The organism is Amycolatopsis sp. NPDC004169, assembly GCF_040610315.1.
Classification (GTDB): Bacteria; Actinomycetota; Actinomycetes; order Mycobacteriales; family Pseudonocardiaceae; genus Amycolatopsis.
On record NZ_JBEXMD010000003.1, the window covers coordinates 224,948 to 279,896 of the forward strand.

A 54,949-nucleotide genomic window follows, 5' to 3' on the forward strand; every position below is an offset into this window, starting at 1 on the left:
CGGTGAAGTCGGCGGAGTTGTCGTCGGTGTCGGCCAGTGCCGCACCGCGCGCGACGGACGTCGTGTTCGACGGCGCCGCGGTCGGGCTGCCCTCGCGCACGGTCGCCGCGCCGAACCCGACGAGGTCCTTGATCCGCGCGTCGGCGGCGCAGTCGGCGACGGTCTTGCAGGTCAGCGCGGTGGTGCCGGAGACGAGGGCGATCGTGCCCGCGGTGGCCGACATCGCGATCGTGCCGGTCACGTCCGGCGTGGGCAGCTCGACGGTGCCGCCGGCGCCCTTCCCCTCGGCCACGAGGTAGCGGCCGCCCGGCGCGACGCTGCCGGCCAGCGGCGTCACCTGCCAGGTGCTCGACGGGCTCGCCGAGCCGGGCAGGTACTGGACGCTGAAGCCGGCGAGGCTCGCGGCGGCCGCGCCGCGGTTGGCGAGCTCGACGAAGTCGCTGGTGAGCGTCGCGCCGGAGTTGCCACCGCCGCCGTAGACCTCGGCGATGACCGCGTCGGCGCTGGGTGTGGCGAGCGCGGCCGGTGCCGCCACGCCGCCGAGCACCAGGCCCGACGCGACGGCCACCGTGAAGGCGGCCTTGGATCTGTGGGTCTTGGTCACCCTGAGTCCCCTTTGTGCTTGAACAGTCGTGGCATAGTCCCCCGAACAAGTGAGGAGGAGGAAGACAAAGATGCAACGATTCGTAACAACTACTTTCGTCGTCACTCACTCGGCAGAGCAGGTTTCGTGATCACGCTTGTCCTCGGCGGAGACGTCACCATCCCGGCCCGGACCGCCTCCGCGGCCCCGTTCGACCGGCTGAAACCGCTGCTCGAAGGCGCCGACGTCCGGTTCGTGAACCTCGAAGGCCCCGTCGACGCGGCGGCGGCCGAAGCGCTCAGGTCGACCGGGGTCGACGTCGTCTCGGTCGCCAACGACGCCCCGCACCCACCGGCGAGCCTCGCGGTCCTCGAGCAGGCCCGAATCGCGCACTGCGGCGCGGCGCACACGCCCGCAGTAGTCGAGCGATCCGGCGAAACGGTCGCATTCCTCGCGTACACGTCACTTCGCCGCCCGTTCGCCGCGCCCGCCGAATTCGCCGGGGTCGCGCAAGCGTTTGCGACGACGGCGTACCAGCCGGACCCGCACGTCGCCGAGATCCCGGGCCGCCTGCCGCTCGTCCGGACCCTGCCCGTACCCGAGCACCTGGACCGGCTGGTCGACGACGTCCGCACGGCCAAGGCCGCCCACGACCACGTCGTCGTTTCGATGCACTGGGGCCTCCCGGGCGCCGACCTGACCGAGTACCAGGTGACATACGGCCGCGCGGCGATCGACGCCGGCGCCGACCTGGTCGCCGGACACGGCTCGCACACCATCCAGGCCGTCGAGGTCTACCGCGGCCGCCCGATCCTCTACGGCCTCGGCAACCTCCTCGCCGACCGGTCGGACGGGCTGCTGGCCGGCTGCATGTTCGGCGAGGAACTGCGGCTCGAACTGATCCCGGTGCGGCGGAGTGCCGACGGCCAGTGCGAGCCGCTCGCCGGGGACGAAGCGGACATGGTGCTGCGGTACGTCGCGGACGTCTCGGCGCAGCGTTCCACGAAGGTGACCGTCCAGAGCGGAATCGCATCGGTATCCGTTGGCGCGTAACGGATTGCGCCTGCTCTGTGACAGCCGGACACGACCCTGTCACCCATCCGGCGCATCTGCCTTAAATGAAGGTCAAGGCTGGGAACAACCGGCGTGAAGCGGCGGTACGGTCTGCGTGAGCCGCCGGAAAAGTGGCACAGACCACTCCCCGACAGCTCGCGGTCGGCACGACACGGGGGGAGGGAGAACGATCATGTGGGGGCTGATTGTTCTCAGCTGCGTGTTCGTGCTGGTGCTGGGGATAGCCGCGGTCGTGGACCTTCGGGACCACGACCGCGGCGAGCACCGGGTCTAGCGCACCGCCTGCCTCGTCCGGTACTTGCCGAGCAGCGTCCGCGCGCCGGCCAGTGCCACCCGACCGGCACCCTTCGCGCTCGCGGCGAGCACCGTCGTCCAGTCGAAGTAGTCGCGCCAGAGCACGATCCGGCCCGCCTCGACCTCGAACGTGCCGCACACCCAGAACTCCGCTTCCCACGCGCCGCGGCGCAGCACGTCGGTGCGTTCGGTGAGCACGACGTTGCCGTCCGCGGCGATGTGGTGGGTCCTCGCCTCGAACCCGGAGCCGTACTTGGCCATCGCCCGCAGTTGTTTTTCGAAGGCCGCGATGCCGCGGGCGGGCGGCAACGGCACGTTCTGGTACACGATGTCACTCGCCGCGAACGTCAGCGCGCGGTCGACGTCGAGGTCTTCGAGGGCCTGGAGGAAACCGGTCACCACTGCCTTGGGTTCATCGGTCATGCGTCCAGGCTACGGCTCAGTAGGGCCGGTCGCCCGCGATGGCGACGCGCTCCGCGATCCGGACGTGCGGGTGGTAGTCGTTGACCGCGTAGTGCTGCGTCGCGCGGTTGTCCCAGAACGCCACCGAGTTCGGCCGCCAGCTGAACCGGACCTGGAATTCGGGCGTGTGAGCCTGCAGGAACAGGTACCGCAGCAGCCGGTCGCTCTCGGCGCGGTCCAGCCCGACGATGTGCGTGGTGAACGCCTGGTTGACGAACAGGGTGCGCCGCCCGGTCTCCGGGTGCGTCCGGACCACCGGGTGCGTCACCGGCGGGAAGCGGTCCTGCCACCGCGCCAGCAGCGCGGGATCCGAGAACCGGTCGAAGCCGGGGAGGTAGTCGTGCACCGCGGTGAGCCCGTCGATGCGGGCGCGGACGTCTTCGGGCAGGTTGTCGTAGGCCGCGGCCATGTCGGCCCACATCGTGTCGCCGCCGACGGGCGGCACCTCGATCAGCCGCAGCACCGAGCCCAGCGCCGGTTCCGGCCGCCAGGTGACGTCGGTGTGCCAGATGTTCTCGTAGCCGGGCATGGCCGCGGTGCGCTCGAAGCGCGTGACGGCTTCGTCCTCACCCTGCGGGATGAACGGGTTGGTCTCCAGTTCGCCCCAGTTCGCGGCGAACGCGCGCTGCTGCGCCGAGGTGATGTCCTGGTCGCGGAAGAACAGCACCTTCCACGCCAGCAGGGCGTCGTTGAGCTCTTCGCGCAGGCCGGGGTCCACCGGTGCGCCGAGGTCGACGCCGTCGACCTCGGCCCCGATCACCCGGCCCAGCGGGCGGAGGGCGAAGCGCTCGTACGGCTTTTGCTGCGGTTCCCGGAGAATCCGGGGGCCTTCGACGATGCCATCCGCGGGCGTGACCGCCTCGCGCAGCTGAATCCGGGCAGGAACGTCTACGGACATGGTTGCGCTCCAAGGGTTTCGGGGGAATCGGACGCCGGTTTGCGTCAGGCGGGCGGCGAACCCAGGCGGCCGCGGCGCAGCAGGAGCGCCACGACGCCCTCCCCGATCGACCGCGCGAAGACCCGGATCGGCGTGCTTTCCGAGGTGGCGGGCATGTGTCCATGGTCGCTTTCTTCCCGAGGTGCGGTCAAGACGTCCACCTGGTGGAACGCGGGCAACGCCGCAGGTCACCGCGATGCGGGCGGCTCGGGAGCATGAGGCAAGATCTTCCCCGATCGGGTGAGCGCCCTTGATGACGGAGGTCCCCATGCCGGAAGGCAGAGGCTCGCGGATCTACCCGGACCGGCTCCGCGCCGCGGCCGACCTGCTGGACCAGGCCGCGGCCGCCGACGACAAGGCGGCGGGACGGTTCGCCGAAGCCCGCGTCGATTCGACGCCGTTCGGCATCTCGCCGCAGGCGCGTGAGCTGACCGCGCGCTGGGCCACGGCGCTGGCGGCGCGCGAGGCGGACGCACGCGTCCTCGGCGACGCGACGTCCGACCTGGCAGGCCGGCTGCGCATGGCGGCGGTCAGCACCCGGAGCACCGGGTTCCGGGGGCGGTTAGCGGTGGCCCCGTGACCGCTGAGGTCTTCGAACACCCGGCGCTGTCGTCGGCCGCGGCCCGGCTGGCCGCGTTGCGCGCGGCGGCCGGACGGCTCGGCGTCGCGGACCCGGTGGCGGCCCTGCGGCACCTCGACTGCGCACCGGCGTCGATCCGCACGTCCGCCTCGGCGGTCGACGCCGGCGCGCTGGGCGTGACGTCGGCGCAGGAGGAGTTCCGCGCCGGCGTCGAGCGCGCCGAAACCGGCGGCAGCGCCGAGACTTTCGGCACCTGGGCGGACACAGTGGACGGTCAGTACGCCGAGGCGGCCCGCGCGGCCGCGGCCACGGCGGCGCTGGGCGCCCGCATCGCCGACCGGCTGGACGAGCTGGCGGTGGCCGCCGCCGACGAGGTGTCCGAGCTCGCGTCCGCCGCCTCGCCATCGATCGACGCGGTGCTGGCGGGCGACCGCTCGGCCGAGGTGGTGAGCGAGGTCGGCGCCACGTGCGCGGCGGTGGTCCGGGCCGTGCAGGACAAGGTCGCGGCGCTGACCGCGCTGGCGGCCGAGCTGGAGCCGTTGACGGCCCCGGTCGTCGAGCTCAGCTGAAGTGCTCGCGGGCCCACTCCGCGAAGGGCCGCGCGGGATGTCCGGTGACGCGGGGGACGTCCAGCGAAACGGGTTCCGGGTCCTCGACGAGTGACGCCCAGTGGTGCACCGCACTGGCGGCGAAATCCGCACCCAGGTACCGGCTCAGCTGCGCAATCGCCTCTTCCGGCGGCTGTTCTTCCCACGTGACGGGCTTTCCGAGCGCCTCGCCGATGAGCCGCACCTGCTCGGCCTGCGCGATGGCTTCCGGGCCGGTGACGAGGTAGGTCTGCTTCGCGTGGTCCTCGGTGAGCGCCCTGACGGCCATGTCGGCGACGTCGCGTTCGTGGACAACGGACCGTTTCGCTTGCCCGTAAGCGGCGCGGACCACGCCGGTGCCGACCTGCTGCGCCCAGGCGAGCGCGTTGGAAGCCAGGCCGGTGACGCGGAGGAAGGTCCAGTCGTCGGTGACCCTTTCGACGGCGGCCTCGACGTCTCCCCAGACGCCGCCGTGTTCGGCGGACATCGCGGAGAGGTAGACGATTTTCCTGCCCTGGAACGGTTCCAGGGTCCGTGCGATGCCATCGGCGGCGAAGAGCGGCCAGAGCAGATAGACGGCGTCGACACCATCAGCGGCTTCGGAGGGGGCGGTGATGTCCCCCTGGACGACCTCGACGCCGGACGGCGCCTTGGCACGGTCCCGGACGAGAACCCGGGTGCCGACGCCGGCGGCCCTCAGCCCCGCGACGACGTGGCGTCCGGTGTGGCCGGTGGCGCCGGTGACGAGAACGGTCATGGGTGCGCTCCTCGTGATCAGCTGGTGCCGTCCACGCTCACACTTCAAGAGCCCTTCAAGTCAAGCGCCCAGTTCATCCCGCGCAGCATCGAGGAAGGCGACCTTCGGGCCCTTGAGGTGGTCCCAGAGCGACCCTTCGGCCGGCTCCTGCCAGAGGACGTGGTCCAGCGCTTTCACGTAGGCACGGGCCAGGCCGTGCAGGCGGCCGGAGAACAGGACGTGGATCATCCGTTCGCACACCCAGAGCTCATCGACGACATCGAGGGCAGCTGACTTCCAGGACGGCTCCTCCGCACGATCCTCGGCCGCCCGTTCGGCCTGCTGGGCCACGCGGACGAACTCACGCAGGAGGTCAAGCTGCTCTTCACGCCGCTTCTCGGCCCGCTCGGCGGCCAGCCGCCGCTGCTCACTGCGCTCGTTGCGGCGTTGCACGCTGGTCTGCACGAGGTAGGAGAGCCCACCGCCGAGCAGCACGCCGGCCAGGGACAAGAGCGCGAGCCACACCTGCATGCCGCACTTCTTACCAAAGCAGAACGCCCGGCGTCCTCGCTTGGCGGCAGGTGACCAGTGCTGTGCTTCGCCCCGCCGCGCCGGCGAGGCAAAGCGCGGAAACCGTTTCGATGGTTTTCGGTAGCTCGATCGCCACACTGCGGCAGATGGTCGCGTACCAACGCGTGAGGCCGCGGTGAGATCGCATCGGAGGGACGATGCATTACCCAGGCCATCCGAGCCGGGACAGCAGAACGCCCGGCGTCCTCGAAAGGATCACCGGGCGTCTGGTGAAAAGAGCGGTGGCGGTGGGATTTGAACCCACGGACGGGGATTAGCCGTCACACGATTTCGAGTCGTGCTCCTTCGGCCGCTCGGACACGCCACCGCCGAGAACAATACCGGAGGCCCTCGGCACCCCTCACGAGGGGTCCGCTAGCTCAGCGGCGGGTCGCGAAGTACGTCTCCAGCAGCCCCGCGCACTCGTCCACCAGAACACCGCCGTGGACCTCGGGCCGGTGGTTGAGCCTGCGGTCGCGGACCACGTCCCACAGCGAGCCCACCGCGCCCGTCTTGGGCTCCCATGCCCCGAACACCAGCCGCTCGATCCGGGCCAGTACCAGTGCGCCCGCGCACATCGTGCACGGCTCCAGCGTCACCGCCAGCGTGCAGCCCTCCAGCCGCCAGCCGTCGCCGACCGCCGTTGCCGCCGAGCGGAGGGCCAGGATCTCCGCGTGGGCCGTCGGGTCGCCCAGCTCGGTGCGCGCGTTGCGAGCCGCGGCCAGCGGGACGCCGTCGGGGCCGAACACCACCGCCCCGATCGGCACGTCCGAGCCTGGGGCCCGCGCCGCTTCCAGCGCGGCCTCCACGGCCTCGGTGTCGGAAGGGCGTCTCAGAGCTCGTCCAGGAGCTTGGCGAACTCGCTGCCGAACCCGCAGCGCTGCGCGACCATCTGCAGCTGCTCGTCCGGGTACAGGTCGACCTCGCCGACGATGACCTCCAGCTCCGGCCCGGGCAGCCCCAGGTCGGCCAGGATCTCCAGGTCGCCCTCGGGCCAGACGGAGTCGTCCTCCTCGTCCGGTGGGTCGACGCGCAGGACGTCGAGGACGTCCGCCGCGATGTCGTAGTCCAGCGCCGCCGCCGCGTCCGAGAGCAGCAACGACGGCCCCCGCGGACTCGGCCGGACGATCACGAAGAACTCGTCGTCGACCGCCAGCAGCCCGAAGCTCGCGCCGGTGGAACGTAGTTTGCCCAGTTCCGTGATCGCCGCGTCGAGCTCGGTCAACGCCCCCGGGTCCAGCGCACTGCACCGCCACCGACCGTCTTCTCGGACCACAGCCACCGCGAAGCCCGTGACCGGCTCTTCCACCGCCATGCGCACACCGTATTCCGCCGGTCGATCTCGCGCACGCACGGTGCGCCCGAAGCGCCGCATGCGGCACTATCGGGACCATGACCGGCCCCACTGACCTGCCCACCTTGCCCGGCACGCCGTTCGCCGGGCTCCTCGACGACGCGCGGGCGCTGCAGGACCGCACGGTCGCCCTCCGGCGGGCCGTGCACCGCCACCCGGAACAGGGCCTGCACCTGCCGCGCACGCAGGCGGTGATCCGGGAGGCCCTCGACGGCCTGCCGCTCGAGATCACCGAAGGCAAGGCCACGACGTCGCTGACGGCCGTCCTGCGCGGCGCGCGGCCCGGTCCGGCGGTGCTACTGCGCGGCGACATGGACGCGCTGCCGCTGACCGAGGAAACCGGCCTCGACTTCGCGTCGGAGGACCCGGAGTCGATGCACGCGTGCGGGCACGACACGCACGTCGCGATGCTGGCCTCGGCCGCGCGGCTGCTCGCGGAGCGGCGGGAGCAGCTGGCCGGGTCGGTCGTCTTCATGTTCCAGCCGGGTGAGGAGGGTCACCACGGCGCCCGGTTCATGATCCACGAAGGCGTCCTCGACGCGGCCGGCCCGCGGGTCGAGCGCGCGTTCGGCGTGCACATCCTCGCCAACGCGCGCTCCGGGCTGCTGCAGCTGCGGCCCGGTCCGCTGATGGCGTCGGCGGACTCGTTCCACGTGCGCGTGACCGGCAAGGGCGGCCACGGCTCCGCGCCGCAGTACACGATCGACCCGGTGCCGGCCGCGGCGGCGATGGTCGGGGCGCTGCACACGATGATCACGCGCCGGGTCAGCGTGTTCGACCCCGCGGTGCTCTCGGTGACCCGGATCCAGGCCGGGACGACGTCGAACATCATCCCGGAGACCGCCGAGCTCGAAGGCACCATCCGCACGCTGTCCGAGCAGACGCGCGCGCTGGTCCGCGCCGAGCTGCCCGCGGTGTGCGAGCAGGTCGGCGCGGCCTACGGCTGCCGCGTGGTCGCCGACGTCGAGCCGGGCTACCCGGTGACGGTGAACGACGACCGGATCGCCGCCGAGGTGCTGGAGCTCGGCGCGGCCGTGCTGGGCCGGGACAACGTCGAGCTGCTCGCCGACCCCCTGATGGGCGCGGAGGACTTTTCCTACGTCCTGCAACGCGTTCCCGGCGCGTACGCGTTCCTCGGCGCGTGCCCGCCCGGCGTCGACCCCACGGAGGCGGCGGCGAACCACTCCAACCGCGTGCTCTTCGACGAGGACGCGATGCCCAGCGGCGTCGCGATGCTCGCCGCGTTCGCGCTCGACGCGCTGCGTTAGGGCCCGGTCCGCGACGGCCTGCCGTCTTCCAGATGGCCGGCGAAGCGGCGGCGCCAGCCGAGGTTCTCGAACGTGACGTCGTACCAGCCGTTGCTCGTCGGCACCGGGAAGTCGTGCGTGCCGCCCGGGGGCAGGGTGACGTCGTTCAGCGTGACCGGTGCCGCGCCGCCGTTGGTCACCGTGACCCGCAGTGCGGGCGCACCGGTGTAGGTGACGACCGCGTCGAGGCCCAGGCCACCCGAGGCCTCGACGATGAAGCCGTTCGGGCCGTGGACGGCGACGTCGTACGTCCCGCTGTGCGCGACTTCGCCGGTCAGCTCGCTCTTCGAGCCGACGTCGAAGCGTTGTGACGTCCCGCCCGCGTGGTAGGCGTACGCGGCCAGCTGCAGCGCGTGCGTCCCGTGGTTGGCCAGGTGCAGCCTGAGGACGTTCGCCTCGGCGGTGACCCACGCGACCGGCTGGTACGGCAGTGGGCGCGCCTTCGCCGTACCGGGCTCCTGCACCAGGGCAGCCGGCCCCAGCCCGGGCTTCGGCAGCCGTCGCTGCGTCCGGTCGGCTTCGGCGCGCAACGCGGCCGCGTCCGGCAGCAGCGGGATGGTCGTGTCCGGGTTGCGGAAGTCGAAACAGCTGGTCAGGTCGCCGCAGATGGTGCGGCGCCAGGCCGAGATGTTCGGCTCGCGGACGCCGGTCCAGGTTTCGAGGAAGCGCAGCACCGACGTGTGGTCGAAGACCTGCGAGTTCACCCAGCCGCCGCGGCTCCACGGCGAGACGACGGTCATCGGCACGCGCGGGCCGAGCCCGATCGGGACGGGCGCGCCGGACGGCCTGCCCTTCTCCGGCCGGTTCCCGGGCAGGTACTCGCCGGGGGTGCCGGGCGGCGGCGTCGGCGGGACGACGTGGTCGAAGAAGCCGTCGTTTTCGTCGTAGTTGATGAAGACGATGGTCGACTCCCACAGCTGCGGGTTGTCCCACAACGCTTTCAGCATGCGCTGGATGTACGCGGCGCCGTCGACCGGCCGGGCCGCGGGGTGCTCGCAGTAGCCGTACGGGGCCACCACCCAGGAGACCTCGGGCAGCGTCCCGGCCGCGCAGTCCGCGAGGAAGTCCGCCAGCACGTGGTCGAGGTCCTTCCCCTTGCCCGAGTCGGGGAGGAGCTTCTTGCGCAGGTTCGCGCGCTCGGCCAGCCGGCGCTTCACCGGGTCCATCGAGTACAGCGCGTCGTGGAAGTTCTGGAACAGCCAGAGCGGGTTGTCGCCATAGTCGCCGACGAAGTGCTCGGGAACGCCGCGTTCTTCGTCGTTCGCGTAGATCCGCCACGAGACGCCCGCTGCTTCGAGCCGCTCGGGGTAGGTCGTCCAGCGGAACGAGGGCTCGTAGTCCGGCGCGTTGTGCGTGGCGGGACCACCGGCGAGGCCGTCGGGGTCGATCGTGCCGGTCCAGTGGTAGAGCCGGTTCGGGTGCGTCGGGCCCTGGATGGAGCAGAAGTAGTGGTCGCACAGGGTGAACGCGCTCGCCAGAGCGTGCTGGAACGGGAGGTCGTCGCCGGTGAAGTAGCCCATCGTCATGGGCGTCTTCGCCGCGATCCAGCGGTCGTAGCCGCCGTCGTTCCACGCGCGGTGCGTGCTGTTCCAGTCGTGCGGCAGCTCGCCGAGGTCTTGACCGTCCACTACGGACGTGTCGATGCGGAACGGCTGCACCGGGCCGCCCTTGTCACCGCGCTGGCGAAAGACGTCACGCAGGGCCGCGCGGTCGCCGAAGCCGCGGACGCCGGCCATGGTGCCGTAGTAGTGGTCGAACGACCGGTTCTCCTGCATCAGCACGACGACGTGCCGGACGTCCTCGATCGTGCCCTTCCGCGGCGCCGGTGCGCAGGCCGCGGACAGCGCGCCGGCCGCCGTGACCGCGGCCGCGCCGCCCAGCACCGTGCGGCGACGGATCCGGCCCATGCGTCACCTCCTCGTCCCCAGGTCAACGAGCCGCCGGAGGGGTAGGTTCACCACCGAGAGGTGAGGCCGTGCTCAACTCAGCGGAATTGGTCGCCTTCGCACCGTCGACCGACCTCGAGCGCTCGCGCGCCTTCTACACGGATGTCGCCGGGCTCGAGTTCATCGAGCAGACCCCTTCGCGTGCGTCTTCCGCAGCGGCGCCACCATGCTGCGTGTCACCGCCGTCGCCGAGTTCACGCCGCAGCCGTTCACGGTGCTCGGCTGGGCAGTCCCGGACATCCGGGCGGCGGTGGCCGAGCTGCGTGGCCGTGGCGTGGAGTTCCTCACCTACGACACGGTGCCACAGGACACCGACAAAATCTGGACCACGCCGGGCGGCCGGATCGCGTGGTTCCCCGATCCGGACGGCAACGTGCTGTCACTGACCGAGTTCGCCCCTGGTAATTACACAACAGTGTTGATTTAATAGGGTCATGACCGAAGCCGACCGCCTCGCCCAGCTCGCCGAGCAGGAGGAACGCCTCCAGTTCACGAAGTTCGACAACGAGACCGCGCTCGCCCTCGGCCGGCAGATGCTGGACGCCGCCCAGGAACGCGGGCTCCCGGTGACGATCTCGATCCGGCGCAACGGCCAGCGCCTCTTCCACGCCGCACTGCCCGGCACCTCGGCCGACAACGACGCCTGGATCGACCGCAAGAGCCGCGTCGTCGACCGCTACGGCCACAGCTCCTTCCTGATCGGGACCCAGTTCCGCGCCAAGGGCGGCTCGTTCGAGGAGCACTCCCGGCTCGACCTGGACCAGTACGCGGCCCACGGTGGCGTCTTCCCCGTGCTGGTGCGCGGGGTCGGGCCGGTCGGCACGGTCGGCGTGTCCGGGCTTCCGCAGGCCGACGACCATGCCTTCGTCGTCGAGCAGCTGGAGCTGTTCCTCGGGACCTGAAAACGACTGGTGGCCGCTGCTACCGTCGATCTCATGAAGCGCGCTGCACAGACGACGACGCCGAGGACTGTCCCGGCGCGCTGAACGACGTTTCCAGCCCGGGGCGGGTGCCCCGGGCTTCGTTCTGTGGTCTCCCGCCTCGCCGTCCACGAGGGAGCCCACCATGCCCGACCACCGCAAGCTCGGCCGCGAGCTCGGCCTGTTCGGTACCGACCCGCTGATCGGCGCCGGCCTGCCCTACTGGCTGCCCGACGGCGCGATCGTCCGCCACAGCCTGGAGGAGTACGTCCACGGCCTCGAACGACGTGCGGGCTACCGGCACGTCCATTCGCCGGTGCTCGCCAAACGCGAGCTGTACGAGATCTCCGGGCACTGGTCGCACTACCGCGACGACATGTACCCGCCGATGGACGTCGGCGGCGAGCAGCTCGTGCTCCGGCCGAGCCTGTGTCCGCACCACGCGCTGATCTACCGCTCCCGAGGCCGCAGCTACCGCGAGCTGCCGCTGCGGATCGCCGAGATCGGCGGGATGTACCGGGCCGAGCTGTCCGGCGCGCTCGGCGGCCTGAACCGGGTGCGCGCGATCCAGCTCAACGACGCGCACGTCTTCTGCCGCCTCGACCAGGTCGAAGCCGAGGCCGCCGCCGCGCTGGCCCTGATCCGGCAGGCTTACGACGCGCTCGGCATCAGCCCGCTCCGCTACCGCCTTTCGCTTCCCGGCCCCGACGGCAAGTATGTGCCGGGGAAATGGGATGAAGCCGTGGCGATCCTCCGTTCTGTGCTGGACGGCCTCCCGTACGAGGCCGTCGAGGGTGAAGCGGCGTTCTACGGGCCGAAGATCGACGTCCAAATCGCCGACAGCGCCGGCCGCGAATCGACCCTGTCCACCGTCCAGGTCGACTTCCACCAGCCCGCGCAGTTCGGCCTGGAGTACGTCGGCGCCGACGGGGCGAAGCACCGGCCGGTCATGGTCCACCGGAGCATCATCGGCAGCGTCGAGCGCGCGGTCGCCCAGCTGATCGAGGTCCACGGCGGTGCGTTCCCGGCCTGGCTCGCGCCCGTGCAGCTTCGGCTGCTGCCGGTGTCCGCCGCCGAGCTGCCGTACGCCCAAGCCGTCCTGGACCGGTGCGGTGACCTCCGGGCGGAGATCGCCGCCGACGGCAGCCTCGGCGCGCGGATCCGAGACGGCCGGCTGGTGCCCTACCAGGCCGTGATCGGGCCGCAGGAGGTCGCCGCCGAACAGCTTTCAGTGCGGCTGCGGGACGGAAGCCGCCTCGACGCCCGACCGGCGGAGGACGCGCTGGCCTCGATCCGGGACGCGGTCAGGCTGCCATGGCCTCGGCCAGCCAGTCGAATGCGGGAGCCAGGCTTTCCGGTGCCGCCCAGCCGTTGATCACCCCCAATAGCTCCACATAGCGCTCGCGGCGCGGATCGCTGACGACGCCGAGCCATTCCCGGAGCTCGCCGGGATCGCGCCCCAGACCGTCGACGATCGCCTTCGCCGCCGGGGACTTCGGCACGACCGTGGCCATGACGGCCGGGGTGACGGCGTCCCGCACCTCGGCCGCCAGGTCGCGACGCAGACCCGCGACGTGGCCGTCCGCGAGCCGGCGCAGGTTCGCGCGGAACTCCGTGTCCCGCATCAGCGCGGCCAGCTCGATCCACGCCTCGGCCTGCTCCGGGCTGGGTTGCTCGGGCAGCTCCGGGGTCAGGGTGCGGGCTACTCCAGCCAGCTCGGGCCGATCGCCCAAGGCGTCGGCGAGGAAGTCACCGATCAGGCACTGCCGCTCCACTTCGGACAGCAGGACCCGCTGGTGCGCGAGCCCCGCCTCTTCGGGGTGCGAGCCGCGGTTCGCCACGGCGTTCAGTACTGCCCTTCGCCGGCGCAGCACGCCGATCTGCGCCTCCACCGACACGGCGTGCTCCGCCGCCACCTCCGCGACGGTGGTCTCTCCCTCGATCACCCGCCGGATGGTGGCCAGGTCGATTCCGAGGTCGCGAAGGATGCGGATGACGTCGAGCCGGGCGAGCGCGGCGTCGTCATAACGGCGTTGGCCCGCGGCGTTGCGCCCGGACGGCGGCACCAAGCCGCGATCCGAGTAGAACCGGACGGCCTTGACCGTCAGGCCGGTCCGGTGAGCGAGTTCGCCGATCGAATACTGCATGTCACCAGCCTGGCAGCTCCCCTCGGGGGAGGCGCAAGACCAGCGGATTCGCTCGATCGTGTTGATCATGCGTTCGACTTTTCGCGGTACAGTCGAACGCATGAGCGAACGGGTCAGGCCTCCTCCCGGATCCGGGTCACCAGCTGGGTCGGGTTCACGAACCGCAACGCAATGAGAAGGAGCACGAGCATGGAAGCGGTGTAGATGGCCGCCATGGCGTCGACGGACTGGTTGGCGCGGATACCGGCGGCGAACACGGAGTTGTAGAGCGCCACCACGAGGGTCGTCGAGTCCGGGCCGGCGGTGAGGAACGTCAGCTCGAACATGCCGACCGTGCGCACCAGCACCAGGATCGAGGCGGCCAGGATCCCGGGCAGCAGCAGCGGGCCGAGGATGCGGGTGAACACCGAGACGGTCCGCGCGCCGGACATGCGGGCCGCGGCCTCGATCTTCGGGTCGATCTGCTCGATGAACGGCGTCATCGTCAGCACGACGAACGGCACCGAAGGCACGAGGTTGGCCAGGATGACGCCGGTGGTCGTGCCGGCCAGGTGGAACTTGTACAGCACGGTGGCCAGCGGGATGCCGTAGGTGATGGGAGGGATCAGGATCGGCAGCACGAACAGCAGCATCACGAGGCGCTTGCCGGGGAACGAGCGGCGGGCCAGCGCGTAGGCGGCCGGGACGCCGACCGCCACCGACACGGCGATCACCACGAGTGCGACGACCGCCGTCGTGAGGAGGACGTCCGAGAGGCCGAACTCACGCCAGGCGTCGGCGTACCAGTGGGTGGTGAAGCCGTCCGGAAGCCAGGTGCCGAACCACTGGGTGCCGAACGAGTCGACGACCACCGAAAGCACGACGCCCGCGAGGTTGACGAAGAAGAACACGACGACGGTCCAGACGACCCAACGTCCGGGACGTGCGACCCAACCGGTCATCCCTTGCCTCCGGTCGCTCCGCGGTACAGCGTGCCGCGCCACGCCATGACCAGGCCGATGACGATCAGCATGACCACCGCCATCAGCATCGCCACGGCCGAGCCCATCGAGTAGTCGTACTCCTCGAACGCGGCGTGGTAGGCGGCGATCGAGATGACGCGGGTCTCGTTCGCGGGGTCGCCGACGAGCTGGGCGGAGGGGAACACCGAGAAGGCCATGACGAACGAGAGGCAGAAGGTGATCGCCAGGCCGGGCGCCAGCAGGGGCAGCGTGATCCGCCGGAAGCGCTGGACGCCGTTGGCCCCGAGCGTCGCGGCCGCCTTCTCCAGGGAGGGGTCGATGCCCGAGAGATAGGACAGCGTGAGCAGGAAGGAGAACGGGAAGCCGGTGATCACCAGGGAGAGGAGCACACCGGTGTAGTTGTGGATCAGCGGCAGCGGCTGGTCGGTGACGCCGAGGACGGTGAGCATCTTGTTCAGCCAGCCCGCCGGGCCGCCGTACATGATCAGGCCCTGTGCGGTGAGCACCGTGCCGAGCGTGATCGGCACGACGAGGATCGTGGTCAGCAGGCGCTTGCCACGGACGCGGCCGCGCATCACGTAGGCGATCGGGATGCTGGCGAGCACGTTGATGAAGGTGGCGGGCAGGGCGATGCCGAGCGTCGTCCAGATGGTGTCGCGCAAATAGGGGTCGCTGAAGAAGCGCGCGTAGTTGGCGAAGACGCCGCCTTTGCGCGGGGCGAACGAGAGCTGGAGGCCGTAGAGGAAGGGGTACAGGAACAGGCAGGCGGTGACGAGCAGGCCGGGCACCAGGAGCAGCAGGGTCCGATCGACGCCACGTTCGGCGAGGCGGTGCCGGAGCGCCGGCCGAGCAGCCGCGACGGCGGTCATGCCGCACCTCCCGCACCAGACGCGGCACCAGCCGACGCAAGCCGGGTGGTGGCGGATCTCGCGGCACCAGCCAGCGCAAGCTGGGCGGCGGCGAACCTCGCGACAGCAGCCGACGCAAGCGGGTCGGCAGCGGACCCCGCGGCAGCAGCCAACGGACGCCGGGCCGTGGCGGACCTCGCGGACGCAGTCACCTCAAGCCGAGCGGCGGCGGATGTCGCGGCGCCCTGAACTGCCTTCCCCGCGGCCGATCCCGATGCACCTCGGGCAGCGGCAACCCTCGCGGTGGCCGCCACCACGCCACAGGCCTGAGCGGTGCCCGCCCGCGCAACGCGACCGGCACCGGCCCGCGGCGTGCTGCCCGCGCACCCTCCGCCGCGTGCGGCACGCACCTTCACCGCGTCACCGGCGCTCATGGCGCGAACACCAGGACCCGCTCGGCCGGCACGCCGATCCTCGCCGTGTCGCCGGGGGCGAGGCGCTTGTCCGTCCGGAAGTACACCGGCACGCCGGTGCCCAGGCGGGCCGAGACCGACAGCTCGCGGCCGTGGTACTCGACGATCTCGACCGTCACGTCGACGGCGTTCTCCGTCCCGTCGCCGATCACGAAGTCCTCCGGGCGGATCGCCACCTTCGCCGGGCCCTCCGTGAGCGAGCCGCGGCCGGTGAGGCGGACTCCTTCGCCCTCCACGGTGACCGATGAGGCCGCCGCGGAGGTCACCGTCACGTCCAACAGATTGCGATACCCCATGAAGGAGGCCACATAACTGTTCACCGGCTGGGCGTACACCTCCTCCGGCGTGCCCACCTGCTGGACCGTGCCCTCGCGCAGCACCACCAGGCGGTCGGCCAGTGACAGGGCCTCCTCCTGGTCGTGGGTGACGTACACCGTCGTCAGGCCGAGGGTCTGGTGGAGGCGGCGGATCTCCATCCGCATCTCGAGGCGAAGCTTGGCGTCCAGATTGGACAGCGGCTCGTCCATCAGCACCACGGGCGGCTCGAGCACCACCGCGCGGGCGATGGCGACGCGCTGCTGCTGCCCGCCGGAGAGCTGGGCGGGGTACTTCGCCGCGTGCTCGGTCAGCTGCACCAAGCGGAGCGCTTCGTCGACCCGTCGCCGGGTCTCGGCGCGGCCGACCTTGCGCATGCGGAGGCCGAAGCCGACGTTGGCCCGCACGGACATGTGCGGGAACAGCGCGTAGTTCTGGAACACCATCCCGAACCCGCGCTGCTCGGGCGGCTGCCCGTCGATGCGGGTGTCGTCGAGCCAGATGCTGCCCGCGGTCAGGGGCAGCAGGCCGGCCAGGCAGTTGAGCGCCGTCGACTTGCCGCAGCCGGACGGGCCCAGCAGGGCCACGAACTCGCCCCTGGCGATGGCGAGGTCGAGGCCGCGCAGGGCGTTCGCGGTGCCGAAGCTGCGCGAGACGCCGTCCAGCCGCAGCTGCCCGAACGTCACTTCTTGCCGACCTTCGAGCCGCCGACCAGCTGGTTCCACTTGTCGAACGCCTTGACCTGCTGCTCGGCAGGCAGCGACGTCTCCTTGGGGTACTGGGCGATCCACTGCTCGTACTCCGGGCGCCCGAACTGCCGAAGCGTGTCCTGGCTCTTCTGCGGCGCCATCTGCAGGGTGACGTCCTTGACCGCGGGGCCTGGGTAGAAGTACCCGTCGTCGTAGGCGATCGCCTGCTGGTCGGGCTTGAGCATCCAGGCCACCAGCTGCAGGATCGCCGACTCCTGGTCGGGCGAGAGCCCCTTCGGGATGAGCGCGTACTGGGCGTCGGTGACCCAGTGCATCGGCTGCATGATCGCCGTCTTGACCGTGTTGGGCACCGTGCCGAGCTTGCGCGGGTTGATGTCCCAGCCGGTGGTCGACATGATCATGTCCACCGATCCGGACGCCAGGTTCTTCATCGTCTCGGTGGTGCCCGACGGGTAGTACTTCACGTACTTGCCGAGCTCCTGCAGGAACGCCCAGGTCTTGTCCCAGCCCTTGTCCGGGTCCTTCGGGTCCTTGTCGCCCAGCAGGTACGGCAAGCCCATCAGGAACGTCCGGCCCGGGCCGGAGTTCGACGGCTGGGCGTACTGGAACTTCTCCGGGTGCGCCTTCGCCCAGTCGAGCAGCTCCTGCGGGGACGTCGGAGCGGCCGGCACCGCGCCGGGGTTGAACTCCAGCAGCGGACCCGAGGGGTAGTAGACGACCTCGATGCCGTAGCCGTTGGCCAGCTCCTGCATCTTGGCCGCGGGCTCGAGGTAGTTCTGCATCAGGTTCGGGAAGCGGCCCGAGAAGTCCGGCAGCACTTTGGCCAGCGTGCCGTTGGCGATGCCCGCCGAAAGCCCGTCGGTGCCGCTCAGGACCAGGTGCGTCTGGGCGACGCCGCCGTCCTGCTCGGCCTTCAGCTTGCCCGCCATGCTCGGTGCGGGCGCCGTCGAATAGGTGACCTTCGACAGCACTTCCGGGTGCGCGGCCTTGAAGTTCTCGATCATCTGCTTGGTCAGCTGCAGGTTGCCCGCGACGTCGAGGATGTTCAGCTCGACCGGCTTGCTCGGCTTGTCCGGCACGGCCTGGGGAGCCGCCGCCTGGCCGCCGTCGCCGCCGGGCGCGCCGCAGGCCACCAGACCGGCGGCGAGGCTCAGCGCCGGCAGCAATCTTCGGAATCGGAAGCCGGTGCGACGGTGCATGGCTGCTCCCTACGTCCATGATAATGTTGTATGTCGCATCGTATATCAGATCGGACATGCCAGTGGCGAGCACTTCTTCGGCCCGGAGGCCGCCGCCGCCCGTCTCGCGGACGGATTTCGTGCGTGACGCGGTCAAGGAAGCGATCTTGAGCGGCGAGTTCGGGCCGGGCGAAACGCTCGTCGAATCCGAGGTCGGCGCCCTGCTCGGGGTGTCGAAGACGCCGGTGCGCGAGGCCCTGCGGATCCTGGCCGGTTCCGGTTTGGTCACGATGAGCACGTACAAGGGCGCCGCGGTGCGGGTCATGGACGCCGAGAGCGCGCACGCGGTGTTCGACCTGCGCGCGCTGCTGGAGCCCGAAGCCGTCCGGCGGGCCGTCGAGCGGGGTGCGGACTTCGGCGAAGCGCGGCAGGTGCTGGCCGGGGTCGAGACCGGCGCGGCGGCCGACGACCGGGCGAAGGCCAGCCTGGCCAACCGGCTGTTCCACCGCGCGCTCTACGCCGGCTGCGGGAACCCCTTGCTCGTCGAAATCCTCGACGGGCTGCGCGACCGGGCCGCGCTGATCACCGTGACCGGCTGGGGCATCAGCCCCACCTGGCAGGGCGAGGCGGGCGAGCACCGGGCGATCCTCAACGCCGCCGAGAGCGGCAACGCCCGGCAGGCCGAACACCTGCTGCGCAGGCACATCACCGATTTCATCGACCGGATCGCCTTCGGGCTGCCCGGCGAGCGCACCACCGAGACCGGCGATCCGAAGGGGGCCCGATGACGTTCGAGGAGCAGAGGCGGCGGCTTTCCGGGGTGGTGGCCATCCCGGTCACGCCGTTCGACGCCGAGGGCGCCGTCGACGGCCAGACGTACGCGAAGCTGGTGGACCGGCTGGTCACCGGCGGCATCGAGGTCGTGACGCCGAACGGGAACACCGGTGAGTTCTACGCGCTCGACGCGAGCGAGGCGCGGCAGTGCCTGGAGGTCACCGTCGAGGCCGCGGCCGGCCGCGCGAGCGTGCTCGCCGGGATCGGCCACGACGTCTCTTCGGCGACGCGAGCCGCGGTGCACGCGCGAGAGGCCGGCGCCGACATGCTCATGATCCACCAGCCGGTGCACCCGTACGTCTCCGGCGACGGCTGGGTCGACTACCACGCGGCGATCGCCGCGGCGGTGCCGGAGCTCGGGGTCGTGCTCTACGTCCGCAACCCGGCCATCGCCGGTGAGCAGCTGCGCGCGCTCGGAGAGGCGGCGCCGAACGTCATCGGCGTGAAGTACGCGGTGCCGGACCCGGTGCGGTTCGGCTCGGTGGCCCGGGACGCGGGCTTCGACCGGTTCGTGTGGATCGCGGGCCTGGCGGAGCTCTCCGCGCCCGGCTACTTCGCCGTCGGGGCCACCGGCTTCACGTCCGGCCTGGTGAACGTCGACCCGGCGATCTCGCTGGAGATGTTCCACGCACTGTCCACAGCGGACTATCCGGCGGCGATGACGGTCTGGGAACGGATCCGGCCGTTCGAGGAGCTCCGCGCCGCCAACGGCAACGCCAACAACGTCAGCGTGGTCAAGGAGGCCCTCGGCCGGCTCGGCCTGTGCCGCCCGGACGTCCGCCCCCCGAGCCGGCTGCTGACCAGCATCGAACGGACGCACCTTTCCCGGCTGCTTTCCTCGTGGGGCCTTCTGTGATGGCGGCTCGTCGGCGGGTCGGGGGGGGCGGCGGTGCCGCACCCCGGCTCGTCGACGAGCCACCCGATGACAGGGGTCTCCCGGACACGAACCGCGTTGCCGCAACCTGGTTGGGCGCCCCGGGCAGTCCCATTGCGCGACTGCGGGCGGCTGCTCGCCGGTCGAACGACCGGCACGGCTGCAGGACGAACGGGTTCTCCGGTTCGACTCCTGTCCCCGGCCAGGTGATGGGCCGGAAGGCCTCGGGTGTGTGGTAGGTCACCGTCATCCCGATGTGGCCGACTGTACACCTCTTCGGTGGTTCGCGGAGAATTGCCAAGGAGACCGCCGGGTGAGAGGCTTGACGCACGACGCGGTACCACCGCGACCAGGCCCCAGTGCCCTTTCCCGAACCGGACCCAGACCCCGTCAAGGCTGGAAACCGTTGCTGGACAAGCCTTTAACGACTTAGCCAGAGCGGTGCGTTGATGACATCCACGCGAATTTCGGACACTCCCGCGACGCCCGGTAGCGATTTCGCCGAGCTGTCGCGGATGATCAAGGCGGCGGGACTCCTACAGCGGCGACGGCGCTACTACGCCGTGCGGATCGGCCTCAACCTCACTGCGTTCGGCGGCGGCTGGGTTGCCTTCGCCTACCTGGGCGACTCGTGGTGGCAGCTGCTCATCGCCGCTTTCTTCGCGATGGTGTTCGCGCAGCTGGCGTTCATCGGCCACGACGCCGGGCACAAGCAGATCTTCCGCAGCCGCGCGGCGAACGACGCGACCGGGCTGGTCCACGGTGGACTCACCGGGTTGAGCTACGGCTGGTGGATCGGCACCCACGCGCGCCACCACGCCAATCCCAACCACGAGGACGAGGACCCGGACGTCGACATCGCCGCGCCCGCGTTCAGCAAGGCGCAGAGCTCGCGGAAGCGCGGGTTCCTGCGCTGGGTGGCGAAGTACCAGGCGTTCCTGTTCTTCCCCCTGCTCCTGCTCGAAGGGCTCAACCTGCACGTCTCGAGCGTGAAAGCGGTCTGGCGCGGGGACATCCGGCGGCACAAGCTGGAGGCGGTGCTGCTCATCGGGCACCTGGCGGCCTATCTCGCCGCGGTGTTCATCGTGCTGTCGCCGCTGACCGGGATCATCTTCGTCCTGGTGCACCAGTTCCTCTGGGGGCTGTACATGGGCTGCTCGTTCGCGCCCAACCACAAGGGCATGGAAATGCTGTCCGCCGGGCACCAGCTGGACTTCCTGCGCAAACAGGTGCTGACCTCGCGCAACATCCGCGGGAACCGGCTGACCGACTTCGCCCTCGGCGGGCTGAACTACCAGATCGAGCACCACCTGTTCCCGAGCATGGCCAGACCGAACCTGAAGCACGCCCAGGAGATCGTCCGCGACTTCTGCGCCCGGCACGACATTTCCTACGCCCAGTGCGGCTGGGCCCGCTCGTACGGGTACGTGCTGCAGCACCTCCACGCCGTGAGCGAACCCCTGCGGAAGGCGAAGGTGGCACCGTGACGACGCCACAGCCCGCCACTCCGGCCGAGCCCCGCTCCGGCACACAGTGCCCGAGCTGCCCGCACCCGCTCGGCACGCACGACGCGATCGCGCGCCGCTACTGCGCCGCGACCGGACAGGCGACCGACCGCGGCTGCGTGTGCAGTACCGGTTCCGAAGCGGCTCACTGAGGCGAGCCCGTGACCGAAGTTACTGGCGCGTTAACAAGGCGTAAGCGGACCAACCGCAGCCGTCAGGACGGCATTCACGGGTGATCTTCGGGCTCGCCTCCGGGAGTGTCCTGACGGAGTCCGATCCGTCGTGATGCCCGGAGGCACCCGTGACGCTCAGCGAGCTTCTTCCCAGCCTCGGCTGCGAAGCCGCCGATCACCTCGAGCCAGGAGTCTGGCCGCGAAGCACCCGACTCGGCGAAGACGGCGAACTGCTCTTCGCCGGCGCGCCCGTCAGCCACCTCGCGGCCCGCTTCGGGACGCCGTCCTACCTCATCGACGAACAGCAGGTCCGAGACACCGCCCGCGAGTACCGCGAAGCGCTGCCGGACGCCGAAGTGGCGTACGCGAGCAAGGCGCTCTGTACGCGGGCCGTGCTGCGTTGGGTCGCCGAAGCGGGGTTGTCGCTCGACACCTGCTCCGCCGGTGAGATCGCCGTCGCGCGCTCGGTGGGCTTCCCCGCCGAACGCATGCTGCTGCACGGCAACGCGAAGACGCCCGAGGACCTGAAGGCCGCGCTCGGCTACGGCGTCCGGCGGATCGTCGTCGACTCGCTCGACGAGATCGAGCAGCTCGGCGCGCTCGCCCACGGCGCGCAACAGGTGATGATCCGCGTGACGCCGGGTGTCGCGGCAGGGGCGCACGCGGCCATCAGCACCGGCGCCGAAGGCCAGAAGTTCGGCTTCTCGCTCCTCGACGGCGTTCCCGACAACGTCGACGCTGCCGTCGAAGCCGTGAAGCGGCAACCCGGGTTGCGGCTCCAGGGGCTGCACTGCCACATCGGCTCCCAGGTGACCCGGGTCGACCGGTACGAAGCCGCCGCGCGCCGGATGGCCGAGGTGCTCGTCCGGCTCCGCGGCACCCACGGCGTCACCCTGCGGGAACTCGACCTCGGCGGTGGCCACGCCGTCCCGTACGTCGGCGGCGAGCCCGCCTTCGACCTCGGCGGCTATTCGCGGCGCCTGCGCGTCGCGCTGGCCTACGAATGCGCGGCGCACGGCTTCCCCCTGCCCCGCCTGACGATCGAGCCGGGCCGGGCCATCGTCGGCCCGGCCGGGATCACCGTCTACCGCGTGTGCGCGGTCAAGCGCGGCAGCCGCACGTTCGTCGCGGTCGACGGCGGCATGAGCGACAACGCGCGGCCGTCCCTCTACGGCGCCCGCTACACCACGCGCCTGGTGGGACGGCGGTCGAAGGCGAACCGCGTCCCGATGACCGTGGTCGGCAGGCACTGCGAAGCCGGTGACGTCCTCGCCGAGGGCATCAGTCTCCCCGCCGACCTGCACGCGGGCGACCTCCTGGCCGTCCCGTGCACCGGCGCCTACCACCACTCGCTGGCCTCGAACTACAACCAGGTCGGTCGCCCGCCGCTGGTCGGCGTCCGGGATGGCGTCGCGACGCTGCTGGTCCGCCGCGAGACCGAGGAGGACCTCAGCCGGCGTGATCTGGGCTGATCGTGTCGCCGCCGCGCGGGACGGACCCGCGCGGTAGGCGGCGGCCGGCGAAGAACTCCCGGCAGGCCCGGTGGACGGCGAACATCAGCGGCACCCCGAGCACGATCGACACGACGCCGATCACCGCGACGCCGCCGATGCCGAACACCGTCGTCTCGCCGGCGTCCGGCCGCGCGTACTCGATCAGCGCGAACACCAGCACGGCCAGGAAGAACACGCCACCGGTGAACGGCAGCAGCCCACGCAGCACGAAGTGGCGCACGCTCGTGAAGAGCGTCCGGCGGAACACCCAGACACAGGCCAGCGCGGTCATCGTGTACTCGATGGCGATGGTCAGCCCGACCGCGTCGACCGAGTCGGACAGCACGTTGTCGCTGATCAGCGCCAGGAGCACGTACACGGCCAGCGAGACGAGCCCGAACGCCCAGGTCGCCACGGTCGGCGTCCGGTACCGCGGGTGCACGCGGCCGAAGACGCGCGGCAGGGCACCGTGGCTGGCCATCGACAACGTCGTGCGCGCGGCAGGCATGATCGTCGCCTGGCTGGTCGCCGCGCCGCTGGTCAGCACCGAGACGATCAGCAGCACGCCGAGGACCTTGCCGGTCGTCCCGTCGCCGAACACCGCGCCGCCCAGGCCGGCCAGCACGTCCTCGGAGTTCGCCTCGTTCGCCAGTCCGATCCCTTCGCTGCCGACGCCGGCGAAGGCCAGCGCGGCGACCGTCACGAGCAGGTAGTTCAGCACCAGCAGCACCGTCGACAGCACGGCGGCGCGGCCCGGCGCGTGCCGCGGATCGGCCGACTCCTCGTTGACCGACAGCGAGCTTTCCCAGCCCCAGTAGATGAACACGGCCAGCAGCACCGCCGAAACCGCGGCGCCCGCGGAGACCCCGCCCGGCCACAGCCAGTCCGGGCGCGGCAGCGACGCCTGCGGCCCGGCCGTGCCGTCGAAGACGCGGACCAGGGCCACCACCGAGAAGATCACCAGGACGGCCAGCTCGACGCCGAGCAGGAGCCACTGCACCCGGGCGGACACTTCGATACCGCGGTAGCAGAGCCAGCAGAGGACCAGCAGCCAGGCGGCCCCGATCGCCGTCGTCACCCAGCGGTTGCCCGCCGCGTCCGAGGCACCGAACAGCAGCAGCGTGTAGCGCCCGGTCAGCGCGGACTGGCTGCTCATCACCAGCAGCTGCGCGGCCGTGACGACCCAGCCGGTGAACCAGCCGGCGTGCGGGCCGAACGCGCGGGCCGCCCAGGTGAAGTTGGTGCCGCAGTCGGGTTCCGCGGTGTTCAGCTCGCGGAAAGCGAAGGCCACGAACAGCACCGGCACGAACGAGAGCAGCACGAACGCGGCCGCCTGGAACCCGGTGCCGGCCAGCACGATCAGCCCGAGGGTGGCCGCGATGGAGTAGGCCGGCGCGGTCGACGACATCCCGATGACCATCGACGACACCATGCCCAGCGCGCCGCCGCGCAGCCCCTTCGCGGGTACGGCGGGGACGACGCCGAGCGCCACGGCCTCCGACATGCGTTGGTCCTCCTGGGGTTGCTGGGGACGACAGAGCCGCCAGACGGTACCCGGCGGCGCCCGGCCGGCGCGTCCCGCTGTGCGCGGGCACACAAAAGCGCCTCGGAAAGCCTCGTGGATTCCCGTCCTGACCACCGAATCCTCGGCTGAGCGTGGCGTGCACGTCGAATCGCGCGAAGCTCGCGCGGAGGGCTCGCTTTCTCGGCTGGTCTCGATACGCTGCGCACTTGACAAATCACATGCCGAAACACAGGGAGGGACGGCATGGGTGACGAAACACGTGCGCGCGCGCTGGACAACACGGACAGATCGCTGATCGACCTGCTCCAGAAGGACGGCCGGGCCTCGTTCACCGCGCTCGCCAAGGCGGTCGGGCTTTCCGAGGGGGCAGTCCGCCAGCGCGTGCAGCGGCTGCTGCGCGACGACCTGATGCAGATCGTCGCGGTGACCGACCCCGCCAACGTGGACCTGACGCGCCAGGCCATGGTCGGCATCAGCGTCGACGGCGTCGATCCCCGCGACGTCGCCGACAAGCTGTCCGAGCTGCCGAACGTGCACTACGTCGTGCTGTGCGCCGGGCGCTACGACCTGCTCGCCGAGCTGGTCTGCCGCGACGACGACCACATGCTCGAGGTGCTCGGCGAAGAGGTGCGCAAGATCCCGGGCGTGTCCGGGACCGAGCTGTTCGTGTACCTCAAGCTGGCCAAGCAGAACTACTCCTGGGGCCGGCTCACGGCTTAGCGGTGCGGGGATGACGGGCCGTCCCGCCCGCCACCCCCGGTTCGCCTACAGGAAACGCCGGTGCCCGGACCTCGCGGGCACCCCGGCCTCGGCGAGGCCGGTCAGCGCCGCCGGGAGCGGATCCCGGTGCAGCACCCCGAGGCGCTGCGTGGCGCGCGTGAGCGCGACGTAGAGCTCCGCCGCGCCACGCGGGCCCGCGGCCAGGATCCGCTCCGGCTCGATCACGAGCACGGCGTCGAACTCCAGTCCTTTGGCCGCCGCGGCCGGGATCGTTCCCGGCACTCCCGGCGGGCCGATCACCACGCTGGTCCCGTCCCGGCCTGCCTCGTCGCGGACGAAGTCGCCGACGGCGCCGGCCAGCTCGTCGGCCGCCACTCGTCTGGACCACGGCCGGATCCCGCACGCCCGCACGGATTCCGGCGGCCGCGCGTCCGGCGCGAACGACTTGAGCACCGCGCCGGCGACGGTCATGATCTCCGCCGGGGTCCGGTAGTTCACGGTCAGCTCGCGGTACAGCCAGCGGTCGCCGACGTAGGGCTCGAACACCGGCCCCCACGCCGTCGCCCCGGCCGCCGAACGGCGCTGGGCGAGGTCGCCGACGACGGTGAACGACCGGCTCGGGCACCGCCGCATCAGCACCCGCCAGTCCATTTCGGACAGTTCCTGCGCCTCGTCGACCACGACGTGCCCGTACGTCCAGTCGCGGTCGGCGGCGGCCCGCTCGGCGAGGGCACGCGGATCGCGCTCGGTGAACCGTTCCGCCAGCTCACCGGCGTCCAGCAGGTCCTCGGCCACCAGCTGGACGTCCTCGTCCAGTTCCTCCTGGTCCAGCTTCATCAGGTCCATCACGCCGGAGGCGTACTCGGCTTCCGCAGCCACCCGGCGGCGCGCCGCGGCGCGGTCGGCGCTGTCGTCCCGGCCGAGCAGGTCGACCAGCTCGTCGAGCAACGGCACGTCCGGCACGGTCCAGGCCGGGCCGTCCGCGCGGAACAGGGCCGGATCGGCCCCGGCGGCCTCGAGCCGGCGAGGAGACGCGTACAACGTCGCCAGCAGCACCTCCGGCGTCAGGGACGGCCACAGGCCGTCGAGGGTCGTGGCGAGCTCTTCGTGGCTCGCTAGTTCATCGAGCACCTCGGCCCGGAGGTCCGCCCACAGCAAGCGGTCCGCCGGGCCCAGCCAGCCTTCGCCGATCTTCGCCACGGCCCGCTCGGCGACGAGCGCGACGGCGTGCTCGCGGAAGACCGCGCGGGCTTCGTTGTGCGGCAGCCCCGACGCGCGGGCGGCGCGCCGGGCTTCGGTGGCGAGCTCAGCGTCCAGCTCCACGGTCACGTCACCGAGGTCGATCGGCACCGGTTCGCCGGGCACCTGCTGGCGGTCGGCGACCGCGGCGGCCAGCACGTCGAGGATCTTCAGCGAACCCTTGAGCCGCGCCACCTCCGGCCGGTCTTCGGCCGTGACGCGCAGCCCGGGCACCAGGTCGCCGGTCGTCAGGAAGACGACGTCGGACTCGCCGAGCGAAGGCAGCACGCGGCCGATGTGGTCGAGGAACAGCGGGCTCGGCCCGACCACGAGCACGCCGCTGCGCGACATCCGCTCGCGCCGGGTGTAGAGCAGGTACGCCACCCGGTGCAGGGCGACGGCCGTCTTGCCGGTGCCGGGACCGCCTTCGACCACCAGCACGCCCGCGTGGTCCAGGCGGATGATCTCGTCCTGCTCGGCCTGGATCGTCGCGACGATGTCCCGCATGCCCTCGCCGCGGGGCGCGTTGACCGCCGCGAGCAGGGCCGCGTCCCCGCGTTCGTCGTCGCCGGGACGGCCGAGCACTTCATCCGTGAAATCGAGGACGCGCCGGCCCATCGTGTGGAACTGACGGCGGCGGCGCATGTTTTCCGGCGTCGCCGCGGTGGCGACGTAGAACGGCCGCGCCGCCGGTGCCCGCCAATCCAGCAGGAACGGTTCGTAGTCGTTTTCCGCGTCGAAGAGCCCGATCCGGCCGATGTAGCTGGTTTCCCCCGAAACGGCGTCCAGCCTGCCGAAACAAAGCCCGTTGTCGGCGACGTCCAGCCGGACCGCCTCCCGCGACCGGAACCGGACGTCGTTCTCCCGTTCCCCCGGCGACACCCCGGTTTGCCCGAGCGCACCGCGGTACCGGGCCTGCGCCGCCGCGCGCTCGCGGTCGAGCCGCTCGTACAGCGCGGCGACGTAGGCCCGTTCTTCCCGCAATTCCTCGTCGTACCCCTGGTTTGACAAGTTCCCCTCACAGCGGTTAGACTCTTATCAGGTTCGGCGATCGCTCCCGTTGTTTTCGGAGGACACGCCGATTTTTTATTGTCCACCCGCTGTCAAGAGCCTCAGCCCAGCATGAATTCACGCGGGTTCAGCGGCCGGTCGACCACCCGCACGTCACCCAGCAACCCCGCGAAACTGCGGTCGACCTTGCTGTCGTAGGACGACGCGCCGACCAGCCACGGGCCGCCCGGGTCGGCGAGCCCGACCGCCGGCGTGGCCGGGTTCCGCACCACCGGGCAGCCGTCGACGTAGACGACCGTGCGCCGGCCGTCGTTCACCACGGCGACGTGCCACCACTTCTCCACCGGCAGCTCGTGGCCCCAGTTCGTCGAGGTCCGGTTCTGGTTCAGCGGGTACACCGCCCACTGCAGCTCGCCACCGTCCGAAAGGGACAGCGTGGCCGCCGATTCCTTCGGGTCGTCGCCGGTCTTGCCCGCGGCCGCGCCGCTGCCTTGGCGGGCGAACAGTCCGCACCAGCCGTGGTGGCCGTCCTTGAAGTTTGCCGGCAGCCGGAAGAACGCCTCGACCGTGTACCCGCGCTCGAACTTCAGCCGGTTGATCGGCGCGGCGTCGACCGTGCGCAGGTAGGCGCCCCGGCTCGGGTCGCGGCCTCCGTCGAACCGCAGGCTCGCCCGTGACGGCTGCCGCGGCGAAAACTCCTTCGAATACTGCAGCGCGTCCGGCCCGCTGCCGGGCGCGGTGACGCGCGTGAGGTCGTTGCCGCGGCCGGTCTGGTCGCGGACGACGACGGTGTCCGGCACCGCCTGGCCGTCCTGGCCGCCTTCGAAGCGCCAGTACGCGACCGTGCCCGGGACCAGCAGCTGCTTCGCGGGCCGCGCGGGCGGGACCAGCACGGGCGCGAAGCCCTTGAAGCGCTCGGCGAAGTCGATCTCCAGGCTGAAGTAGTCGGTGGCCCCGCTGCGCTCGGCTTCCTGCTGCTGCATCTCGCTGAGGTGGTCCTGCGCGGCGAGCCACGGCGAGAACGTCCGGACGTCGATCACGCCCCGCGCCAGGTCGAACCGGTAGAGCCGGACCATCGCGCTGCCGCCGTAGTAGCGGTCCTGGTAGTTGGCGATGTGGACGTGCACGTCGTGGCCGGCGGCGTTCTGCCGGACGGTGCGCCCGGTCGGCCAGTAGTGCCCGTTGAGCGTGAGGAAGATCTGGTCGTTGCCCTGGACGAGCTCCTGCCAGACGTGCTCGCCGAAGGTCGAGAACTGGGCCTGGTGGTCGTCGTCGGCCCAGACGAGTTCGTGGATGGTCAGGATCGCCGGCAGCGTCGGGTGCTGCGCGAGCACCTGCTTCGCCCAGTTCAGGCCACCGGCCGAGGGCCGCCAGTCGAGGGCGAGCAGCAGCCACTCGCGGCCGCCGCCGCGGAAGATGTGGAAGGTGTTGTAGCCGTCCTTCGAGGCGCCCCGGAACGTCGGCGAGTTGCGCTGGCGCTGCGGGCCGAACGCGTCGAGGTACGGCGACGGGCCGCGCTGGTCGTCCTTCGAGCCGTCGATGTCGTGGTTGCCCGCGAGGGTGCTGTAGGGGAACCGGCGGCAGTCGAGCGCCTGGAACGACCGGCTGATCCTGGCGAACTCGTCCGCCCGGCCGTTCTGGGTGAGATCACCGAGGTGAGCGAGGAAGACAACGTTGTCGGCCGACTCATCGAGGACGTACCGCAGCGAGGCGTCCAGCGGGGCCGCGTCCCCGCGGTCCTCGTCGAACAGGTACTGCGTGTCCGGCATGACCACGAGCGTGAACCGCGGGTCTTCGGCGTCCGGGCGGTGCCGGCCGGTGGCTTCGGCGGCCGGGGCGCCGAGGACGTTCGGCAGGGTCGCCGCGGCGGCGACGGCCGGGGCGCCGAGGAGGAAGGTCCGGCGAGAAGTGTCAGTCACGGGCGGGAAGCTACGGGCGGCTTCCGACCACCCCGGCAACTGCTGCCGAACGCGGGATGAACAGCGGTAGTGTGCCCCGCATGAGCGGGCCGCGGGTGTTCCGGTTGATCCAGCCCGTCGACGACGTCGAGGTCGCCGTCGCGTTCTACGCCGCCGTCTTCGGCGCCCCCGGCGAGCGGATCGCGGTCAACCGCCACTACTTCACCTGCGGCGGCGTGGTGCTGGCCTGCGTCGAAGCGCCCCCGGAACACCGCGAGCCCCGCCCGCGGCGGGACCCGCGGATCGTCTACCTCGCGGTCGAGGACGTCGAGGAGACGTTCGAGCGGGTGCGCGCCGCCGGACCGCGCTGGGTCGACGACGCGATCGAGACGCAGTTCTGGGGCGAGCGCTCCTTCTACGCCGACGACCCGTTCGGCAACCCGCTCTGCTTCGTCCAGGAGGACACGCTCTACTTGGGCGGGCCCGTCGGCTGATCACCGTTGGCCGGGTGCATCCGCATCGGCATGACGAACCAGAGGATCCCGAAGATCAGCACGCACAGCGCGCCCAGGACCACCATCGCGATCCAGCCGTAGACGACCTTGGCGATCAGCGCGACCGTCGAGGTGATGGCGAGGGCCAGGCAGACCAGCCCGACCAGCACGAGCCGGTTGCCGACGGTCAGGATCCGCTCCCGGCTGCCGGTGCGGAACAGCAGCCGGTGCCACGCCGCCGGCGCGGTCAGCAGCGCGGTCGCGGCCACCGCCAGCGCGACCGCGGACAGGTGCAGCGCCTTCTCGAACCCGCTGGCGTCGTGGAACCGGTCGGTGAACACGACCGACAGCAGGAAACCGAAGAGGATCTGCACCCCGGCTTGAGCGACCCGCAGCTCCTGCAGCAGCTCGCCGAGGTTGCGCTGCAGCTTCTCGTTGCGGGTTTCGCCGGTGTGTTCGGACACGAGACGACCATAACCGGGCTCGGGACGGTCCACCGGTTGGGAAATACGTGACTTTTCCACCATATCGGTCACACTTTCGAGTGATGATCATGGCTGCGTCCCCGGACGACTGGCTAAAGAGGGGAAATGCGCCTTCTTCCCGCCTTGGCCGCCGCGGCCGCCGTCGCCCTACTCGTTCCGGGTGCCGCCGCCGCGTCACCGTCGCCGGCGCGGTTCACGACCGCCCACGGCACGTTCTCCGACCACGCCCCGGCCGTGACGTACCGCCCCGACCTCGTCCCGCCCGGTGCCCGGGCGCACGTCTTCGGCGTTTCGGCCACCGGCACCACCACCCTGCTCTTCGTCACCGGCCTGCTGCCGGGCCGCGCCTACGGCGCCCACGCGCACACCCAGCCGTGCGGAGCCACCGGCGACGCCGCCGGGCCGCACTTCCAGCACGTGCCGGACCCGGTGAAGCCGTCGGTCGACCCCGCGTACGCGAACCCGCGCAACGAAATCTGGCTCGACTTCACCACCGACCGGGCCGGCACCGGCTTCGCCCGGTCCACAGTGGACTGGAGGGTCACCGATCGGCGGCCGAAGTCCGTGGTCGTCCACGAGACGCACACGCACATCGACCCGGGCCACGCGGGCACCGCGGGTGCCCGGCTCGCCTGCCTCGACGTCGACTTCTGAGTCAGAACCCCCAGGTGCGCTCGGGCACCACGCGGATGCGGACGGAGTACTTGGCGTCGAACCCGGCCGCGTCCAGGCCGATCGCCGCGTAGCGGGAGCCGTACTTGTCGAGGTACCCGGGCGCCTCCGACGCCTTGCCCGCCTCGACGTGCGCTTTCCCGCTCACGACGAGGATCGAGCCGCCGTGGGAGTCGCTGTTGAGGTGGAAGCTGATGTCGGGGTTCGCCTCGATGTGCCGGAGTTTCGCGGTGCCGGGCTCGCTGAACACCACGATGTCCTCACCGTCGAGGACGAACCACACCGGCCGGGGTGCGGGCCGGCCCTTCGGCGTGACGGTGGTGAGCCAGGCGATCGGTTCGCCGGCGCGATCGGACAGTTTCGGTGCTGCCATGTCGGTGCCCCCTGGTCGTCGGGTCTGTGACCCAGGTAACCACGGGGCACCGACAATTTCTTCCGCGCTACCGCGACGCGACCCGCCGCGCGTACCGCGTCCCGGCCGCCAGCAGCACCAGTCCCGCGCCGAGGAACGCGCCGACCCTGGCCAGCCCGTCGAGCGTCGAGAGGTCGAACAGCACCAGCTTGACCACCGCGGCGCCGACCAGGATCAGCCCGGTCACCCGCAGCGCGACGACGTCGATCCCGCGCAGGAGCAGCACGAGCGCGGCGACCGTCCAGGACACCGTGATCAGTGCGTGGCCGAGGAGGAACCCGGTCCGGCCGGGCACCGCCAGCAGCGCGCCGCACAGCACGACCCCGGCGGCGCCGTACAGCGCCGAAACCCCGGCGACCAGCCAGATCGGCAGGTCTTCGGCCGGCCCGCGGAACACCTCCAGTCGCGCGGCGGCCCACGGCAGCGCGACCGACACGGCGAGGATCAGCGCGGCGACCGCGAGCGCGCCGGTCAGCTCGGCGACCGGGTGCGCGCGGGGGACGATCAGCAACAGCGGCGTGACGTCGAAGACCACGCCGAGCAGGCCGCCGATCGCCGCGAACCCGAGCGCGGCGGCCAGCGCGCCCCGGTTGCGCCCGCCGACCGCGGCCACGACCAGCAGCAGCGCCTCCCCGAGCAGCACCCCGGCGCGCGCCGGCCCGTCGAACTGGGTGACCGTCGCCTGCAGGAGGGCGAGCAGCCCGGCCAGCCCGGCCACCTGTCCGGCGAACCCGGGCCACCACCGCCGGGCGGCCCAGACGGCGAGCAGCACGACACCCGCACCGGCCGTGATCGGCACGGCCTGCGCCTTCGGCAGCAGCAGCGCCGTGATGAGCGTGGGCACCACCGCGGTCGCCAGCAGCGACAGCGCCGCGGGGTCGTTTTCGCGGCGGCGCAGCGCGATCAACGCGAGCACGACGCCGGTGACCCCGGCACCGCCGGCCGCCGCGGTGTTCGCCCAGCTGCCGCCCCCGCCGAGCCACGCCGTGCTGATCACGGAGGCGAACAGCGGCGGCAGACCGGCGGCGAGCGTCAGCGACGACCAGTCGCGGCGCAGCTGCACCGGTGCCGTCGCGAGCTGGACCATCAGCAGGAAGGTGACCAGTTCGGGGGTGAAGCCGCGGACGATCATCGGTGCGCACACGACACAGCCGATGACGACGGCGGCGGCCAGCAGCGGCGAATCCCAGCGCACGGCCACCAGCAGCCCGCCGACGGCGACCGCCAGCCCGGCGGCGAGCCCGGCGAGCACCGGCAGGAACTCGTACAGCGACGTCGCGGCGAGGACGTCCAGGTAGAGCGTCGCGATGCCGGTGGCGGCCAGCGCGAACGCGCCGGTGCGGCCGGCGGGCTTGCGGTGCAGCCACACACCGGTGCCGGTCAGCGCCAGCCCGAACCCGGCGCCGACGAGCACGCGCGGCAGCGGCCCGAGCCAGCCGCGCTGCACGGCGAGCACGAGCAGCAGGACGACGCCGAGCAGCGTCACGGCGCCGCCGACCCAGGCGAGCACGCGGCTGCCGGCGCCTTCCTTGCCGAGCTTTTCGCCCAGCGTCTGCCGCGGGATCGGCATGGAGGGCGCGGGCGCGTACTGCGGGGGCGGCGCGTACTGCGGCTGGGGCGGCGGCTGCCACTGGTAGTGCGGCCAGGGGACCGACTCGGGCCGCATCGGCCGGGGCGGCTGCGGCTGGGGTTGGGGTTGGGGCTCAGGCTGCGGCGGTTGCGCGGCCTGTTCGGCCTGCTCTGGCTGCGTCTCCCGGACGGTTCGCAGTTCGGAGCCCACCAAGGCGAGACGACGCCCCAGGTCGTCGATCTCGCCGGCGAGCCGGAGGAGCACATCCGCTTCGGTGGTCATACCGGACAGCGTCGCCCACCGGCGTCACCTGCGGATCCGTAGCACTACTCAATCGCGGGTCACGTCCTGGTCGCGGCCAGCACCCGGTCCATGGTGGTCATGATCGAGACGGTCTCGGCCAGCGGCATCAGCGGGCTTTCGGTCTCGCCGTCGGCCAGCCGCAGCGCGACTTCGTCGGCCTGGTGCCGCAGGCCACGCCCCTCGTCGACGTACTCGAAGCGGCTTCGCTCGCCTTCGCGCGGGATGAAGGTGAAGGACGCGGGAGCGTAGAAGGGCCCGTCGACCTCGATCCGCGCGTCGGTGCCCACGATCGCCGCGGTGGTCGGCGAAACGGCGCTCAAGGTGCAGGTCAGGACGGCCTGGGCGCCGCTCGCGTAGCCGAGCAGCATCGACATCTGGGCGTCGACGCCGGTGAAGGCGGGCGTCGCCATCGCGGCCACCCGCTCGGGCGCCCCGAGCACCATCGACGCGAACGAGACGGGGTAAATCCCCAGGTCGAGCAGGGCACCACCACCCAGTTCCGGCGCGAACAGCCGGAAGGCCGGATCTTCGGCAAACCACTGCCCGTGATCGGCGGCGACGGTGACGACGTCCCCGAGCCGCGGCAGGAGCTCACGGATGTGCCGGACGTGCGGCAGGAACCGCGTCCACATCGCCTCCATCAGGAAGAGGCCGTTGGCCCGCGCCAGTTCGACGAGATCACGGGCCTCGTCGGCGTTCATCGTGAACGGCTTCTCGACGAGCACCGGCTTCCCGGCTTCGAGGGCGAGCCGGGCGTTGCCGTGGTGCAGCGGGTGCGGGGTGGCGACGTAGACGACGTCGACGTCCGGATCGTCCGCGAGGGCTGCGTAGCTGCTGTGCCGACGGGGGATGCCGAGCGCGTCGGCGAACCGCCCGGCGCTTTCAGCCGACCGCGACCCGACCGCGGCGACCACGCCGGACCCGGTGAGCCGCAGGTCCTGGGCGAAGGCCGTGGCGATCCCGCCGGTACCCATGATTCCCCAGCGGAGAGGCGCGTTCGTCATACGCCGAACCCTATGCCTGGCCGGAGTGACGAGCCGATCACCGTGAGGGCGACGTGACGGTCCGGGAAAGCAGGTCCCCGTTCGCCCGGTGCGAACCCCCAGCCGCCGGTTCCGGCCGGCAGGCACCATCGGGAGATGACCGCGATCGAGGTGGTACTCGGCGACATCACCCGCGAGCGCGTCGACGCTGTCGTCACGGCCGCGAACGAGTCGCTCCTGGGCGGTGGCGGCGTGGACGGCGCGATCCACCGCGCCGCCGGGCCCGAGCTGGCCGAAGCCGGCGCGGCGATCGCGCCGTGCGACCCGGGAGACGCCAAGGCGACGCCGGCGTTCGGCCTCGCCCCGGTCAGGTACGTCATCCACACAGTGGGCCCGGTCTGGGACGGCGGCGGGTACGGCGAGGCCGAGCTGCTGGCGTCCTGCTACCGCCGTAGCCTGGCGGTCGCCGACGAGCTGGGGGTCCACCGCATCGCGTTCCCGGCGATCGCGACCGGCGTCTACGGCTCCCCGCCTGCCGAAGCCGCGCGGATCGCGGTCCGCACGCTGCGGGAGACACCGTCCGGGGTCGAGCTGATCCGCCTCGTCGCGTTCGACGAGGAGACGCGTGCGCTGCTCGAGGCCGCGCTGGACCCTGATTGGGTGTGACCAACACCACCAGCGACAATGGAGGACGTGACCGCGACCCTGAGCAAGCCCGCCCTGAAGATCGGCCCCTACGAGGTCGATCCGCCGGTCGTGCTCGCGCCGATGGCCGGGATCACCAACGTCGCCTTCCGGCAGCTGTGCGCCGAGTACGGCGCCGGCATCTACGTGTGCGAGATGATCACCGCCCGCGCCGTCGTCGAACGGCATCCCGGGACCATGCACATGATGACCTTCGGGGCCGAAGAAAAGCCCAGGTCGATGCAGCTGTACGGGGTTGACCCGAAGACCATGGCCGAAGCCGTCCGGATCATCGTCGGCGAGGGGCTGGCCGACCACGTCGACTCCAACTTCGGCTGCCCGGTCGCGAAAGTGACGCGCAAGGGCGGCGGGGCCGCGCTGCCGTTCAAACGGAAGCTGTTCGAAGCCATCGTGCGCGAGTCGGTGAAGGCCGCCGGGGACACGCCGTTCACGGTGAAGTTCCGCATCGGCATCGACGACGACCACCACACCTTCCTCGACGCCGGCCGCATCGCCGAAGCCGAAGGCGCCGCCGCCGTCAGCCTGCACGCCCGGACCGCCGCCCAGCGCTACTCCGGCCAGGCCGACTGGACGAAGATCGCCGCGCTCAAGGAAGCCGTCACCAGCATCCCGGTGCTCGGCAACGGCGACATCTTCTCCGCCGCCGACGCCCTGCGCATGGTCGAGGAGACGGGCTGCGACGGCGTGGTCGTCGGCCGCGGCTGCCTCGGCCGCCCGTGGCTGTTCGGCGAGCTCGAAGCCGCCTTCGCCGGGCGTCCGCTACCGACCCCGCCCAACCTCGGCGAGGTCGCGCAGGTGCTGCGCCGCCACACGGAGCTCCTCATCGAGCACGACGGCCACGACAAGGCGATGCGCGACATCCGCAAGCACATGGCCTGGTACCTGATGGGCTTCCCGGTCGGCTCGGAGCTCCGCCGCGGGTTCGCGATGCTCTCGTCGATGGACCAGCTCGACGACCTGATCGCCCAGCTCGACCACTCGGCCCCGTTCCCCGAGGCGGCGACGGGCCCGCGCGGGCGTCAGGGCTCCCCGGGCAAGGTCACGCTGCCACACGGCTGGCTGGACGATCCGGACGACGACTGCGTCCCCGAGGCGGAAGACATGCACTCGGGCGGCTGAGCTGCACCAGGCTCACGCCGAACAGCAGCACCCCGAGCGGCACGTGCACGGTCGTGACGTGCGCGATCCCGAGGAAGACCTGCGCGGTGACGAGCCCCAGGAAGACGGCCGCGTACGGAATCGCCCGTGGCGACCCGCCGCCGGGCCGCCACACCAGCACGGCAGCGATCACCTGTAGGACGGCGACCGTCCAAATCGTGTACGCCGAAGCGCTGTGGAGGACGTGCCCGTTCGGAGTCGTCAACAGCAGGCCCGCGGTGATCGGCGCGAGGAACAGCGCCAGCGTCTGCAGCGCGATCGTGCCGCGCAGGAAGATCATCATACCCAGTAGACGACGCAGCGGCCCGGAATGTGAGGTGGCTATGGTTGCTCGCGACTTTCGCGCTTGATTTCCAGCGGCGGGTGCAGGGCCTTCGCGATCTCGGGAATGTGTCCCCACCGTCGAACAGCAAGCTCAAATCGCGTTCGAGTAGTACCAAGCCGGCCGTGACATCTGTCAGGTCCAAGTCGTGGCGGACGGCATCCTCCCCAGCCCCTCCGCCGCGACAAGCTCTACCCATGACGACGAACCAGCCCGGAAACGCCCTCCTCAAGACCCTCGCGATCGAGATCGCCGTCCCCATCGGCGTCTACTACGCGCTCCACTCGTTCGGCGCGAGCGACTTCACCGCCCTCGCCGCTTCCGGTGTCTTTCCGCTGGCCCGGACGCTCTACCAGTTCGCCAAGGACCGCACGCTCAACGGCCTCGCCCTGGTCGTCCTGGTCACGAACGTCGTCGGCATGCTGCTCACCTTCGTCACCGGTGACGCCCGGATGATGATCGCCAAGGACTCGCTCGGCAGCGGCATCACCGGCCTCGTCATCCTCGCCTCCGCGTTCACCGCGGCCCCGATCATGACCAAGACCATGCGCCCCTTCCTCACCCGCGGCAGCGCGGAACGGGAAGCCGCCTGGGAACGGCTGGGCCACAACGAGCAGTTCAACGCCATCCTGCGGCGCTGCAGCGTGATCTGGGGCATCGGGTTCGCGCTGGAGAGCTCGATCCGCATCGTCGGCGCGTTCACCCTGCCCGTCTCGACCATGGTCTGGCTGAGCACCGTCATCTTCGCGGGCTCCTTCGCGATCATCATGGTCGTCTCCGGCAAGGTGGCCGAGCGGGCAGGCAAGATGATCGCGGCGGACGCGAAGCTGCTCGTAGCCGCTTGACCTGCGACAACGCTGGGTGTACAGGTGTGAACATGTACAGCAAGCGGCAGCAGCTGGTCGGCGATCTCACCGACATGATCCGCTCCGGGCGCCTCGCCAACGGCGAGCGCCTCCCCGGCGAAAACCAGCTCGCCCTGCAGTACCAGGTCAGCCGCGGCACCGTCCGCAGTGCGCTGTCCGAGCTCCAGCAGCTGGAGCTCATCTCCACCCAGGCCGGCGTCGGGTCGTTCGTCAGCTTCGACGGCGTCCAGCTCGACCAGCGGCTCGGCTGGGCCCGCGCCCTCGCCGACGCGGGGGCGCCGGTCACCACCGAGCTGCTCGGCATCGAAGCCGTCGAAGACGTTGCCCTGGAAGAAGAATTCGGGGAGCGGGCCTACGTCGCCGTGCGGCGGCTGCGGCGGGAGCGCGAGCGCGGGATCTCGCTGGAAACCGCCACCGTGCCCGCCGTCGGGCCGCTCGCCGACCTCCCCGCGACCGGCCTGCAGGACGGCTCCCTGACCAGGACTCTCGAGGCCGCCGGCCGGATCTCCGCCGGCGGCGACCAGTGGATCAGCACCGAACGCCTCGACGCCTGCTCCTCCGAACTGCTCGGCCGCAGCGTCGGCGAGCTCTTCCTCCGCGCCGAGCGGACGTCGGTCGACCTCGAAGGCCGGCTCGTCGAACGCGTCGTCAGCCTGCTGGACCCGGACCGGTTCCAGTTCCACCTGACCTTCGGACACCGGTGACCGCGCGGGAGAGGGCGCTCGGCGCGTTCACCGGGCTGGCCGTCGGCGACGCGCTCGGCATGCCGACGCAGTCGATGTCCCGTGCCGCCATCGCCGCCACCTACGGGCCGGTCACCGGCCTGCTGACCGCCGTCGCCGAGCAGCCGGTGGCGCCGTCGATGCCCGCCGGCTCGGTCACCGACGACACCGAGCAGGCCGTCCTGCTGGCCCGGCTGCTCATCGACGGCCGCGGCGTCGTCGAGCCGCACGTCTTCGCCGACGCCCTGCTGATCTGGGAGGCCGACATGGTCCGCCGCGGCTCCGCGGACCTGCTCGGGCCGTCCACGAAACGCGCGATCGCCCGGCTCCAGGACGGCGTCCCGGCCGACGAGGCGGGCCGCACCGGCACCACCAACGGCGCCGCCATGCGGGTCACGCCGGTCGGCATCGCCACCCCGTCGGACGACCTGCACCGGCTGGTCGACGCGGTCGTCGCCACCGCGCGCGTCACGCACAACACCAGCCTGGGCATCGCGTCGGCCGCCGCGGTCGCAGCCGCCGTCTCCGCCGGGGTCGACGGCGCGAGCCTGGCCGAAGCGCTCGACGCGGGCGAGCGCGCCGCCGTCGTCGGCGGGGAACGCGGGCACTGGGCGCCCGGCGGGGAAATCGCCGCGCGGATCCGCTGGGCGCGTGACTGGGTGCGAGGCATGACCCCGGCCGCCGTCGCCGACGCGGTGGCCCAGGTGATCGGCACGTCGGTGGCGTCGCAGGAGTCCGTGGTGGCCGCGTTCGCGCTGGCCGAAGCCATGGGGGACGACCCGCCGTCGGCGTTGCGGCTGGCCGCGGGGCTCGGCGGCGACACCGACACCGTCGCCGCGATCTGCGGGGCGATGCTCGGCGCCGCGCACGGGGTCGGCGCCTTCCGCCCGGACGTCGTCGAGACCGTGCTCGCCGTCAACCGGCTCGAATTCGGGCCGCTGGTCGACGAACTCCTGAAGCTGCGCCGCCGATGACCGGGCGGCTGGTGCACACCGGGCAGGTCGTCGTCGACCTCGTCATGGCGGTGCCGGCCCTGCCCCCGCATGGCGGTGATGTCTTCGCGTCCTCGGCGAACCTGTTGCCCGGCGGCGGTTTCAACGTCATGGCCGCCGCGGCACGCTCCGGCGCGCCGGTGCTTTACGCTGGCAGCCACGGAATCGGCTTCTTCGGTGATCTCGCCCGCAGCGCCCTCGCGGCCGAAGGTGTTGCACTGGCCCATGAACCACTGTCCGAAGTAGACACCGGAATCGTCGTGGTCTGGGTGGACGCGACCGGTGAGCGCACCTTCACGACCAGTACCGGCGCCGAAGGACGGCTGCGCGCCGAACTCCTCGACCAAGTCACCCCAAAGACTGACGACGTCGTGTACCTGAGCGGATACAGTTGGTTGCACGAGACAAATCGCGGCGCCCTCATCGAGTGGCTGCCCCGGCTGCCCGGCTCGAAGGTCCTGTTCGACCCCGGCCCGCTCATCACCGACATCGACCCTGGAGACCTCCATGCCCTTCTATCCACAATAGACGTTCTGAGCTGCAACGCCCGCGAAGCCGAGGCGCTGGGTGAGCTGCCACCCGTTGCCGTCGTCCGCGAGGGCGCGAAAGGCTGTCGTGTCCACGAAAACGGCCGGATCACCGACGTCCCCGGGTTCCCGGTCGACGTCGTGGACACCACCGGCGCCGGCGACACGCACTGCGGCGTGCTGGCCGCGGAGCTGTTGCGCGGCAGTACCGTCCTCGACGCCGCCGTGCGCGCCAACGCGGCGGCCGCGCTTTCGGTGACCCGGCGCGGCCCGGCGACCGCGCCGGGCCGGGAAGAGATCGACCAGCTGCTGGAGGCGACGACATGAGCGGTACCGAGGCCCGCGGGCTGAAGGTGGAGACCAACGGCCTCGACGTGATCGACGACGCCGAGCGGCGCGGGCGGCCGCGGCAGCTGTTCTGGCCGTGGTTCGGCGCGAACGTGTCGGTGCTGGGGCTGAGCTACGGCTCGTTCACCCTCGGCTTCGGCATCTCGTTCGGGCAGGCGCTGGTCGCCGGTCTCGTCGGCATCCTGTTCTCGTTCCTGCTGTGCGGGTTCATCGCGATCGCCGGCAAACGCGGGTCGGCACCGACGATGCTGCTCTCGCGGGCGGCGTTCGGCGTGCGCGGCAACCGGCTGCCGTCGGCGATCTCGTGGCTGCTGACGGTCGGCTGGGAGACCGTGCTCGCGGCACTGGCGACGCTGGCCACGGCGACGGTGTTCGAGCGGCTCGGCTGGGGCGGCGGGACGCCGACGAAGGTGGTCGCGCTCGTCGTGGTGGCGGCGCTGACCGTCGCCGCCGGCGTGCTCGGCTTCGACGCGATCATGAAGCTGCAGACGTGGATCACCTGGATCACCGGGGTGCTCACGGTCGTCTACGTGGTCCTCGTGGCCGGTGACGTCCACTGGGAAGCGGTGAGCGCGCTGCCGTCCGGCTCGGCGCAGCAGTGGGTCGGGGCGCTGGTGTTCCTGATGACCGGCTTCGGTCTCGGCTGGGTCAACGCGGCCGCGGACTACTCGCGCTACCTGCCGCGGTCGGCGTCGAGCCGGGGCGTGGTCGGCTGGACGACGTTCGGCGCGTCGGTGGCGCCGGTGGTGCTGCTGGTGTTCGGGCTGCTGCTGGCCGGCTCGTCGCCGGACCTGAACAAGGCGATCGCGGCGGACCCGATCGGCGCGCTGACGACGTTGCTGCCGCTGTGGTTCCTGGTGCCGTTCGCGATCGTCGCGGTGCTCGGCCTGGTCGGCGGCGCGGTGCTGGACATCTATTCGTCGGGCCTGGCGCTGCTCTCGGCGGGCCTGCGCATCCCCCGCCCGGCAGCGGCGCTGGTCGACGGCGTGATCATGGTGCTCGGCACGATCTACATCGTCTTCTTCGGCGGCGAGTTCCTCGGGCAGTTCCAGGGTTTCCTGGTGACGCTGGGTGTCCCGGTCGCGGCCTGGTGCGGCGTGATGCTCGCGGACATCCTGTTGCGGCGGCGCGACTACGCCGAGGCCGAGCTGTTCGACCCGGCCGGCCGCTACGGCGACGTCCGGTTCGGCCCGATCGCCGTGGTCCTGCTGGCCACGGCGCTCGGCTGGGGCCTGGTGACCAACACGTCGGCGGAATGGCTGAAGTGGCAGGGATACCTGCTGGAACCGTTCGGCCTGGGCGGCCGCGAAGGAGGGTGGGCCTTCGCGAACCTCGGCGTGCTGCTGGCACTGGCCCTGGGTTTCCTGGCAACGTTGCCGACGCGGCGGCGGGTCCGCGAACAGGAGGCGGTGTGAGGAGAATCCTGGCGGTCATCGACCTGCAGAACGTGTTCGCCGACCGGGCGAGCCCGTGGTTCACCCCGCGTTTCGCCGAGGTGGTGCCGCCGATCCACCGCTTGGTGACGGCTTTCGGTCACGACGTCGTGTTCACGAGGTTCGTGGCGCCCGCCCAGCCGGAAGGCGCGTGGCGCCGCTACTACGAGCAGTGGCCGTTCGCCCGCCAGCCACCGGACGCACCGCTGTACCAGGTGATCGACGGCTTCAACCCACTTTCCACAGTGGACGCCACCACCTTCGGCAAGTGGAACGCCCGCATGGCCACCAGAGTGGGCGGCGCAGGCTTGGTCCTGGCGGGCGTCTCGACGGACTGCTGCGTGCTGTCGACGGCCCTGGCCGCGGCGGACGCGGGCGTCGCGGTCACCGTGGTCTCGGACGCCTGCGCCGGCGTGGACGACGAAAGCCACGCGAAGGCGCTCGACATCATGCGGCTGTACGCCCCGCTCATCCAGGTCGCCACCACCGAGGAGGTGCTCGCGAAGTAGATTCGGCCCGTGATCGACCACATCAGCATCCCGACCGAAGCCGGTACCTTCGACGCCATCGCCGCCGGGCCCGAAGACGGGCGGCCCGTGCTGCTGCTGCACGGCTTCCCCGAAGCCGCGACGGAGTGGGAGCACCAGGTCGCCACCCTCGGGGTGCTCGGGTTCCGGGCCGTCGCGCCGGACCAGCGGGGCTACTCGCCCGGTGTGCGGCCCGAGCAGGCGTCCGACTACTCGATCGATCACCTCGTCGGCGACGTCGTCACCATCACCGAAGCGCTCGGGTGGCCGAAGTTCGACCTCGTCGGGCACGACTGGGGTGGCGCCGTCGCCTGGTGGACCGCCGACGCGCACCCCGAACGGCTGCGCAGCCTGACCGTCGTCTCGACGCCGCACCCCGGCGCGCTGGCCGACGCCATGAAGACCGACGAGGACCAGCACCTGCGCTCGCGGTACATGACCGAATGGCGCCAGACCCGCGTCACCGAGCGGCGGATGCTGGAGAACGACGCCCGCGCGCTGCGGGACATGTTCGAGCGGCGCGTGTCGCCGTCGAAGGTCGACGACTACGTGCAGCGGCTGTCCGAGCCCGGCGCGCTCACCGCCGCCCTGAACTGGTACCGGGCCGGGCGGCCGGGCGGGAAGATCGGCAAGATCGCCGTGCCGACGCTCTACATCTGGAGCACCGAGGACGCCGCCTTCGGCTCCGCCGCCGCGCTCGACACCGCGAACCGGGTCACCGGGCCCTACCGGTTCGAGATGCTCGAAGACGTCACGCACTGGGTGCCCGAGGAGGCACCGGAGGCCGTCACCACGTTGCTCGTGGAGCACCTCAACGCGCGGTGACCGCCCGTCACCCCGCCGGGCGGACCGCGGGTAACCCACCCGCCTCGCGGTACGGCGCCCCGAGGGCCGTCGTGTTCACTGGGACACGTGGATATCGCGATCGAACCCGAGACCGAGCAGGTCGTCTTCGTCACCGAGGACGGCGTGCCCACCGGCGAGACCGGCCCGAAGCTGGCCAGCCACCACGAGCACACCCGGCTGCACCTGGCCTTCTCGTGCTACGTCCTGCGGCGCAGCGACAACGCCCTGCTGATCACCCAGCGCGCCCTCCACAAGAAGGTCTGGCCGGGGGTCTGGACCAACAGCGTCTGCGGCCACCCCGCGCCCGGCGAGGAGCTCGAGGACGCCGTCGCGCGGCGCGCGGACTACGAGCTCGGGCTGCCGTCGCTGTCCGGGCTGCACTGCGTGCTGCCGAACTACCGGTACCGGACGCCGCCGTTCCAGGGGATCGTCGAGAACGAGTTCTGCCCGGTGTTCGCCGCATGGGCCGACGTCGAGCCGGCACCGAACCCGGAAGAGGTCGGCGACTGGCGCTGGATTCCCTGGCCCGACTACACGGAGTTGCTGAACGATGCGACGGCTAATGTGAGTTACTGGGCCAAGGACCAGTATTCGCAGCTCAAGACCCTCGAACCGTTCGCCGGACTCTGAGCCGATTACTGCGGAGAGTCACCGTCGCAGTCCCGTTTGAGCGAAATTCACCTTCTTCCGCACCGGTACCTCAAGCGCGGCCGTCCCCTCGACGACAACCAAGGGGTGGTGGAGGTGGGGATGGTCGCCGAGGGCGACGGCGCGCCCGGCCGGGCGGCCGGCCCGCCGCCGCCGGACCTGCTCCGCCTGCACGAGGCCATCGCCGGCCTCTTCGCCACCCAGGGCGACTGGCAGCGCGCCTACCAGCACCTGCGCTCCGCGCTGGCCATCGCCCGGGACGGCAGTCTCCGCGACGCGCTGACGTCGAGCTACAACCGCCGTTACTTCGACGAGCGGCTCTACGGACCGTTCACCGACCGGCCGCCGCTGACGCTGGCGTTGATCGACCTCGACCGCTTCAAGAGCGTCAACGACACGTACGGTCACCTCGTCGGCGACCGCGTCCTGCGCCGGGTCGCCGATCTGCTCCAGGAGGACCTCCCGCCGGACGGCTTCTGCGCGCGCTACGGCGGCGAGGAGTTCGTGCTGTGGCTGCCCGGGCTGGACGCCGGCCGGGCTGTCCGCGTCGTCGACGACGCCCGGTTGCGCGTCGCCCGTCATCCCTGGTCAGAACTGCAGCCGGGGCTGCGGGTGACCATCAGCGCCGGGCTCGCGCACGAGCCGGGGGCACCGGCGTCGCCGGAGCTCCAGCTGCGTCGCGCGGACGTCCAGCTTTATGCGGCGAAACGCGCCGGTCGTAACAAAGTTGCCTATCAGGACACACAAACGACACAGTTAATGACCCACTCTGAGTAACGCAAAGGGTGTATTACTCCGTCTGTCGACAAGAGGTATCACCCGTTTGTCGACGCTCACCGGCCGTTCGTCGACTCAAGGTGAAGAAAATTCCGATGGGGTGTCGTCACGAACGGGGGGTATCCGTACGATAACGAAAACCTCCGGGGGAACGATCACCTCCTGCGGGGGAAGACGGCCAAGTCGAAGCCACCCTTCGATCCCGCGAAAGGAGACCGAGTGCCGGACGAGTTCGACGGCCCGGGAACCGGTCGCCGCCTCGACGGTCCCGCGCGACCCAGGCCCGGACGGCGCCGGTCGATGGAGGACCAGGGCGGGATCAGCGTCTCCGACGTCGTCGCCAGGACCACCGGTGCCCGGCCGCTGCCGCCCCGCGAGCAGCAGGACCGCGCGGACCAGCCGGGACGACGCGTCCGCGCGGCCGAACCACCGGCCCCGCCACGGCCGTCGCAGCCCCGCGCGCAGAGGCCGGCCGAGGGGCCCGCTGAAGACCCAGTACCCACGGACGCCACTCGTCAACCGCGCGCACCCCGCCCGAGGCAGCCCCGCCGCACAACGGCGGCGGCCCCGCTGCCGGAGGCACCCCTGCAGCGCCGCCCGCCGGCGGCCAACCCGGGCCCCCAGCAGACCTCCGCGGCCCAGCAGCCCCCGAGGCGCCCGCGCCGCGCGGCGGCCGAGCCTCCCCAGGCCGAAAACGCCCCGCCGCGGCGCGCGCCGCAACGCTCGACGCCGGACAGCCCGGCACCCCGCCGCACGGGTGAGGGTGGCGCCGGCGAGGGGCCCGCAGGCCGCCGCGCCGCCGCGGGTGGTCCGGCACCCCGCCGCACCGGCGAGGCCGCCGCGCCCTCGCGCACCACGCCGGACAGCCCGGCGCCTCGCCGAGCCCCCGCCGAAGGGGCCGCTCCTACGCGCGCTGTCGCCGGTGACGGGCCTGCAGGCCGCCGCCCTGCCGCGGATGGTCCTGGACCTCGGCGCACCGCGGAAAATCCGATGCCCCGCCGCACCGCTGAAGGGGCCGCAGCTCAGCGCACCACCGGCGAGGGCCCCACCGGCCGCCGCGTCGAAGGGGCCGCTCCCCAGCGCGCCGCCGGCGAAAGCCCCGCGGGCCGCCGCGTCGCCGATGACGGGTCGGCGCCCGGTGTTCCGCCTCGGGCTGCTCTCGATCCGCTGACCATGACCGACGAGATGGAAGCGATCGACGAAGCGACGCAATACCGTCGCAAGATCGACCACACCCTCGCCCGGTTCTCCGCCGCCCACGACGAGATGGAAGCCGAAGAGGCCAAGCGGCGGGAACGCCGTGAACGCCTCTCGCCCGCTTCCCTCATCGAGAGCACCCGGACCGCCCTGCAGCGCGTGGTCACCGCCGGTGAAGCCGAGGCCGAAGAAGCCGCTCCCGCGCTGAGCCCCGTGCAGGAAAAGCCGCGGCGGTCGGCGCAGTTCGGGCGGATCGCCGCCGCCGTGGTGGCCGGGCTCGTCTTCCTGGGGATCGGGGGTGCCTGGGGCGCGCAGACCTACTTCGACGCCAAGTTCACCCAGGTCTCCGCCCTCGACGAGAACTCCTCCGACATCCAGGACGCCGCGGCCCAGGCCAACGACGAGAACTTCCTGATGGTCGGCTCGGACACGCGCGACGGCGCGTCCGCCGAGGAAGGCGTCGGCACCGCCGACAGCACCCCCGGCGCGCGGAGCGACACCGTGATGGTCGCGCACGTGCCCGCCGACCGGAAGCGGGTCGTCGTCACGTCCTTCCCGCGTGACCTCGAGATCAACCGCCCGGACTGCCAGAAGTGGGACCCGGCGCAGAACAAGACCACCGACGAGATCTACAAGGGCGCGAAGTTCGCCAAGCTCAACACCGCCTACGCGGTCGGCGGCCCGGCGTGCGTCACCAAGGTGATCCAGCAGATCACCGGCCTGCGGATCAACCACTTCGTCGGCATCGACTTCAACGGCTTCAAGGAGATGGTCGACGCGGTGCACGGCGTCACCATCCACAACGAGATCCCGATCGACGACACCATCCTCGGCAAGGTGCTGCTGCAGACCGGTGACGTCACCATCTCCGGCGACCAGGCGCTGAACTTCGTGCGCGCGCGGCACGTCAAGGGCGACCCGACTTCCGACTACGGCCGGATCAAGCGGCAGCAGGAGTTCATCGGCGCGCTGCTGAAGAAGGTCATGTCCTCGGACGTCGTGCTCGACCCCGGCAAGCTGAGCGACTTCATCACCGCCTTCGCGAAGGCCACCTTCGGCGACAACCTCGGCGTCAAGCAGATGATGACGCTGGCGCAGTCGATGAAGGGCCTGGACCCGTCGAAGATCACCTTCCTCACCGTCCCGACGGTCGGCATGGCCAACAACCGCGGCAACGAGGTGCTCGTCGTCAGCAAGACGAAGACCCTGTTCGACGCGCTGCGCAACAACACCCCGCTGCCGGACCCGAACGCGCCGATCCCGGTGAGCGAGCAGGCGCCGCCGACCAGCACGTCGAAGTCGAAGAGCAGCAGCAGCTCGAAGTCGACGACCACCCGCAAGAGCAGCGGGAACGGCTGATCCGCGAGGATCGTTAGTCCGGGTTCACGTGCGGTTCACCCGGCGATGCGGTGTTTGGTCACGGTTGGCCGTAGGGTTGGGCCATGCGTGAGGCCTACCATGTCGAACTCGAACAGCTCGCCGACCACCTGGCCGGTATGTCGGTCCAGGTCGCCGACGCCATGGAGCGCGCCACGCGCGCCCTCCTGGAGGCCGACCTCAGTCTCGCCGAGCAGGTGATCAGCGACGACTCGAAGGTCGACGACGCCCGCGCCCAGTGCGAGGAGCAGGCGTACGCCCTGCTGGCCCTCCAAGCGCCGGTGGCGACCGACCTGCGCACGGTGCTCGCGGCGATCCACGCCGCCGAAAGCCTGGAGCGCATGGGCGACCTGGCGCTGCACGTGGCGAAGGCCGCGCGCCGCCGTCACCCGGACCCGGTGCTGCCGGAGTCGGTGCGCCCGTACTTCACCGAAATGGGCGAGGTGGCCGTCAAGCTGGCCCGCCAGGTGGAGCAGGTCATCCACTCCAAGGACGTCGAAGCGGCGAAGACGATCGAGTCCGACGACGACCAGGTGGACGACATCCACCGCCACCTGTTCACCGTCCTGATGGACCGTGAGTGGCCGTACGGCGTCGCCTCGGCGGTCGACGTCACCCTGCTGGGCCGCTTCTACGAGCGCTACGCCGACCACGCGGTGTCGGTCGCAAAGCGGATGATCTTCGTCGTCACCGGCAAGATGCCGGGCTACGGCTCCGACGACGACATCTGAGTCCCGAAAAGGGAAAGCCCCCGGCAGCGGCCGGGGGCTTTCTCGTTGCTCCACTTAGGACAAAACGAAAGGTCTTTCTCGCCGGCCCCGAGCGCCGGCGAGAAAGACCTTTCGCAGCAACGGCTACTCAGCCGAAGCGACCGGAAATGTAGTCTTCCGTGGCTTTTTCGTCCGGGTTGGAGAAGATCTTCTCCGTGTCGTTCAGTTCCACCAGCCGGCCGGGCTGGCCGACGCCGGCGAGGTTGAAGAACGCCGTCTGGTCGGAAACCCGGGCCGCCTGCTGCATGTTGTGCGTGACGATGACGATCGTGTAGTCCTTCTTCAGCTCGCCGATCAAGTCCTCGATCGCCAGCGTGGAGATCGGGTCCAGGGCGGAGCACGGCTCGTCCATCAGCAGCACGTCCGGCTGGACCGCGATCGCGCGGGCGATGCACAGCCGCTGCTGCTGACCGCCCGAGAGGCCGCCACCCGGCTTGTTCAGGCGGTCCTTGACCTCGTTCCAGAGGTTCGCGCCGCGCAGGGCGCGCTCGGCGATGTCGTCGAGGGTCTTCTTGCCCTTGGTGCCACCCAGCTTCAGCCCGGCGACGACGTTGTCCTTGATGGACATCGTCGGGAACGGGTTGGGGCGCTGGAACACCATGCCGATCGTGCGGCGCACCTGCACCGGGTCGACCGCCGAGGCGTAGATGTCCTCGCCGTCGAGCAGCACCTGGCCGTCCACCCGGGCGCCGGGGATCACTTCGTGCATGCGGTTGAGCGTGCGCAGCACCGTCGACTTGCCGCAGCCCGACGGGCCGATGAACGCGGTGACGTTGCGCGGCGGCACGGACAGGGTGACGCCGTCCACGGCGTGGAACTTGCCGTAGTAGATGTCGACGTCCTTGACATCGATTCGCTTGGCCATCAGGAACAGCTCACTTCTTCTTCGGGGCGACGAGGCGCGCGAACACGGTGGCGAGGAGGTTGATGACGGCGATGATGAGCACCAGGGTCAGTGCCGCGCCCCAGATCCGGTCGAAACCGACCGAGCCCGGGTCCATCGGGTTGCTGACGCGCTCGTTGTTCATCAGCAGCGGCAGGGCGGCCTGCTCGCCGTGGAAGATGTCCCAGTTCGTGTAGGCCGAGTAGCCGACCAGGACCAGCAGCGGCGCCGTCTCGCCCATGACCCGGGCGAGCGCCATCATGATGCCGCCGATGATGCCGGACAGCGCCGTCGGCAGCACGATCTTCATGATCGTCTTCCACTTCGGCACGCCCAGCGCGTACGACGCCTCGCGCAGGTCGTCGGGGACGATCCGCAGCATCTCCTCCGACGACCGCACGACCACCGGGATCATCAGCAGCACCAGGGCCAGCGAAACGGCGAGGCCGCTGCGCGGCAGGCCGAGCGTGGTGATCCACAGCGCGTAGATGAACAGCGCGGCCACGATGGACGGGACACCGGAGAGGATGTCCACCATGAACGTGGTGGCCTTGGCGAGCTTGCCGCCCCGGCCGTACTCGACGAGGTAGATCGCGACGAGCATGCCGATCGGCACCGCGATGATCGCGCACACCAGGCCCTGCAGCAGGGTGCCGACGATGGCGTGCAGCACGCCGCCGCCGACCTCGTCGGACAGGACGTCGCCGAAGTCCTCGGTCCACCAGTTGCTGTAGGGGATGCGCTTGATGCCGTAGGCGATCACCGTGTAGAGCACCCACACCAGCGGGACGACGGCGATCAGGAACGACAGCCAGACCAGCGTGGTCGCCAGCCCGTTCTTGACCTTGCGGCCCAGGCTGACCTGCTGGAACGCCGGGGTCGTGGCGGGAGCTTCGAGCGTGGTGGACATGCTCAGTCCCCCTTCTTGCCGATGATGGACCGCGCGAAGAAGTTCACGACGAAGGTGAGCACGAACAGCACCAGGCCGGCCGCGATGTACGCCCCGGCCGAGACCTCGTTGTTGAACTCGCTGTAGTTGGCGGCGATCTTCGAGGCGAAGGTGGCGCCACCGTCGAAGAGGCTCCAGTCGAAGTTCTTGCCCTGCGGGATCAGCAGGATGACGGCCAGCGCGATGGTCTCGCCCAGCGCGCGGCCGAGGCCCAGCATGGACGCGCCGACGTAGCCGGCCTTGCCGAACGGCAGGACCGTGGTGCGGATGACCTCCCAGCGGGTGGCGCCGAGGGCGAGCGCACCCTCGATGTGCGGGGTCGGCGTCCGCTCGAACACCTCGCGCGAGAGCGACGTGATGATCGGCAGGATCATCACGGCCAGCACGATGCCCGCGGTGAAGATCGTGCCGCGCACGCTCGGCGCGACGTTGCCGGGCGCGAGGATCGGGAACCACGAGAACGTGTCGTTGACCCACTGCGCGAACGGCTCGATCGCCGGCGCGAAGACCAGGATGCCCCAGAGGCCGAAGATGATCGACGGCACCGCGGCGAGCAGGTCGACGACGTAGGCGAACGGCCGCGCGAGGCGCGGCGGCGCGTACTGGGTCAGGAACAGCGCGATGCCCAGCGAGACCGGCATCGCGATGACCAGGGCCACGAGCGACGTCGCCACGGTGACCTCGAGCAGGTCGAGGATGCCGAACGCCATGTTCGCCGGGTCGTTGGTCGACCAGCCGTGGTTGGTGAGGAAGTTGACCTTGTTCGCCTGCAGCGCCGGGATCGCCTGGATCAGCAGGAAGAGGCCGATCAGGCCGATCAGGGCGACGACGAAGATCCCGGCCCCGGTGGTCAGGTTCTGGAAGATGCGGTCACCGGGCCGCACCTTCTTCGCTTTCTCGCCCGCGGGCGGCTGCGGCGCCGCCGGCGGGGCTGCTTGCTCCGAAATCGGGACCTCCGGGGGCGTCGTGGCGGACGACGAACGCCCACCGGGGTCGCCGGTGGGCGTTCGCGTCGAGGATGACTCGCTCATCAGCTACTTCTGACCAGCCTCTATCACTCGGATGTCAGTCGCAATGCCGGGTCAGGAGATCGCCTTGACCGCGGCCAGGACCTTGGTCTGCAGCGACTGCGGGATCGGCACGTAGCCCTTGGCGGACAGCGGCTGCTGACCGGTGGTGGCGGCGACCGTCAGGAACGCCTTGACGGCCTTCGCGACGTCCGGGTTCGAGTACTTCGAGCAGACGATCTCGTAGGTCGTCAGCAGCAGCGGGTAGGCACCCGGGGTGTTGCTGGCGTAGATGCCGTTGAGGTCGAGCGCGAGGTCGTTGGAGCCGTCCTTGAGGAACTTGGCCGCGTCCAGGGACTTCGCCACGTTCTCCGAGTTGAGCTCGACACCGCCGGAGCCGCTGTCGATCAGGGCCGGGGTCAGGCCGTCCTTGGCGAACGCGCCCTCGACGTAGGTGATGCCGCCGTCGGAGGCCTTCACCGCGGTCGCGACACCGTTGGAGCCCTGCGCACCGTTGCCGACGCCGCCGTTGAACTTCTTGCCGGCCCCCTTGGTCCAGTCGGCCTTCGCCGCCGCACCCAGGTACTTCTGGAAGTTGTCGGTGGTGCCCGACTCGTCGGAGCGGGAGACGACCTGGATGGCCTTGTCCGGCAGGTTAAGGCTCTCGTTGCCCTTGACGCCCTTGATGGCCGGGTCGTTCCACTTGGTGATCGCGCCGCTGAAGATCTTGGCGGTGACCGACGGGGTCAGCACCAGCTTGTCCACGCCGGACAGCTTGTAGGCGACCGCGATCGGGCCGACGACCAGCGGGATGTTCCAGGCGTCGCTGGCGCAGCGGGCCTTGGCGGCCGCGGCGTCGGCGTCCTTGATCGGCGAGTCGGAGCCGCCGAAGTCGATCTGGTTGGCGTTGAACTGCTTGACGCCCGCGCCCGAACCGCTCGGGTTGTAGTTGACCTTCTGGCCCGAGCACTTCTTGCCGTACTCCTGCGTGAAGATGTCGATGGCGTTCTTCTGGGCCGACGAGCCTTCCGCGGAGAGCGGGCTCTTGCCGCCGCACTCCACATCGGCGGTGCCGGTCGCAGCAGGCGCCGAAGCCGAGTTCGAGCTGCTGCTGTTGGACGCCGCGGGGTCAGTGCCACAGGCGGCGAGCACGAGAGCGGCGCTCGCCACGATGCCGACCGCGCTCAGGGGCCGCATGATCTTCACTGCTGTTTCCTCCATCAGGAGCTTCACCGGTTCGGCCGCGGCGGAGGTCGCCGTGCCGGAACCGGACATTAGGCAGCGCTGGTGGACGGTCGGCCGTGAACAAATGAACGCAAAGTGAACAGACCCCGGGATGTGAGCAGTGCGACTAGCTCGAGAGGCCGCCGTGTCCGGGCCGTGACCTGGGCGTTTGCCGTCAGTGACGACGTGCTTGCACGGCGTCCACCGTGGTCACCGACCGTACTGGACGTCGGTTTCGTGACGGGTGAACCCGAGCTTGGTGTAGACCGCCAGAGCCGGCGCGTTGTCGCCCTCGACGTACAGGATGATCTGCCGCAGCCCGCGGCTCGCGAGGTACCGCAGCCCGGCGAGCGTGAGCGCCCGGCCGAGCCCGCCGCCCTGCGCGGCCGGGTCGACGCCGACGACGTACACCTCGCCGACGGGCTCGCCGCCGAACCGGCCGGGGGTGGGCTCGTGGACCTTCGTCCAGTGGAAGCCGATGACCTCGCCGTCCTGTTCGGCGAGGAAGAAGCCGTCGGCGTCGAACCACGGCCGGGCTTCGTCGGCGCGGACGTCGTCGGCGGTCAGCGCGCCCTGCTCGGGGTGCCAGTCGAAGGCCCGCGCGTTCACCCGCACCACGGCGTCCTCGTCCTGGCCCGGCACGAACGTCCGCAGCGAGACACCCTCGCGCAGCACCGGCTCAGGCCAGACCGCGCTGTCGACGTCGACGTGCAGGATCAGCAGTTCGCGCTTGCGTTCGAGACCGGTCTTGACGGCCAGCTTCTGCGCGGCCGGGTGGTCACCGTGCGCCCAGACGCGGAACCCGACCGCGGCCCGCTCGTCGAGCGACTGAAGCAGCTTCGCGCCGTAGCCGCGGCCACGGTGGGCGGGGTGCACGAACAGCTCGGCGACCTGGTGGCCGAAGGAGTCACCCGTGGTGTCGAGGTGCGCGTAGCCGACGACCTCGTCCTCGACGCAGGCGACCAGGTGCTCACCGCCGTCGAACTCGCCGGGCAGCGGGCCATCGGGCCCGACCTCGGGGCGCCCGTCCGCGCCCCGCACGGCCAGCAGCAGCCCGCGGACGTCCTCGAGCTGCTTTTCGTCCAGTTCCTGCCGCCACTCTCCGGTCACCCTGCGACCGTACCCGTGCCGGACGCAACGCGAACGTTGTCGCCGCGTCCAGGTGAAGGTGGGGACGTCAGTGGGCGAGTTCGGGAGTCTCGGCCGGGGCATCGGCCTGGGCGGGCACGCCCGGCCTCGGCCCGCCGCTCTTGGCCGGCCGCTCGAACTTGTAGCCGACGTTGCGCACCGTCCCGATCATCTGCTCGTGCTCGGGGCCGAGCTTGGCGCGCAGCCGCCGGACGTGCACGTCGACCGTGCGGGTGCCGCCGAAGAAGTCGTAGCCCCAGACCTCCTGCAGCAGCTGGGCGCGGGTGAACACCCGGCCCGCGTGCTGCGCGAGGTACTTGAGCAGCTCGAACTCCTTGTAGGTGAGCTCGAGGGTGCGCTTGCGGAGGCGGGCGGTGTAGGTCGCCTCGTCGATCACCAGCTCACCGACCCGCAGCTCGGCGTCGACCTGCGCGGAACCGCCGTCGCGGGTCGTCACCAGCCGCAGCCGGGCGTCGACCTCGGCCGGGCCCGCCGTGGGCAGCAGGATGTCGTCGGTGCGCCACTCGGCGCTCACGGCGACGAGCCCGCCTTCGCCGACGACGGCGATGATCGGGGTGGCCGCCTCTTCCTCGCCGGTGCCCTTGAGCAGGCGGCAGAGGCTCTTCGCCGAGGCCAGGTCGCTGCGCGCGTCGAGGAGGATCACATCGCGGTGGCCGGCGTCGAGCAGGGCCGTCACCTCGGGAGCGCGGACGCGTACGGTGTGCGGCAGCAGGTCCAGTGCGGGCAGCACCGACGTGGCGTCGGCCTCCGCAGTCAGTACCAGAAGGTCCAGGCTCATCAGCCGCACCGCCTTCTCGAGTCGTCGCCGCAAAGCGGCGTTGGTCGGTGCTAAGTGAGAATAGCGGCTGAACGGCCGGGCACCTAACCCTTGCTGGATCGATCACACCTGGAGGAATCCCGGTGTCCCCGACGAACAGGAGTACGGACGCGATGGTGAGCAGGCCCGTGACCCGGGACGACCGACCCGGACCGACGCCCGACGCGCGACGCCGCGGCCGCCGGGCCCGGCGCTGGGTGATCGCACTGATCGTGCTGGTCCTGCTGCTGGTCGGGGCCGATTTCGGGGCGGCGGCGTTCGCCGAGCACATGATTTCGCAGAAGGTGCGCACCCAGCTGCAGCTGAGCGACGACCCGTCGGTGACGATCCACGGCTTCCCGTTCCTCACCCAGGCCCTCGGCGGTGACTACAGTCACATCAGCGTGTCCGCCGCCGGCATCCCGGTCGCCCAGAAGCTGCAGGACGTCGCGGTCAACGCCGAGCTCGAGGACGTCAAGGCCCCGCTGTCCGACCTGACGAACGGCAACACGAAGGCGATCACCATCGGCGAGCTGACCGGCTCGGTCACCATCAAGGCCGCCGACCTGGCCCGGCTCTCGCCGCTGGACAAGATCAAGGACCTCCGGATCGAGCCGTCGACCACCGAATACGTCGAGAACGGCGACGCCGGCCAGAGCGAGCCCGCGCCGACCACGACGAAGACCACCGAGGGCCAGGCCGACCAGGACGAGTCGAGCACCGGTGTCCGCATTTCGGGACACCTTCAGTTCGCGGGCAAGGATCTGGAAATCTTCTGTTTCGCGATGATCGAGGCGGACGCCGCCAAGGGAACGATCAACTTCCTCCCCAAGCGGCTGCAGTTCGGGAACGACCAGGAGACCACCGTCGTCCCGGCGGCGGTGCAGAAGGCGCTGATGCCGAACTTCAACGCCTCGATCAACACGAAGGACCTGCCGCTGTCGGTCACCCCGACCGGCGTGCGGGTGCAGAGCGGATCGGTGACGATCAAGGGCAAGGCGAGCAACGTGTCCTTCGCGGACCTCAGCAAGTAGGGAGCGGTGCGGTGACGGGAGTGTGGGTGCTCGTGGCGACGCTGGTGGCCGCCGCGGCCGTCGGTGCGCTGCTCAAGGCCCGCAACGGCCGGGTGCGCGACGCCAAGCCGACGCGCGAGCTGCCCGCTCCCGTCACCGACGTGCTCGACCCGGCGTCCGCGGTGACGCTGGTCCAGATCTCCACCACCTTCTGCGCGCCCTGCCGGCACGCGAAGGCCGTGCTCGCGCCGCTGGCCGAGCGCACCGACGGCCTGCACCACGTCGAACTCGACGTGACGAACCAGCCGGAGGTCGCGCAGTCGCTGTCCGTGCTGCGCACGCCGACCACGATCGCGCTGACCCCGGACGGCCGGGAGCTGCTGCGCGTCGGCGGCGTCCCCAAGGGCCCCGAACTCCTGGACGCCCTACGGCCGCATCTCACGACCCGGACGCCCTGACCGGGGTTTGTCCCGTATCTTGGGAATCGTCCCAAGGTATGAACGTGGTTCCCACCTTGAGAGAGCGCTGGGTACCCTCGC

At 70.9% G+C, this 54,949-nt stretch carries 57 protein-coding genes and 1 tRNA gene (1 of these 58 only partly in view); 30 read left to right on the forward strand and 28 right to left on the reverse strand.

Features of this window, described 5'->3' with window-relative positions; translation table 11 throughout:
* On the reverse strand, positions 1-604 hold the start of the coding sequence (locus ABZX11_RS05675) for an endonuclease/exonuclease/phosphatase family protein (protein ID WP_354910203.1). The gene continues 1,862 nt to the left of window position 1, outside the view; the window shows 604 of its 2,466 coding nt (coding positions 1-604); the start codon lies at positions 602-604; its stop codon lies off the left edge, out of view.
* Between the two features lie 126 nt (positions 605-730).
* Between ABZX11_RS05675 and ABZX11_RS05680 the strand changes: the two genes are divergently transcribed.
* Positions 731-1,636 (forward strand): CapA family protein, encoded by a 906-nt coding sequence (locus ABZX11_RS05680; RefSeq protein ID WP_354910205.1) that lies wholly within the window; start codon positions 731-733, stop codon positions 1,634-1,636.
* Between the two features lie 291 nt (positions 1,637-1,927).
* Here ABZX11_RS05680 and ABZX11_RS05685 read toward each other — a convergent pair whose 3' ends face one another.
* Both ABZX11_RS05685 and ABZX11_RS05690 read right to left on the reverse strand, forming a co-directional pair.
* The gene (locus tag ABZX11_RS05685; RefSeq protein ID WP_176174201.1) at positions 1,928-2,374 is read right to left on the reverse strand and encodes a limonene-1,2-epoxide hydrolase family protein; all 447 of its coding nucleotides are present in this window, start codon (positions 2,372-2,374) and stop codon (positions 1,928-1,930) included.
* Positions 2,375-2,390: 16 nt separating this feature from the next.
* The gene (locus ABZX11_RS05690) at positions 2,391-3,311 is read right to left on the reverse strand and encodes a TauD/TfdA family dioxygenase (RefSeq protein WP_354910208.1); all 921 of its coding nucleotides are present in this window, start codon (positions 3,309-3,311) and stop codon (positions 2,391-2,393) included.
* 307 nt (positions 3,312-3,618) lie between these two features.
* Between ABZX11_RS05690 and ABZX11_RS05695 the strand changes: the two genes are divergently transcribed.
* Together ABZX11_RS05695 and ABZX11_RS05700 are read left to right on the forward strand one after the other, a co-directional pair.
* Positions 3,619-3,930: a hypothetical protein gene (locus ABZX11_RS05695; protein WP_254897075.1), complete on the forward strand. Its 312-nt coding sequence runs from the start codon at positions 3,619-3,621 to the stop codon at positions 3,928-3,930.
* Positions 3,927-4,499 carry a hypothetical protein gene (locus ABZX11_RS05700; RefSeq protein ID WP_354910211.1) on the forward strand — a complete coding sequence of 191 codons (573 nt, stop codon included), beginning with the start codon at positions 3,927-3,929 and terminating at the stop codon, positions 4,497-4,499. Before ABZX11_RS05695 ends, ABZX11_RS05700 begins: the two co-directional genes overlap by 4 nt.
* On the opposite strand, the gene ABZX11_RS05705 is transcribed toward ABZX11_RS05700, so the two are convergent.
* The 5 genes from ABZX11_RS05705 to ABZX11_RS05725 all read right to left on the reverse strand — a co-directional run bounded on the left by ABZX11_RS05705 (position 4,492) and on the right by ABZX11_RS05725 (position 7,138).
* Positions 4,492-5,274, reverse strand: a complete 783-nt coding sequence (locus ABZX11_RS05705) for an NAD(P)H-binding protein (protein WP_354910214.1) — start codon at positions 5,272-5,274, stop codon at positions 4,492-4,494. The genes ABZX11_RS05700 and ABZX11_RS05705 overlap by 8 nt on opposite strands.
* A gap of 60 nt (positions 5,275-5,334) precedes the next feature.
* On the reverse strand, positions 5,335-5,784 hold the full coding sequence (locus ABZX11_RS05710) for a hypothetical protein (RefSeq protein ID WP_354910216.1): 450 nt from the start codon (positions 5,782-5,784) through the stop codon (positions 5,335-5,337).
* 279 nt (positions 5,785-6,063) lie between these two features.
* Positions 6,064-6,151: transfer RNA gene (locus tag ABZX11_RS05715), tRNA-Ser, on the reverse strand.
* 52 nt (positions 6,152-6,203) lie between these two features.
* Positions 6,204-6,632 carry a nucleoside deaminase gene (locus ABZX11_RS05720; protein WP_176174195.1) on the reverse strand — a complete coding sequence of 143 codons (429 nt, stop codon included), beginning with the start codon at positions 6,630-6,632 and terminating at the stop codon, positions 6,204-6,206.
* Positions 6,633-6,655: 23 nt separating this feature from the next.
* Positions 6,656-7,138 (reverse strand): tRNA adenosine deaminase-associated protein, encoded by a 483-nt coding sequence (locus ABZX11_RS05725; RefSeq protein WP_199198884.1) that lies wholly within the window; start codon positions 7,136-7,138, stop codon positions 6,656-6,658.
* A 77-nt stretch (positions 7,139-7,215) separates the two neighbouring features.
* Between ABZX11_RS05725 and ABZX11_RS05730 the strand changes: the two genes are divergently transcribed.
* Positions 7,216-8,445, forward strand: a complete 1,230-nt coding sequence (locus ABZX11_RS05730; protein ID WP_354910219.1) for a M20 family metallopeptidase — start codon at positions 7,216-7,218, stop codon at positions 8,443-8,445.
* Here the strand turns inward: ABZX11_RS05730 and ABZX11_RS05735 are convergent.
* A complete protein-coding gene (locus ABZX11_RS05735) occupies positions 8,442-10,391 on the reverse strand; it encodes a phosphocholine-specific phospholipase C (protein ID WP_354910221.1) in 1,950 nt (649 codons plus the stop codon). The genes ABZX11_RS05730 and ABZX11_RS05735 overlap by 4 nt on opposite strands.
* A 205-nt stretch (positions 10,392-10,596) precedes the next feature.
* Between ABZX11_RS05735 and ABZX11_RS05740 the strand changes: the two genes are divergently transcribed.
* From ABZX11_RS05740 to thrS, 3 genes are all read left to right on the forward strand, one after another.
* Positions 10,597-10,857 (forward strand): hypothetical protein, encoded by a 261-nt coding sequence (locus ABZX11_RS05740; RefSeq protein WP_354910223.1) that lies wholly within the window; start codon positions 10,597-10,599, stop codon positions 10,855-10,857.
* Between the two features lie 7 nt (positions 10,858-10,864).
* A complete protein-coding gene (locus tag ABZX11_RS05745) occupies positions 10,865-11,332 on the forward strand; it encodes a heme-degrading domain-containing protein (protein WP_354910225.1) in 468 nt (155 codons plus the stop codon).
* Between the two features lie 163 nt (positions 11,333-11,495).
* Positions 11,496-12,725, forward strand: coding sequence for a threonine--tRNA ligase (gene thrS, locus ABZX11_RS05750; protein ID WP_354910228.1), 1,230 nt, complete (start codon positions 11,496-11,498; stop codon positions 12,723-12,725).
* Here the strand turns inward: thrS and ABZX11_RS05755 are convergent.
* From ABZX11_RS05755 to ABZX11_RS05775, 5 genes are all read right to left on the reverse strand, one after another.
* Positions 12,655-13,497 carry a MerR family transcriptional regulator gene (locus tag ABZX11_RS05755; RefSeq protein WP_354910231.1) on the reverse strand — a complete coding sequence of 281 codons (843 nt, stop codon included), beginning with the start codon at positions 13,495-13,497 and terminating at the stop codon, positions 12,655-12,657. The genes thrS and ABZX11_RS05755 overlap by 71 nt on opposite strands.
* 113 nt (positions 13,498-13,610) lie before the next feature.
* Complete coding sequence (locus ABZX11_RS05760; RefSeq protein ID WP_354910233.1) at positions 13,611-14,438, reverse strand: ABC transporter permease subunit; 828 nt, start codon at positions 14,436-14,438, stop codon at positions 13,611-13,613.
* Positions 14,435-15,328 carry a sugar ABC transporter permease gene (locus ABZX11_RS05765; RefSeq protein ID WP_354910235.1) on the reverse strand — a complete coding sequence of 298 codons (894 nt, stop codon included), beginning with the start codon at positions 15,326-15,328 and terminating at the stop codon, positions 14,435-14,437. Before ABZX11_RS05765 ends, ABZX11_RS05760 begins: the two co-directional genes overlap by 4 nt.
* Positions 15,329-15,737: 409 nt before the next feature.
* Positions 15,738-16,781 carry an ABC transporter ATP-binding protein gene (locus ABZX11_RS05770; protein ID WP_354910238.1) on the reverse strand — a complete coding sequence of 348 codons (1,044 nt, stop codon included), beginning with the start codon at positions 16,779-16,781 and terminating at the stop codon, positions 15,738-15,740.
* A complete protein-coding gene (locus tag ABZX11_RS05775; RefSeq protein ID WP_354910240.1) occupies positions 16,778-18,004 on the reverse strand; it encodes an extracellular solute-binding protein in 1,227 nt (408 codons plus the stop codon). The genes ABZX11_RS05770 and ABZX11_RS05775 overlap by 4 nt, the downstream gene beginning before the upstream one ends.
* Positions 18,005-18,066: 62 nt before the next feature.
* On the opposite strand from ABZX11_RS05775, the gene ABZX11_RS05780 reads away from it, so the two are divergent.
* The 5 genes from ABZX11_RS05780 (at position 18,067) to lysA (ending at position 22,841) form a co-directional block, all read left to right on the forward strand.
* Positions 18,067-18,771, forward strand: a complete 705-nt coding sequence (locus tag ABZX11_RS05780) for a GntR family transcriptional regulator (RefSeq protein WP_354910469.1) — start codon at positions 18,067-18,069, stop codon at positions 18,769-18,771.
* On the forward strand, positions 18,768-19,673 hold the full coding sequence (locus tag ABZX11_RS05785) for a dihydrodipicolinate synthase family protein (RefSeq protein ID WP_354910242.1): 906 nt from the start codon (positions 18,768-18,770) through the stop codon (positions 19,671-19,673). The genes ABZX11_RS05780 and ABZX11_RS05785 overlap by 4 nt, the downstream gene beginning before the upstream one ends.
* A gap of 467 nt (positions 19,674-20,140) precedes the next feature.
* Positions 20,141-21,178 (forward strand): acyl-CoA desaturase, encoded by a 1,038-nt coding sequence (locus ABZX11_RS05790; protein WP_354910244.1) that lies wholly within the window; start codon positions 20,141-20,143, stop codon positions 21,176-21,178.
* Positions 21,175-21,348 carry an RGCVC family protein gene (locus ABZX11_RS05795; protein WP_354910247.1) on the forward strand — a complete coding sequence of 58 codons (174 nt, stop codon included), beginning with the start codon at positions 21,175-21,177 and terminating at the stop codon, positions 21,346-21,348. The genes ABZX11_RS05790 and ABZX11_RS05795 overlap by 4 nt, the downstream gene beginning before the upstream one ends.
* Positions 21,349-21,497: 149 nt before the next feature.
* Positions 21,498-22,841 (forward strand): diaminopimelate decarboxylase, encoded by a 1,344-nt coding sequence (gene lysA / locus ABZX11_RS05800; RefSeq protein WP_354910250.1) that lies wholly within the window; start codon positions 21,498-21,500, stop codon positions 22,839-22,841.
* Here lysA and ABZX11_RS05805 read toward each other — a convergent pair.
* Complete coding sequence (locus ABZX11_RS05805) at positions 22,819-24,366, reverse strand: APC family permease (protein ID WP_354910252.1); 1,548 nt, start codon at positions 24,364-24,366, stop codon at positions 22,819-22,821. The two genes, lysA and ABZX11_RS05805, sit on opposite strands and share 23 nt — an antisense overlap.
* Positions 24,367-24,630: 264 nt before the next feature.
* Here ABZX11_RS05805 and ABZX11_RS05810 point away from each other — a divergent pair, with 264 nt between their 5' ends.
* Complete coding sequence (locus ABZX11_RS05810; protein ID WP_176174182.1) at positions 24,631-25,107, forward strand: Lrp/AsnC family transcriptional regulator; 477 nt, start codon at positions 24,631-24,633, stop codon at positions 25,105-25,107.
* A 45-nt stretch (positions 25,108-25,152) separates the two neighbouring features.
* Here ABZX11_RS05810 and helR read toward each other — a convergent pair whose 3' ends face one another.
* Positions 25,153-27,357 (reverse strand): RNA polymerase recycling motor ATPase HelR, encoded by a 2,205-nt coding sequence (helR, locus tag ABZX11_RS05815; RefSeq protein ID WP_354910256.1) that lies wholly within the window; start codon positions 27,355-27,357, stop codon positions 25,153-25,155.
* A 101-nt stretch (positions 27,358-27,458) separates the two neighbouring features.
* Positions 27,459-29,276: a LamG-like jellyroll fold domain-containing protein gene (locus ABZX11_RS05820; protein WP_354910258.1), complete on the reverse strand. Its 1,818-nt coding sequence runs from the start codon at positions 29,274-29,276 to the stop codon at positions 27,459-27,461.
* A gap of 80 nt (positions 29,277-29,356) precedes the next feature.
* Here ABZX11_RS05820 and ABZX11_RS05825 point away from each other — a divergent pair, with 80 nt between their 5' ends.
* Positions 29,357-29,749, forward strand: a complete 393-nt coding sequence (locus tag ABZX11_RS05825) for a VOC family protein (protein ID WP_354910260.1) — start codon at positions 29,357-29,359, stop codon at positions 29,747-29,749.
* Here ABZX11_RS05825 and ABZX11_RS05830 read toward each other — a convergent pair.
* Positions 29,725-30,213: a DUF6328 family protein gene (locus ABZX11_RS05830; RefSeq protein ID WP_176174178.1), complete on the reverse strand. Its 489-nt coding sequence runs from the start codon at positions 30,211-30,213 to the stop codon at positions 29,725-29,727. The genes ABZX11_RS05825 and ABZX11_RS05830 overlap by 25 nt on opposite strands.
* A 126-nt stretch (positions 30,214-30,339) precedes the next feature.
* Here ABZX11_RS05830 and ABZX11_RS05835 point away from each other — a divergent pair, with 126 nt between their 5' ends.
* Entirely contained in the window at positions 30,340-30,888 is a 549-nt protein-coding gene (locus tag ABZX11_RS05835) for a superoxide dismutase (RefSeq protein WP_354910267.1), read from the forward strand.
* Between the two features lies 1 nt (position 30,889).
* Here the strand turns inward: ABZX11_RS05835 and ABZX11_RS05840 are convergent, their stop codons facing one another.
* The 3 genes from ABZX11_RS05840 to ABZX11_RS05850 all read right to left on the reverse strand — a co-directional run bounded on the left by ABZX11_RS05840 (position 30,890) and on the right by ABZX11_RS05850 (position 34,195).
* Positions 30,890-31,279 carry a TIGR03667 family PPOX class F420-dependent oxidoreductase gene (locus ABZX11_RS05840; RefSeq protein ID WP_354910270.1) on the reverse strand — a complete coding sequence of 130 codons (390 nt, stop codon included), beginning with the start codon at positions 31,277-31,279 and terminating at the stop codon, positions 30,890-30,892.
* Positions 31,280-31,346: 67 nt separating this feature from the next.
* On the reverse strand, positions 31,347-33,170 hold the full coding sequence (locus ABZX11_RS05845) for a DUF2339 domain-containing protein (RefSeq protein ID WP_354910273.1): 1,824 nt from the start codon (positions 33,168-33,170) through the stop codon (positions 31,347-31,349).
* Positions 33,171-33,229: 59 nt separating this feature from the next.
* The gene (locus ABZX11_RS05850) at positions 33,230-34,195 is read right to left on the reverse strand and encodes a Gfo/Idh/MocA family oxidoreductase (protein ID WP_354910276.1); all 966 of its coding nucleotides are present in this window, start codon (positions 34,193-34,195) and stop codon (positions 33,230-33,232) included.
* A 135-nt stretch (positions 34,196-34,330) separates the two neighbouring features.
* Between ABZX11_RS05850 and ABZX11_RS05855 the strand changes: the two genes are divergently transcribed.
* Both ABZX11_RS05855 and dusB read left to right on the forward strand, forming a co-directional pair.
* Positions 34,331-34,840: an O-acetyl-ADP-ribose deacetylase gene (locus ABZX11_RS05855; RefSeq protein WP_354910279.1), complete on the forward strand. Its 510-nt coding sequence runs from the start codon at positions 34,331-34,333 to the stop codon at positions 34,838-34,840.
* 18 nt (positions 34,841-34,858) lie between these two features.
* Positions 34,859-35,998 carry a tRNA dihydrouridine synthase DusB gene (dusB, locus tag ABZX11_RS05860; RefSeq protein ID WP_354910282.1) on the forward strand — a complete coding sequence of 380 codons (1,140 nt, stop codon included), beginning with the start codon at positions 34,859-34,861 and terminating at the stop codon, positions 35,996-35,998.
* Here dusB and ABZX11_RS05865 read toward each other — a convergent pair.
* Positions 35,919-36,317, reverse strand: a complete 399-nt coding sequence (locus tag ABZX11_RS05865; protein WP_354910284.1) for a hypothetical protein — start codon at positions 36,315-36,317, stop codon at positions 35,919-35,921. The genes dusB and ABZX11_RS05865 overlap by 80 nt on opposite strands.
* Positions 36,318-36,556: 239 nt before the next feature.
* On the opposite strand from ABZX11_RS05865, the gene ABZX11_RS05870 reads away from it, so the two are divergent.
* The 11 genes from ABZX11_RS05870 to phoU all read left to right on the forward strand — a co-directional run bounded on the left by ABZX11_RS05870 (position 36,557) and on the right by phoU (position 47,350).
* A complete protein-coding gene (locus ABZX11_RS05870; RefSeq protein WP_176174170.1) occupies positions 36,557-37,204 on the forward strand; it encodes a VC0807 family protein in 648 nt (215 codons plus the stop codon).
* A gap of 32 nt (positions 37,205-37,236) precedes the next feature.
* Positions 37,237-37,929: a GntR family transcriptional regulator gene (locus ABZX11_RS05875; protein WP_354910287.1), complete on the forward strand. Its 693-nt coding sequence runs from the start codon at positions 37,237-37,239 to the stop codon at positions 37,927-37,929.
* Positions 37,926-38,921 (forward strand): ADP-ribosylglycohydrolase family protein, encoded by a 996-nt coding sequence (locus ABZX11_RS05880; RefSeq protein WP_354910290.1) that lies wholly within the window; start codon positions 37,926-37,928, stop codon positions 38,919-38,921. The genes ABZX11_RS05875 and ABZX11_RS05880 overlap by 4 nt, the downstream gene beginning before the upstream one ends.
* The gene (locus ABZX11_RS05885; RefSeq protein ID WP_354910293.1) at positions 38,918-39,793 is read left to right on the forward strand and encodes a PfkB family carbohydrate kinase; all 876 of its coding nucleotides are present in this window, start codon (positions 38,918-38,920) and stop codon (positions 39,791-39,793) included. The genes ABZX11_RS05880 and ABZX11_RS05885 overlap by 4 nt, the downstream gene beginning before the upstream one ends.
* Entirely contained in the window at positions 39,790-41,229 is a 1,440-nt protein-coding gene (locus ABZX11_RS05890; RefSeq protein ID WP_354910295.1) for a cytosine permease, read from the forward strand. Before ABZX11_RS05885 ends, ABZX11_RS05890 begins: the two co-directional genes overlap by 4 nt.
* Positions 41,226-41,756, forward strand: a complete 531-nt coding sequence (locus ABZX11_RS05895) for an isochorismatase family protein (protein WP_354910297.1) — start codon at positions 41,226-41,228, stop codon at positions 41,754-41,756. The genes ABZX11_RS05890 and ABZX11_RS05895 overlap by 4 nt, the downstream gene beginning before the upstream one ends.
* A 9-nt stretch (positions 41,757-41,765) precedes the next feature.
* Entirely contained in the window at positions 41,766-42,599 is an 834-nt protein-coding gene (locus ABZX11_RS05900) for an alpha/beta hydrolase (RefSeq protein ID WP_176174163.1), read from the forward strand.
* A gap of 87 nt (positions 42,600-42,686) precedes the next feature.
* Complete coding sequence (idi, locus tag ABZX11_RS05905) at positions 42,687-43,250, forward strand: isopentenyl-diphosphate Delta-isomerase (protein ID WP_354910300.1); 564 nt, start codon at positions 42,687-42,689, stop codon at positions 43,248-43,250.
* 120 nt (positions 43,251-43,370) lie between these two features.
* On the forward strand, positions 43,371-44,045 hold the full coding sequence (locus tag ABZX11_RS05910; RefSeq protein WP_176178077.1) for a GGDEF domain-containing protein: 675 nt from the start codon (positions 43,371-43,373) through the stop codon (positions 44,043-44,045).
* A gap of 1,173 nt (positions 44,046-45,218) precedes the next feature.
* The gene (locus ABZX11_RS05915) at positions 45,219-46,601 is read left to right on the forward strand and encodes an LCP family protein (protein WP_176174161.1); all 1,383 of its coding nucleotides are present in this window, start codon (positions 45,219-45,221) and stop codon (positions 46,599-46,601) included.
* An 83-nt stretch (positions 46,602-46,684) separates the two neighbouring features.
* Positions 46,685-47,350 carry a phosphate signaling complex protein PhoU gene (gene phoU / locus ABZX11_RS05920; protein ID WP_176174160.1) on the forward strand — a complete coding sequence of 222 codons (666 nt, stop codon included), beginning with the start codon at positions 46,685-46,687 and terminating at the stop codon, positions 47,348-47,350.
* 127 nt (positions 47,351-47,477) lie between these two features.
* On the opposite strand, the gene pstB is transcribed toward phoU, so the two are convergent.
* The 6 genes from pstB to ABZX11_RS05950 form a co-directional block, all read right to left on the reverse strand.
* Positions 47,478-48,254 (reverse strand): phosphate ABC transporter ATP-binding protein PstB, encoded by a 777-nt coding sequence (gene pstB, locus ABZX11_RS05925; RefSeq protein ID WP_086862623.1) that lies wholly within the window; start codon positions 48,252-48,254, stop codon positions 47,478-47,480.
* Positions 48,255-48,264: 10 nt separating this feature from the next.
* The gene (pstA, locus tag ABZX11_RS05930) at positions 48,265-49,182 is read right to left on the reverse strand and encodes a phosphate ABC transporter permease PstA (RefSeq protein WP_176174159.1); all 918 of its coding nucleotides are present in this window, start codon (positions 49,180-49,182) and stop codon (positions 48,265-48,267) included.
* A 2-nt stretch (positions 49,183-49,184) separates the two neighbouring features.
* A complete protein-coding gene (pstC, locus tag ABZX11_RS05935) occupies positions 49,185-50,105 on the reverse strand; it encodes a phosphate ABC transporter permease subunit PstC (protein WP_176178076.1) in 921 nt (306 codons plus the stop codon).
* Positions 50,106-50,303: 198 nt separating this feature from the next.
* Complete coding sequence (gene pstS, locus ABZX11_RS05940) at positions 50,304-51,434, reverse strand: phosphate ABC transporter substrate-binding protein PstS (RefSeq protein WP_176178075.1); 1,131 nt, start codon at positions 51,432-51,434, stop codon at positions 50,304-50,306.
* A gap of 228 nt (positions 51,435-51,662) precedes the next feature.
* A complete protein-coding gene (mshD, locus tag ABZX11_RS05945; protein WP_176174158.1) occupies positions 51,663-52,562 on the reverse strand; it encodes a mycothiol synthase in 900 nt (299 codons plus the stop codon).
* A 67-nt stretch (positions 52,563-52,629) separates the two neighbouring features.
* Entirely contained in the window at positions 52,630-53,379 is a 750-nt protein-coding gene (locus ABZX11_RS05950) for a response regulator transcription factor (RefSeq protein WP_176174157.1), read from the reverse strand.
* Between the two features lie 152 nt (positions 53,380-53,531).
* Between ABZX11_RS05950 and ABZX11_RS05955 the strand changes: the two genes are divergently transcribed.
* Positions 53,532-54,431: a DUF2993 domain-containing protein gene (locus tag ABZX11_RS05955; RefSeq protein ID WP_176174156.1), complete on the forward strand. Its 900-nt coding sequence runs from the start codon at positions 53,532-53,534 to the stop codon at positions 54,429-54,431.
* A gap of 11 nt (positions 54,432-54,442) precedes the next feature.
* A complete protein-coding gene (locus tag ABZX11_RS05960; RefSeq protein WP_354910306.1) occupies positions 54,443-54,868 on the forward strand; it encodes a thioredoxin family protein in 426 nt (141 codons plus the stop codon).
* The last annotated feature ends 81 nt before the right edge of the window (positions 54,869-54,949 follow it).

Bases quoted from the DNA above. Each gene is read 5' to 3' on its own strand.
- ABZX11_RS05845 (WP_354910273.1), bottom strand. From the start codon at position 33,170: ATGACCACCGAAGCGGATGTGCTCCTCCGGCTCGCCGGCGAGATCGAC.
- ABZX11_RS05790 (WP_354910244.1), top strand. From the start codon at position 20,141: ATGACATCCACGCGAATTTCGGACACTCCCGCGACGCCCGGTAGCGAT.
- ABZX11_RS05745 (WP_354910225.1), top strand. From the start codon at position 10,865: ATGACCGAAGCCGACCGCCTCGCCCAGCTCGCCGAGCAGGAGGAACGC.
- ABZX11_RS05855 (WP_354910279.1), top strand. From the start codon at position 34,331: ATGACCGCGATCGAGGTGGTACTCGGCGACATCACCCGCGAGCGCGTC.
- ABZX11_RS05825 (WP_354910260.1), top strand. From the start codon at position 29,357: ATGAGCGGGCCGCGGGTGTTCCGGTTGATCCAGCCCGTCGACGACGTC.
- ABZX11_RS05915 (WP_176174161.1), top strand. From the start codon at position 45,219: ATGACCGACGAGATGGAAGCGATCGACGAAGCGACGCAATACCGTCGC.
- ABZX11_RS05755 (WP_354910231.1), bottom strand. From the start codon at position 13,497: ATGCAGTATTCGATCGGCGAACTCGCTCACCGGACCGGCCTGACGGTC.
- ABZX11_RS05710 (WP_354910216.1), bottom strand. From the start codon at position 5,784: ATGCAGGTGTGGCTCGCGCTCTTGTCCCTGGCCGGCGTGCTGCTCGGC.
- ABZX11_RS05835 (WP_354910267.1), top strand. From the start codon at position 30,340: ATGCGCCTTCTTCCCGCCTTGGCCGCCGCGGCCGCCGTCGCCCTACTC.
- ABZX11_RS05705 (WP_354910214.1), bottom strand. From the start codon at position 5,274: ATGACCGTTCTCGTCACCGGCGCCACCGGCCACACCGGACGCCACGTC.
- ABZX11_RS05730 (WP_354910219.1), top strand. From the start codon at position 7,216: ATGACCGGCCCCACTGACCTGCCCACCTTGCCCGGCACGCCGTTCGCC.
- ABZX11_RS05685 (WP_176174201.1), bottom strand. From the start codon at position 2,374: ATGACCGATGAACCCAAGGCAGTGGTGACCGGTTTCCTCCAGGCCCTC.
- ABZX11_RS05840 (WP_354910270.1), bottom strand. From the start codon at position 31,279: ATGGCAGCACCGAAACTGTCCGATCGCGCCGGCGAACCGATCGCCTGG.
- ABZX11_RS05810 (WP_176174182.1), top strand. From the start codon at position 24,631: ATGGGTGACGAAACACGTGCGCGCGCGCTGGACAACACGGACAGATCG.
- ABZX11_RS05850 (WP_354910276.1), bottom strand. From the start codon at position 34,195: ATGACGAACGCGCCTCTCCGCTGGGGAATCATGGGTACCGGCGGGATC.
- ABZX11_RS05885 (WP_354910293.1), top strand. From the start codon at position 38,918: ATGACCGGGCGGCTGGTGCACACCGGGCAGGTCGTCGTCGACCTCGTC.
- ABZX11_RS05910 (WP_176178077.1), top strand. From the start codon at position 43,371: ATGGTCGCCGAGGGCGACGGCGCGCCCGGCCGGGCGGCCGGCCCGCCG.
- ABZX11_RS05955 (WP_176174156.1), top strand. From the start codon at position 53,532: ATGGTGAGCAGGCCCGTGACCCGGGACGACCGACCCGGACCGACGCCC.
- pstB (WP_086862623.1), bottom strand. From the start codon at position 48,254: ATGGCCAAGCGAATCGATGTCAAGGACGTCGACATCTACTACGGCAAG.
- ABZX11_RS05870 (WP_176174170.1), top strand. From the start codon at position 36,557: ATGACGACGAACCAGCCCGGAAACGCCCTCCTCAAGACCCTCGCGATC.
- ABZX11_RS05875 (WP_354910287.1), top strand. From the start codon at position 37,237: ATGTACAGCAAGCGGCAGCAGCTGGTCGGCGATCTCACCGACATGATC.
- ABZX11_RS05950 (WP_176174157.1), bottom strand. From the start codon at position 53,379: ATGAGCCTGGACCTTCTGGTACTGACTGCGGAGGCCGACGCCACGTCG.
- ABZX11_RS05740 (WP_354910223.1), top strand. From the start codon at position 10,597: ATGCTGCGTGTCACCGCCGTCGCCGAGTTCACGCCGCAGCCGTTCACG.
- ABZX11_RS05785 (WP_354910242.1), top strand. From the start codon at position 18,768: ATGACGTTCGAGGAGCAGAGGCGGCGGCTTTCCGGGGTGGTGGCCATC.
- ABZX11_RS05890 (WP_354910295.1), top strand. From the start codon at position 39,790: ATGAGCGGTACCGAGGCCCGCGGGCTGAAGGTGGAGACCAACGGCCTC.
- ABZX11_RS05760 (WP_354910233.1), bottom strand. From the start codon at position 14,438: ATGACCGGTTGGGTCGCACGTCCCGGACGTTGGGTCGTCTGGACCGTC.
- ABZX11_RS05690 (WP_354910208.1), bottom strand. From the start codon at position 3,311: ATGTCCGTAGACGTTCCTGCCCGGATTCAGCTGCGCGAGGCGGTCACG.
- ABZX11_RS05695 (WP_254897075.1), top strand. From the start codon at position 3,619: ATGCCGGAAGGCAGAGGCTCGCGGATCTACCCGGACCGGCTCCGCGCC.
- dusB (WP_354910282.1), top strand. From the start codon at position 34,859: ATGGAGGACGTGACCGCGACCCTGAGCAAGCCCGCCCTGAAGATCGGC.
- ABZX11_RS05775 (WP_354910240.1), bottom strand. From the start codon at position 18,004: ATGCACCGTCGCACCGGCTTCCGATTCCGAAGATTGCTGCCGGCGCTG.
- ABZX11_RS05725 (WP_199198884.1), bottom strand. From the start codon at position 7,138: ATGGCGGTGGAAGAGCCGGTCACGGGCTTCGCGGTGGCTGTGGTCCGA.
- ABZX11_RS05765 (WP_354910235.1), bottom strand. From the start codon at position 15,328: ATGACCGCCGTCGCGGCTGCTCGGCCGGCGCTCCGGCACCGCCTCGCC.
- thrS (WP_354910228.1), top strand. From the start codon at position 11,496: ATGCCCGACCACCGCAAGCTCGGCCGCGAGCTCGGCCTGTTCGGTACC.
- phoU (WP_176174160.1), top strand. From the start codon at position 46,685: ATGCGTGAGGCCTACCATGTCGAACTCGAACAGCTCGCCGACCACCTG.
- ABZX11_RS05865 (WP_354910284.1), bottom strand. From the start codon at position 36,317: ATGATCTTCCTGCGCGGCACGATCGCGCTGCAGACGCTGGCGCTGTTC.
- ABZX11_RS05735 (WP_354910221.1), bottom strand. From the start codon at position 10,391: ATGGGCCGGATCCGTCGCCGCACGGTGCTGGGCGGCGCGGCCGCGGTC.
- pstA (WP_176174159.1), bottom strand. From the start codon at position 49,182: ATGTCCACCACGCTCGAAGCTCCCGCCACGACCCCGGCGTTCCAGCAG.
- ABZX11_RS05805 (WP_354910252.1), bottom strand. From the start codon at position 24,366: ATGTCGGAGGCCGTGGCGCTCGGCGTCGTCCCCGCCGTACCCGCGAAG.